The 57,671-nt window shown below is 24.2% G+C and carries 48 protein-coding genes (2 of these 48 cut by a window edge); 21 read left to right on the plus strand and 27 right to left on the minus strand.

Translation table 11 applies throughout. The features are described from left to right. Positions 1 to 231, plus strand: the 3' end of a protein-coding gene (locus IC758_RS19780; RefSeq protein WP_227824989.1) for a ParM/StbA family protein. The gene continues 939 nt to the left of window position 1, outside the view; 231 of the gene's 1,170 nt are visible here — the last part of the coding sequence; its start codon lies beyond the left edge, outside the window; the stop codon is at positions 229 to 231. A gap of 15 nt (positions 232 to 246) precedes the next feature. Further along, entirely contained in the window at positions 247 to 831 is a 585-nt protein-coding gene (locus IC758_RS19785) for a hypothetical protein (RefSeq protein WP_227824990.1), read from the plus strand. A 60-nt stretch (positions 832 to 891) separates the two neighbouring features. Here the strand turns inward: IC758_RS19785 and IC758_RS19790 are convergent, their stop codons facing one another. From IC758_RS19790 to IC758_RS19825, 8 genes are all read right to left on the minus strand, one after another. Beyond that, positions 892 to 1,092: a hypothetical protein gene (locus IC758_RS19790; RefSeq protein WP_095903721.1), complete on the minus strand. Its 201-nt coding sequence runs from the start codon at positions 1,090 to 1,092 to the stop codon at positions 892 to 894. 105 nt (positions 1,093 to 1,197) lie between these two features. After that, positions 1,198 to 2,802: an OB-fold nucleic acid binding domain-containing protein gene (locus IC758_RS19795; protein WP_413927335.1), complete on the minus strand. Its 1,605-nt coding sequence runs from the start codon at positions 2,800 to 2,802 to the stop codon at positions 1,198 to 1,200. A gap of 214 nt (positions 2,803 to 3,016) precedes the next feature. Further along, positions 3,017 to 4,918: a group II intron reverse transcriptase/maturase gene (ltrA, locus tag IC758_RS19800; protein WP_095903720.1), complete on the minus strand. Its 1,902-nt coding sequence runs from the start codon at positions 4,916 to 4,918 to the stop codon at positions 3,017 to 3,019. 738 nt (positions 4,919 to 5,656) lie between these two features. Beyond that, complete coding sequence (gene dnaE / locus IC758_RS19805) at positions 5,657 to 7,915, minus strand: DNA polymerase III subunit alpha (protein ID WP_227824992.1); 2,259 nt, start codon at positions 7,913 to 7,915, stop codon at positions 5,657 to 5,659. Positions 7,916 to 8,068: 153 nt separating this feature from the next. Beyond that, complete coding sequence (locus tag IC758_RS19810) at positions 8,069 to 10,012, minus strand: VWA domain-containing protein (RefSeq protein ID WP_227824993.1); 1,944 nt, start codon at positions 10,010 to 10,012, stop codon at positions 8,069 to 8,071. 57 nt (positions 10,013 to 10,069) lie between these two features. Continuing rightward, positions 10,070 to 11,713 carry an AAA family ATPase gene (locus IC758_RS19815; RefSeq protein ID WP_227824994.1) on the minus strand — a complete coding sequence of 548 codons (1,644 nt, stop codon included), beginning with the start codon at positions 11,711 to 11,713 and terminating at the stop codon, positions 10,070 to 10,072. Positions 11,714 to 11,816: 103 nt separating this feature from the next. Beyond that, on the minus strand, positions 11,817 to 13,190 hold the full coding sequence (locus IC758_RS19820) for a CHC2 zinc finger domain-containing protein (protein ID WP_227824995.1): 1,374 nt from the start codon (positions 13,188 to 13,190) through the stop codon (positions 11,817 to 11,819). A 149-nt stretch (positions 13,191 to 13,339) separates the two neighbouring features. Further along, positions 13,340 to 13,861, minus strand: a complete 522-nt coding sequence (locus tag IC758_RS19825; RefSeq protein ID WP_227824996.1) for a single-stranded DNA-binding protein — start codon at positions 13,859 to 13,861, stop codon at positions 13,340 to 13,342. 206 nt (positions 13,862 to 14,067) lie between these two features. Between IC758_RS19825 and IC758_RS19830 the strand changes: the two genes are divergently transcribed. Further along, on the plus strand, positions 14,068 to 15,138 hold the full coding sequence (locus IC758_RS19830) for a hypothetical protein (protein WP_227824997.1): 1,071 nt from the start codon (positions 14,068 to 14,070) through the stop codon (positions 15,136 to 15,138). A gap of 25 nt (positions 15,139 to 15,163) precedes the next feature. On the opposite strand, the gene IC758_RS19835 is transcribed toward IC758_RS19830, so the two are convergent. From IC758_RS19835 to IC758_RS19860, 6 genes are all read right to left on the minus strand, one after another. Next, entirely contained in the window at positions 15,164 to 16,021 is an 858-nt protein-coding gene (locus IC758_RS19835) for a PolC-type DNA polymerase III (protein ID WP_227824998.1), read from the minus strand. 264 nt (positions 16,022 to 16,285) lie between these two features. Continuing rightward, positions 16,286 to 17,260, minus strand: a complete 975-nt coding sequence (locus IC758_RS19840; protein WP_227824999.1) for a hypothetical protein — start codon at positions 17,258 to 17,260, stop codon at positions 16,286 to 16,288. Positions 17,261 to 17,288: 28 nt separating this feature from the next. After that, positions 17,289 to 17,534, minus strand: a complete 246-nt coding sequence (locus IC758_RS19845; RefSeq protein WP_227825000.1) for a hypothetical protein — start codon at positions 17,532 to 17,534, stop codon at positions 17,289 to 17,291. Positions 17,535 to 17,624: 90 nt separating this feature from the next. After that, positions 17,625 to 18,524, minus strand: coding sequence for a hypothetical protein (locus IC758_RS19850; RefSeq protein ID WP_227825001.1), 900 nt, complete (start codon positions 18,522 to 18,524; stop codon positions 17,625 to 17,627). A 155-nt stretch (positions 18,525 to 18,679) separates the two neighbouring features. Continuing rightward, a complete protein-coding gene (locus tag IC758_RS19855; protein ID WP_227825002.1) occupies positions 18,680 to 18,907 on the minus strand; it encodes a hypothetical protein in 228 nt (75 codons plus the stop codon). Between the two features lie 30 nt (positions 18,908 to 18,937). Continuing rightward, positions 18,938 to 19,222, minus strand: a complete 285-nt coding sequence (locus IC758_RS19860) for an SLOG family protein (RefSeq protein ID WP_227825003.1) — start codon at positions 19,220 to 19,222, stop codon at positions 18,938 to 18,940. 1,260 nt (positions 19,223 to 20,482) lie between these two features. On the opposite strand from IC758_RS19860, the gene IC758_RS19865 reads away from it, so the two are divergent. The 4 genes from IC758_RS19865 to IC758_RS19880 all read left to right on the plus strand — a co-directional run bounded on the left by IC758_RS19865 (position 20,483) and on the right by IC758_RS19880 (position 24,655). Further along, a complete protein-coding gene (locus tag IC758_RS19865) occupies positions 20,483 to 21,046 on the plus strand; it encodes a DUF3267 domain-containing protein (protein WP_227825004.1) in 564 nt (187 codons plus the stop codon). Positions 21,047 to 21,243: 197 nt separating this feature from the next. Then, on the plus strand, positions 21,244 to 23,373 hold the full coding sequence (locus IC758_RS19870; protein WP_227825005.1) for a type IA DNA topoisomerase: 2,130 nt from the start codon (positions 21,244 to 21,246) through the stop codon (positions 23,371 to 23,373). A gap of 101 nt (positions 23,374 to 23,474) precedes the next feature. Further along, entirely contained in the window at positions 23,475 to 24,041 is a 567-nt protein-coding gene (locus tag IC758_RS19875) for a hypothetical protein (RefSeq protein WP_227825006.1), read from the plus strand. Next, positions 24,038 to 24,655, plus strand: coding sequence for an HD-GYP domain-containing protein (locus IC758_RS19880; protein ID WP_227861013.1), 618 nt, complete (start codon positions 24,038 to 24,040; stop codon positions 24,653 to 24,655). Before IC758_RS19875 ends, IC758_RS19880 begins: the two co-directional genes overlap by 4 nt. A gap of 12 nt (positions 24,656 to 24,667) precedes the next feature. Here the strand turns inward: IC758_RS19880 and IC758_RS19885 are convergent, their stop codons facing one another. Next, on the minus strand, positions 24,668 to 26,932 hold the full coding sequence (locus tag IC758_RS19885; RefSeq protein ID WP_227825008.1) for an AAA family ATPase: 2,265 nt from the start codon (positions 26,930 to 26,932) through the stop codon (positions 24,668 to 24,670). A gap of 125 nt (positions 26,933 to 27,057) precedes the next feature. Between IC758_RS19885 and IC758_RS19890 the strand changes: the two genes are divergently transcribed. From IC758_RS19890 to IC758_RS19900, 3 genes are all read left to right on the plus strand, one after another. Further along, complete coding sequence (locus IC758_RS19890; protein WP_227825009.1) at positions 27,058 to 27,957, plus strand: response regulator transcription factor; 900 nt, start codon at positions 27,058 to 27,060, stop codon at positions 27,955 to 27,957. 24 nt (positions 27,958 to 27,981) lie between these two features. Then, positions 27,982 to 28,806 (plus strand): S1 RNA-binding domain-containing protein, encoded by an 825-nt coding sequence (locus IC758_RS19895; RefSeq protein WP_227825010.1) that lies wholly within the window; start codon positions 27,982 to 27,984, stop codon positions 28,804 to 28,806. A 92-nt stretch (positions 28,807 to 28,898) separates the two neighbouring features. Then, complete coding sequence (locus IC758_RS19900) at positions 28,899 to 29,852, plus strand: hypothetical protein (protein WP_227825011.1); 954 nt, start codon at positions 28,899 to 28,901, stop codon at positions 29,850 to 29,852. Positions 29,853 to 29,878: 26 nt separating this feature from the next. Here IC758_RS19900 and IC758_RS19905 read toward each other — a convergent pair whose 3' ends face one another. Both IC758_RS19905 and IC758_RS19910 read right to left on the minus strand, forming a co-directional pair. Beyond that, positions 29,879 to 30,268: a hypothetical protein gene (locus tag IC758_RS19905; RefSeq protein ID WP_227825012.1), complete on the minus strand. Its 390-nt coding sequence runs from the start codon at positions 30,266 to 30,268 to the stop codon at positions 29,879 to 29,881. A 154-nt stretch (positions 30,269 to 30,422) separates the two neighbouring features. Then, positions 30,423 to 31,094 (minus strand): metal-dependent hydrolase, encoded by a 672-nt coding sequence (locus IC758_RS19910; RefSeq protein ID WP_227825013.1) that lies wholly within the window; start codon positions 31,092 to 31,094, stop codon positions 30,423 to 30,425. Positions 31,095 to 31,266: 172 nt separating this feature from the next. Between IC758_RS19910 and IC758_RS19915 the strand changes: the two genes are divergently transcribed. Then, a complete protein-coding gene (locus tag IC758_RS19915) occupies positions 31,267 to 32,451 on the plus strand; it encodes a conjugal transfer protein TraG (protein WP_227825014.1) in 1,185 nt (394 codons plus the stop codon). A 47-nt stretch (positions 32,452 to 32,498) separates the two neighbouring features. Here IC758_RS19915 and IC758_RS19920 read toward each other — a convergent pair whose 3' ends face one another. Both IC758_RS19920 and IC758_RS19925 read right to left on the minus strand, forming a co-directional pair. Further along, the gene (locus IC758_RS19920; protein ID WP_227825015.1) at positions 32,499 to 33,383 is read right to left on the minus strand and encodes a hypothetical protein; all 885 of its coding nucleotides are present in this window, start codon (positions 33,381 to 33,383) and stop codon (positions 32,499 to 32,501) included. 24 nt (positions 33,384 to 33,407) lie between these two features. Beyond that, the gene (locus IC758_RS19925) at positions 33,408 to 33,725 is read right to left on the minus strand and encodes a hypothetical protein (RefSeq protein WP_227825016.1); all 318 of its coding nucleotides are present in this window, start codon (positions 33,723 to 33,725) and stop codon (positions 33,408 to 33,410) included. Between the two features lie 135 nt (positions 33,726 to 33,860). On the opposite strand from IC758_RS19925, the gene IC758_RS19930 reads away from it, so the two are divergent. Continuing rightward, positions 33,861 to 34,718, plus strand: coding sequence for a hypothetical protein (locus IC758_RS19930; protein ID WP_227825017.1), 858 nt, complete (start codon positions 33,861 to 33,863; stop codon positions 34,716 to 34,718). A 137-nt stretch (positions 34,719 to 34,855) separates the two neighbouring features. Next, positions 34,856 to 36,937: a type IV secretory system conjugative DNA transfer family protein gene (locus IC758_RS19935; protein ID WP_227845568.1), complete on the plus strand. Its 2,082-nt coding sequence runs from the start codon at positions 34,856 to 34,858 to the stop codon at positions 36,935 to 36,937. A 368-nt stretch (positions 36,938 to 37,305) separates the two neighbouring features. Here IC758_RS19935 and IC758_RS19940 read toward each other — a convergent pair whose 3' ends face one another. Continuing rightward, on the minus strand, positions 37,306 to 38,361 hold the full coding sequence (locus IC758_RS19940; protein WP_227825019.1) for a hypothetical protein: 1,056 nt from the start codon (positions 38,359 to 38,361) through the stop codon (positions 37,306 to 37,308). Positions 38,362 to 40,202: 1,841 nt separating this feature from the next. Here IC758_RS19940 and IC758_RS19945 point away from each other — a divergent pair. After that, positions 40,203 to 41,786, plus strand: a complete 1,584-nt coding sequence (locus IC758_RS19945) for a hypothetical protein (protein ID WP_227825020.1) — start codon at positions 40,203 to 40,205, stop codon at positions 41,784 to 41,786. Between the two features lie 18 nt (positions 41,787 to 41,804). Here IC758_RS19945 and IC758_RS19950 read toward each other — a convergent pair whose 3' ends face one another. The 3 genes from IC758_RS19950 to IC758_RS19960 all read right to left on the minus strand — a co-directional run bounded on the left by IC758_RS19950 (position 41,805) and on the right by IC758_RS19960 (position 43,559). Further along, the gene (locus IC758_RS19950; RefSeq protein ID WP_227825021.1) at positions 41,805 to 42,326 is read right to left on the minus strand and encodes an HPF/RaiA family ribosome-associated protein; all 522 of its coding nucleotides are present in this window, start codon (positions 42,324 to 42,326) and stop codon (positions 41,805 to 41,807) included. A gap of 132 nt (positions 42,327 to 42,458) precedes the next feature. Beyond that, on the minus strand, positions 42,459 to 42,884 hold the full coding sequence (locus IC758_RS19955; protein WP_227825022.1) for a RusA family crossover junction endodeoxyribonuclease: 426 nt from the start codon (positions 42,882 to 42,884) through the stop codon (positions 42,459 to 42,461). Between the two features lie 3 nt (positions 42,885 to 42,887). Then, the gene (locus IC758_RS19960) at positions 42,888 to 43,559 is read right to left on the minus strand and encodes a hypothetical protein (protein WP_227825023.1); all 672 of its coding nucleotides are present in this window, start codon (positions 43,557 to 43,559) and stop codon (positions 42,888 to 42,890) included. Between the two features lie 284 nt (positions 43,560 to 43,843). Here IC758_RS19960 and IC758_RS19965 point away from each other — a divergent pair, with 284 nt between their 5' ends. The 3 genes from IC758_RS19965 (at position 43,844) to IC758_RS19975 (ending at position 50,181) form a co-directional block, all read left to right on the plus strand. Next, positions 43,844 to 46,438 (plus strand): AAA family ATPase, encoded by a 2,595-nt coding sequence (locus IC758_RS19965; RefSeq protein ID WP_227825024.1) that lies wholly within the window; start codon positions 43,844 to 43,846, stop codon positions 46,436 to 46,438. Between the two features lie 417 nt (positions 46,439 to 46,855). Further along, a complete protein-coding gene (locus IC758_RS19970; RefSeq protein WP_227825025.1) occupies positions 46,856 to 49,474 on the plus strand; it encodes a transglycosylase domain-containing protein in 2,619 nt (872 codons plus the stop codon). 26 nt (positions 49,475 to 49,500) lie between these two features. Then, positions 49,501 to 50,181 (plus strand): hypothetical protein, encoded by a 681-nt coding sequence (locus tag IC758_RS19975; protein ID WP_227825026.1) that lies wholly within the window; start codon positions 49,501 to 49,503, stop codon positions 50,179 to 50,181. Positions 50,182 to 50,366: 185 nt separating this feature from the next. On the opposite strand, the gene IC758_RS19980 is transcribed toward IC758_RS19975, so the two are convergent. Beyond that, on the minus strand, positions 50,367 to 50,876 hold the full coding sequence (locus IC758_RS19980) for a hypothetical protein (RefSeq protein WP_227825027.1): 510 nt from the start codon (positions 50,874 to 50,876) through the stop codon (positions 50,367 to 50,369). 343 nt (positions 50,877 to 51,219) lie between these two features. On the opposite strand from IC758_RS19980, the gene IC758_RS19985 reads away from it, so the two are divergent. Both IC758_RS19985 and IC758_RS19990 read left to right on the plus strand, forming a co-directional pair. Then, positions 51,220 to 51,723, plus strand: a complete 504-nt coding sequence (locus tag IC758_RS19985) for a hypothetical protein (protein WP_227825028.1) — start codon at positions 51,220 to 51,222, stop codon at positions 51,721 to 51,723. A gap of 12 nt (positions 51,724 to 51,735) precedes the next feature. Continuing rightward, positions 51,736 to 52,185 (plus strand): hypothetical protein, encoded by a 450-nt coding sequence (locus tag IC758_RS19990; RefSeq protein ID WP_227825029.1) that lies wholly within the window; start codon positions 51,736 to 51,738, stop codon positions 52,183 to 52,185. Positions 52,186 to 52,257: 72 nt separating this feature from the next. Here the strand turns inward: IC758_RS19990 and IC758_RS19995 are convergent, their stop codons facing one another. From IC758_RS19995 to IC758_RS20005, 3 genes are all read right to left on the minus strand, one after another. Continuing rightward, the gene (locus IC758_RS19995) at positions 52,258 to 52,572 is read right to left on the minus strand and encodes a hypothetical protein (RefSeq protein ID WP_227825030.1); all 315 of its coding nucleotides are present in this window, start codon (positions 52,570 to 52,572) and stop codon (positions 52,258 to 52,260) included. 318 nt (positions 52,573 to 52,890) lie between these two features. Next, a complete protein-coding gene (locus IC758_RS20000) occupies positions 52,891 to 54,630 on the minus strand; it encodes a stalk domain-containing protein (RefSeq protein ID WP_227825031.1) in 1,740 nt (579 codons plus the stop codon). A gap of 238 nt (positions 54,631 to 54,868) precedes the next feature. Continuing rightward, positions 54,869 to 56,077, minus strand: coding sequence for a hypothetical protein (locus tag IC758_RS20005; protein ID WP_227825032.1), 1,209 nt, complete (start codon positions 56,075 to 56,077; stop codon positions 54,869 to 54,871). Positions 56,078 to 56,259: 182 nt separating this feature from the next. Here IC758_RS20005 and IC758_RS20010 point away from each other — a divergent pair, with 182 nt between their 5' ends. After that, positions 56,260 to 56,580 carry a hypothetical protein gene (locus tag IC758_RS20010; protein ID WP_227861014.1) on the plus strand — a complete coding sequence of 107 codons (321 nt, stop codon included), beginning with the start codon at positions 56,260 to 56,262 and terminating at the stop codon, positions 56,578 to 56,580. 108 nt (positions 56,581 to 56,688) lie between these two features. Then, positions 56,689 to 57,671 carry the beginning of an SPFH domain-containing protein gene (locus tag IC758_RS20015; RefSeq protein WP_227825033.1) on the plus strand. The gene runs 1,075 nt beyond the window's last position, so the window shows 983 of its 2,058 coding nt (coding positions 1-983); it begins with the start codon at positions 56,689 to 56,691; its stop codon lies beyond the right edge, outside the window.

A 57,671-nucleotide genomic window follows, 5' to 3' on the forward strand; every position in this document is an offset into this window, starting at 1 on the left:
TATTTTTCTGAAACAGCTACTTGGGACAACTGTGCTTCTTATTTAATAAAAGACCTAACTCAAAAATTCAAAGACTCAAAAATTTCGAAGATTGAACTTGCAAATTACACAAAAAAAATAATAAAAGCTTTTAATGATTTAATTATTAAAATTAATCAAAGTAATGAAGAAAATTTAACTGAATACGAAGAATTAATTGATAGAAAAAGAAAAACAGTAAAACAAAAATAGGATGTGATTATGCAAATGAAAAATAAAAAAATCCGAAACAGTTGTGCTTTTACTTTTATTTCAAATAAGACTGAATTAAACAGAATTTTAGATGAATTAGAAGGAAATGAGGAGCTAAACAAGTCTCAAGAGTTAGGCAAAATGATTATAAGAGGAAATAAAATTTCTAATTCTTTGTCTCTAACAACAGTTATGAATGCATATGAATTAGGAGAAAGTTTATTAAAAATAAGATTTCCTGACATTAGTGATTCAGAAACTCAACTCTATTTGGAAGAAGTTTTAAGAAAATCTATTTCTGTGGATTTAAAAAGCTTATCTGAAGGAATAAATAGTATTATATATAATAAAGAAAATCATTTAGAAGAAGTAGTAATGATAGAAGAGCTAAAAGATAATGAAGTAGAAGAAACAGTAGTAGAAGAAGAAGCAATAGAAAACAAAGAGGAATTAAATATTGAAGTCGAAACTAAACAAGAGGAAAAAGAAGAAATTCATGAAGATGTAGAAGTTAATAAAAAACAAGAATCTATGCAATACCAAGAAGTTGATGAAGAATTAGACATAGACATAGATTTAGATATGATATGCAATGATTAATAAAAAAGTTGGTTAAAATTAACCAACTTTTTTATTTGAAAAAATATATTTAAATGTATTCTACTCTTCTACTTCTTCTATCGAATAAACATTTTTATTCTCTATGTATTTATTCATGTAGACTGGAGATAAAAGAGTAATTCCTTTTTCATATTTTAATGCACCTTTAACATCTTTTTTATCTCTTGCAAACCCTCTTGAAGAAATGACTTTTACATTCCTGTACATACATCCACTTTCCGTTATTATATTAAACAACATACCTTACACCTCGTTTCTTATAAAAATTATCTATTAGTTAAAAGTTAATTTATTATATGTGTTTTTTTATAATTAATAATTTTTTTAAATACAACAAAGTACATGTTAATTAACATGTACTTTGTTTTTCATATTTATATTTAATTTGCAATTATTTTCTCCAAATACAGTTTGAAGATCATATAAATTTTTCCAAGACAAATCTAATTTATTTTTAAAGGGATATTCAACACCATCAAACTTAAAATATACATTACTATTCCCCTCATTCTTATTTATAAAATCTTTTAGATATCTCCACTGTTTTACAGCTTCAATTCTATTTTTATTGCCTATTATTAAAATAGAATTATTCTTCTTAGCCTTTGAATCTAAGTTCTCTGAACTTAAAATATTTAATTGATATCCAAAATTATTGCAAGATAATTTTGCTTTTGCAATTATCTTCTTTTTATCAACTATGTTATCTTCATTTTTTAACTTGTTGAAACATACACATTTTATTTCTCCTGTTTTATCCTCAAGGTTAAATATATAAAAAGGTTTATTTTTTTTAGAATATTTTATTTCTACATCTTTAACCACCCCAGCTACTTCAACAATCCCATCAATCAAACATGTTAGATTATTTTGATTTTCTTCTTCTTCATCTTCTTCAGATATTAAGTCAATAATTTCTACTACTTTTTCTTTCTCTAATACATCTTTGAAATCATCTAAAGGATGAGCTGATATATATATGTTTGCAACGTCTTTTTCCTTTTCAAGAAGATAGTCATTAGTAAATTCTCCTAATCTTGGGATATCTATTACTTTTATATCTGAAAGATCTTCTGTATCAAATATACTAATTTGACCTTGTATATTTTTCTTTTTATCCAATTTAGAAGATTCTAATATAAAAGGAAGTATTTCTAATTTTTCTTTTCTTGTAGAATCATTAAAGCAATCTAAAGCTCCAGCAAATATTAGATTTTCTATGACTCTTTTATCTGTTTTTTGATATTTAACCATTCTCTCAATGAAATCTTGGAAAGTTTTAAACAAACCTCTCTCACTTTCTCTTTCTTTAATAATAAGCTCTGAGGAATAACCTAAGTTTTTTATTCCTTGAAATCCAAATCTTATACAATTATTTTCAACTGAAAATTTCTTATTAGACTTATTAATTGAAGGAGGTAATACAGTTATATTTTTTCTTGAACAATATGCTAAAAACGCCTTACATTTATTCGTATTTGTTATATATACATTTAAATTAGATTTCATAAAAATAACTGGATAATAATGAGAAGCCCAAGCAGTTTGATATGAAAGTAAAGAATATCCCCCAGCATGACTTTTATTAAAAGCATACTTAGAAAAATCCTCCATTTTGTTCCAAGTTGATTTAGCTACTTCTTCACTAATGTTATTATTTATACATCCAACTATATTTAAAGGCTTTTTAGTTATTTTATCCTCTGCATCTCCTGAACCATATATAAAGTATGGCTCATACTCTTGTAAAATTTCATCTCTTTTCTTTCCCATTGCTTTACGAATCCAGTCTCCTTGACCTTTCGAAAATCCAGCAAGTTCAATGACAGTATTTATAACTTGCTCTTGATATATAATTATCCCATAAGTATTTTTTAAAATTGGCTCTAATTTAGGAGTATCGTAATGAATTTGTTCTGGATTTATCATATTATTTATATAATTAGGAATTTATGGTGATAGGTAAAATTTTGATATTATTTCTAATATCTCCATTCTTTCCCCCACCTCACACCGTACATGAAACTTTCACTTCATACGGCGTTCCACCTTGGACTTATCCTTTTATTTATTATTCAATAAATTTACACACTTCAAGGTTTTTGACCTATAATCTTATTTCTTTAACTTCTATATTTCATATTATTTGGCTTTGTTATATCTTTTAGAATAAAGTAATTGTTTTGATTTCTTCATTCTCGGCTAACTTTCTTAGCTTATTAATTTTCAACAGTTGTTCTGGTTTTAAATCTAACTCGGTTAAGAGTTTATTAATAGTGGTTTTCTTAGTAGCATGTATTAATCTATGCACTTTTACTGATACTATTGTTAGGTTTCTAAACTCGTCTGTTCCTCCAAGTTTCCTTGGTTTCTTATGATGACAATGTATATCATCATATTCGAGTTTATTTCCTGTCACAGAACATTTTCCTTTTTGCATAGTATAAACAGAAATTCTGTTATCCATATATTCTATGGTTTGATTTACTATACTTTGGTTCATTAGTCTGTGTAGAATATTCATATCTATTGCACTTGATAATGCTTTGTGGATTTCTTCTCTACCTTCTGGAGTGTACTTATTGATTATATTTTTAACATGCATTGCATTTTTAGTTTTAATATAACCTATTGGTACAACTGGTTTGTTTGCGATATATCTCATTTGTCGAGATTTACCATAATTCTTACCAATATATCCATTTGGTGAGTTTCCATCTCTGGAATATTCCTTTTTAATAGCGTTAAAGAATTTTAGGTTTACAGCATTTTGTATCTTACAGCAATCTAAGTTTATACAGGTTGCTATTTTATAGTAGTTATGAACTCCGATAATTTTTGAATTGTATTTACTAATTAGTACATATCTTTGTTTTTTACTACTATGTTTAATTTGATAGATAAGTTCTTTAAGTTCGTTAGTTACTCTCTTAATTGCCTTATCACACATATGAGATACTACTATGCGTTTATCACCTTTTAGGTTTGTTGTAATTTCAAATCCAAGAAATTCTGATTTTTCTTGTTTAAGGTTTGTAACCTTAGATTTTTCTGGACTGATTTCCAACTTTAATCTTGTATTTAGAAAATCTTCTGTTGCGTGATACATTTTGATTGCATCATTGTAGTTTTTGCAAAATATTTTAAAATCATCTGCATATCTTACGAAGAAGACTTCTTTAAGTTTAGTTTTCCTAATAGCTGAAAATTTATGGGCTTTGTTTACTACACCACTTGAATGTACTGCACATTTATATTCCTTTTTAGTAGGAACATTTTCCCATTGACTTGCTATCCACCAATCTAATTCATTAAGAACTATGTTTGATAGTAGGGGAGATAGTATTCCTCCTTGTGGAGTTCCTTTTTCATTACTTATTCTTGTTCCATTTGGAAGTTGAACTTTTGCTTTAAGCATTTTGGTAATGATTATTAAAAGGTTCTTATCTCTTATTCCCATAGTCCAAAGTTGTTTTTTCAACTTACTATGACTTACATTATCGAAAAATCCTTTAATGTCTATATCTACAACATAGAATAATTTCTGTTGTTGTATCATCTTCATAGTTTGGGCTATTGCATTTTCAACTGATTTGTTAGGTCTAAATCCATTACTATTTTTATGGAATTTAGCTTCACATATAGGTTCTAATACTTGTAGGATACATTGTTGTACTAATCTATCCCATATACAAGGTATTCCTAATGGTCTTTCTTTACCATTTGGTTTTGGTATCATAACTCTCCTAATTGCTTTTGGGTTGTAGTTATTCAACCTATCTTTAATGCCTTTGACTAATTCTGTATCATTTAGTGTAGCTATATCTTTAATTGTTAGTCCGTCAACACCTGCTGTATTACTGCCTGTGTTTATTTTGATATTTCTATAAGCCATTTTAATATTTTCCTCTGACGATATAATATCAATCAGATTATTAAAGTTTTTGCCTTTTAGACTATCTTGGTATAGGTCATCAGTTACTTCTTGCATATTGTAATATTCAGTCGTTCTGATTTTCCTATTTTTTAAACTCTTGTTTTTGTTCTTTTTCCTTGAAGTCAACATAGACACCATCCTCCTTTTCAGATTGGATTTAGGTTCTCTTTGTCATACTCGAAGCTATGTTTATTTTATTGAATATTTTTAGGATTTCCCACAGGCTATTGCCTATCCCTCCACGACTTGTTATCATCGCTTCTTAGGTACTGTGGCAACACTCTCACTATGATTAATTATTGTTATACTCAAAACCTTTCAGTAAGGAGTTTTCCAATAAACTTGTATCGTTGGGTGCAATCCCTCCACAATTCATAGCTTTCAACGTTCCTATATATCTATCATTATCCTATACTTAGGTGCTTCCTATAGACTTGATTACTCTCCAATGCCTGTAACATTGCAAGGTCTTTCTATTGGAAGATTCGTACTCAACCTCGGTAATCGAAGCATTAATAGCTCCCCTCTACATTTCTGTAAAGTCCCATTTCAAAGTCCGTACATTCGGAAGTTCGTCAGTTGCTATGTTTAAGCAACATTCTCACCATATATAGGCATTGACACCCATACCATTGTATACATTGCTCACCTCTGAGCCTTTTGCCTCTATTCTAAAGTGGAATAGTTAGGGTATACTTAGTCTTTACTTCACCGAGCTTCAAACCTTCTTAAAATTGCATTTAAGAACGCAAGTCGGAGATTAGCGAGAACCCTTCAAGGCGTTACCCTATCATTTGATTCTTCGATATATAAGTTCAATAATAATCTACCAATAGGCGATTATATTGAGAAACCTTATTGGGGTTTCTAACGTTTCACACCTTCCATGGGGCCAGGTCTATAAAGACTTATTCCAGCGATTAGTCTTTCAAATAAAACATCTCCAAATTCTTCTTTCTTTTTTTCAATCTGTTCTTTTGATAAGGAACTATTTGAAATAGTATTTAAAAAAGCTGGAACATCTTGAAACAGATTTTTCATAAACCCTGTCATACCTGGACCTTCAAGCTGGAAAACACCCCTTGTATCTCCTTTAAAAATATGTTCATATACTTCAATGTCATTTACAGGTATATTATTTATTTTTAGGTTTTTATTATAATTCTTATTAATATCATCAATACATTCAGATAGAATTGTCATTGTCTTTAGACCCAAAAAATCCATTTTGAGCAACCCTATAGATTCACACTCTCCCATTGTATACTGAGTAACCCATTCTTTTTCTCCAGTATCCTTATTGTTTACAATAATTTGTGGGCAGAAATTAGTGACTGATTCTCTCGCTATTATTATTCCACATGCATGAATTCCCTTACTTTTAGGAAGTCCCTCTATTTTTTTTGCCTTGTCTATAATTTCTCTAACTTCTAAATTCCCATCATAAAGTTGTTTGAGCCCAGTTGATTCTTCTAAAGCTTCATCTATTGTAATATTAGGTTTTAAAGGAATTAATTTACTAATTTCACTTCGAAAGCTTGTACTTTTACCCCAAATTCTTGCCGTATCATTTATAGCCCCTTTTGCTCCCATCCTTCCAAAAGTAATAATCTTTGAAACTCTATCTTTACCATATTTCTTTCTTACATAATTAATTACTTCATCTCTTCTTTCATCTCCAATATCCACATCTATATCAGGCATACTAATTCTATCTGGGTTTAAGAATCTTTCAAATAGCAATTCATAACGAATAGGGTCCATTTCTGTTATTTTCAATACATATGCAACAAGAGATCCAACACAACTTCCTCTACCTGGTCCTATAGGTATATTATTTTTTTTAGCAAAATTAATAAAATCCCAGACAATTAGAAAATAATCTGGATAACCCATTTCACATATTGTCTTTATTTCATATTCTAATCTTTCTTTATACTCAAATGATTCATATTTAGGACTACCATAGAACCTTTCTTTAAAGCCTTTATAACAAAGCTTTTTAAAATATTCTTCATCAGTTAAATTTTGTTCTTCTTCTCTTGGGAAGACAGGTAATATGTTGTTCCCAAAATCAAAATTCAAATTACATTTATCCATAATTTCTAATGTATTAAATAAAACTTCAGGAATATCTTTATATTTTTCTTCCATTTCAAAACAACTATGTACATGATATCCTGTCCCTGAGAATTTATATCTTTTGGGATCATCCATAGTTGTTTTTGTTTGGTTACATAAATGGGTCTCATGAATCAAAAATTCTTCCTTTTTTAAGTAATGAGCATCATCAGTAGCTACTACTTTTATATCAAGCTTCTTAGCCAATGATATTAAATGTTTATTTATTTTCCCTTCATTTTTAATATCATGTCTTTGAATCTCAATATAAAAATCATTTTTAAAGATTTCTTTTAATTTCAGTGCGACTTCTTCTGCTAATTTATTGTTTCCATCAGCTATTGCTCTTGGTATTTCTCCAGCTATACATCCCGATAAAACTATAACACCTTTATTGTATTCTTCTAACCAACTATATTTAACTTGTGGTCTTTTATAAAAGTTATTATAGGCCATAGAGCATAATTTAGATATATTTTTATAGCCAACCTCATCTTTAGCTAAAAGAACTAAATGATTTTTATTCATACTCCCATCTATACTCTCAGAATAGGCCTCAAATCCAATTATAGGTTTTTTATTTTGAGATACCATCTGTTTGTAAAAATTAATTGAGCCATACATTACTCCATGGTCTGTAATTGAACATGAATATTCTGCTTCTTGTACTAAATCTTCTATTCTTACTATTGAATCAAGAAGAGAATACTCTGTGTGTCCATGTAACCTAATACAAGTTATAACCTTTAATTTTTCATCAACAAACTCTCCTATAAAATTGTTCCTATAATCAAATATATTATTTTTTATGAAATTACCCTTAAAAAACTTTTCTTTTTTTAAAACAAATAAAACCTCTTTACTATTTAGTAAAGATACCTCTATCTTTCCATCATTCTCAATCAAATTTAAATAATTTGAAGTACTATTATCTTTTTTCTGTTTTTCCTCTTTTAATTTAATTTTAATTTTTTCACATTGTTTTTTGCTAAGACTAACATACATAAAAGTTCCTCCCTTTTTAAATTTATTTAATAATTTTTTTATAAAAAAATTATCTATTAATATACTTTTTAAATTTTTATATTATAGTACTTTTTTATAAAATCCATAAAAAAAATTATTAGATTAGCTCTAATAATTTTTTATTAATTAATATTATTTTAATAATTCTCTTTTAGCTATTCGTAATAGTTCAGTTGGAATCTGATAAGGTTCACATGAAACTATACTTTTCTCATACATATACAAGAATTTGTTAGCTAAAGATTCTCTTTCATTCTTATTACCAAACATTATATTAAAAATTAATATACCATCTCTTCTTCCATCTCTTATAGCACATTTAACATCATCTAAGGCTAATTTACCTCCATATAAGCGATTAACATATGGTAGACCATCAGATAAAATAATTAAAATCTTTTTGTCCTCATTTCGTTCTTTTAATTCTTCTAATGCTACTCTTATTGAATATCCATCCAAATTACATCCTTCTGCTTTATTATTTTTTAAGAAAGCTAAACTCTTATTCCCTTTTTTCTCATTAAAATTTTTAATTATATGATGATTTATGTTATTAGTCACATTAAATTGTGCTATTTTTAGTGCTACTAACTCACTTAAAGCTTCTTCCAATATAGCTGTAGCTTTATACGCTTCTTTAAATTTTTCACCTGTCATAGAACCACTTCCATCAACCAAAACATAAAATACATGATTTTTTTTATTATCATAATATCTTTTTTTAAATATGTCATATTGTTTATTTTGCATTTTCCAAATAGCATTAGTATCTAATAATCCTCTTTTTTTATTTTTAGGATTTATCTTTACTTGATCTATAATTATTTTACTTAACTCTTTTTTTAATTTCTTTGACTCAGTTAAAATATCTCCTTTAGCACTTACTTTCTCATAATTGTAATTTATCATATTAAGATTATCCATAAATTGGAAATTATTATCTTTAAATAACTTATTATAATATTTTTCTATATCTTTCATTTTTTCTTGGCTCAATGAGTCTTTTGCATCCAGTTCATCCTTTTTATCTTTTTCTTTTTTTAATATATCTTCTTTTTCTGCCTGGATTATTGCTGAATTAGATTCTTTATATAAAAAATCTTTAGACTCTGATATTATTTTATCTACAAGTTCTTTTAAGTCAAAATCATTAGCTCTATTCTCATCATTAGTGCTACTTTCCAACTTATTAGTACTTTCACCAAGTTCTTGTTTTTTATCATCCGATTTAAATGCTCCATGTATATTATTCTCTGTACTTTCTTTTTCACATTCCTCATATTTCTTCATACTTCCATCTATATTTTTACCTATTTTTGAAAAACCACTATTTAGGTTGATTAAATTATCATGTTCAGGAAGCTTTTCTATTTCTGATACCAACCAATCTTCTATAGAATAGACTAATTCCCATGCATATTTTAAACAATCACTAAAGTTATTGCAATTTACAGCTTTAGGGCAATAGAGCTTTATATTATTTATTATATTTTCATTTGTATAATGTTTAATATAATCTTCTGGTAAAATACCCATTGTTGAAATTGTTGTAATACAAAATAAAGTGTCAAATAATTCATTGTTATTATCTTTTATTGGTTGTTCTCTCCACCAGAAACCTCTCATTAAAATTAAATTTTTAATTATGCCTGGGTAATTTAAAGATAATAATCTTTCTATTCTTCCATCTTCAATTGAGTTTATTATAAATGCTCCAACTTCTTCAGTTTTATTTTTACTCAGTTTATATTTATTTTTAAAATACAAACTAAATTCTTCTATAAAACCTCCATACTCTTCTTTTGGTGTATAGTTTTTATGGGAAACTTCATGCCCAATTAAAGCTTTACAAATAGAAAACAAAACTTCCTTTGTTTCCCCTTCCATATATTCTGGGATACCTATAAAAACATCTTCAAAATCCGTATAAGTACTTCCACCTAATTTTAAAAACAAACTAAATTGTTCCATTTTTTCATCTATCAAAGTAGCTAAAAATTTTAATTTTTTATTAATCCCATATGAATCACAAAATTTAATAATATCCTTTCTTCCCATTACCTCTAAACTATTCATATAACATTCCTCCCCTTTTATCTTTATAAAACAAAAACCACTTAAGTGGTTTTTGTTTTAAGCACATATCTGTTCTATTACTTCTTTAACATTTTCTCTATATTCGGTATCTCTTACTTTGTTTGCAACTCCAACAATTAAAGCTTCTTTTATGCTTTCTAAATCTTCACTCATCTTCACTGCATGTATAAAACCTCTAATACTCATACAACTTTCGTCTAAATCAGCATTTGTACCCTTTATCAGAGATGTCAACTTTGTGTAAACTTCATCAGCGATTAATAAATCTGATTTTTTAACACAAGGACAAGAATCTTTTAAAATAGAGTATATGCTATTATTAGGTTCAAATAATATATCTACAAATCTGTCAGATAAGGCTTCATTTAAATCAGAAGTCCCTTCATATCCGATATTCATAGTGCCTATTACAATAAAATTTTCTTCAGCTTTAATTTGTTTATAGCCTGGTACTTCAATCGCTTGTCTATGGTCGGTAATAGAATGTAGTAGAGCTGTCACTCCTGGATCAGCAAAATTTATTTCATCTACATTTATAATTCCACCTTGTTCCATAGCTTCAAGAAGTACTTCAGGTTCAAAGACTATAGTGCTCTTTGAGATTCCATTCTCGTCTACTGTTGTATCTACGCTCTTTGACCCTAATAAGTCAAACTTATCGGTCTCTTTACTCGTAGAAATAGAGTATAAAGGTCTTTGGAATATCCAAGCCATAGTTTCTACAAAAACATTTTTACCTGTACCTTTTTCTCCAGAACAGAGTATATGACACTTGTTTCTAATTGCAGAACAACCTATTTTTAGATTATTAGAATTGTCTTTATAATTTGGATTTTCTTTAGGAATTCTATGAGAAACATTCTTACCATATTTTTTGTAAGTATTAAATATTTTTTGAATTAAATCAGTCTTAAAATTATTATTTAATAAATAATCTTCTATCTCATCTAATATAGTTTTATTAAATCCTTTTTTAATTAATTTTTCTTTTATCTTCCCATTTTCTTCTTTTAAAGCATTATTAATTATACTTTTATATTCTTCTAAATTAAAATCAATAGCTACATAAAAATCTGTTTTTTCAGTTTTATATATTTCAGCTAATCCTATGTCAATATTTGATTCTAAAATAGCTTTTAATGCTTTAATATCATTAACAGAAGAACATTTAGGAAAGCTTTTTTCCTCTACAATACCAGCTTTTTCATTATTTTTTAGTAATATTATCTTTTCATCTTCCAATCCAACTTTTAAAAATATTTTTTCTCCACTTCTAAATTGATTAATAACCTCCATCTTTTTCTTACATTCTTTTATGCTTCCTTTTACTTTTAGTATTAACCCTTTTATAATTTCATCTTGTTTATTGTGTTTTTCAGAATCACACTGTATTTCAACTATTAAAATTCTTTTTATCTTATTTGTTTTTATCTCTTGATGATCAACTACTATGCCATAAAATTCGTCTTTTACCTTATTTACTATATCATGATTTGAAACAGTGCCTTCACCCATAGTTTTTGGTTGTGCAGATATAAAACCTATTTTATCTTCTTTAAAAAATGCAATTATTGCATCTTCATCCATTTTATTTTTTGGATCTTTTTTAAATGTAATTTTTGCTCCTATCTCTATATAATCTAAATCCTTATAACTATGTACAACTGATACCTTTTCCATAAATAGCACCCCTTTTTTAAGATTTTAATAATCTAAATCCTTTTAATCATGGTATATTATAGAAATAGGGAGAGAAAATTATAATTTTCTCTCCCTATTTTTTTTATATATTTTTATATTTTTTAAGTTGTCTCAATATTATTTGTTCATACAATTCTTTTTTTGTTTCCTTTGGATATTTTTTTTCATCTGATCCAAATAATGATATTAACATTTCTATATACTTATTATAATAAGTATTCATTTCACCAAATGAGATTTTATCAACCATATCTTTTTTTCCATTATCAATTAAATCATCAATTCCTTTGCCAAAATCACTATCCCAAAGAACGTAAAATATTTTTTTATTTTCTATTTCTCGCAAAGCTTCTCCTAACTTCAGGGCTTGTTTGTAAACAGCAAGATTATATCCCATGTCTGCATCAAAAGCGATATAAATATAAGGTAAATTTACCTCACTATATATTTTTTGAATATTCTTAATTACTTCTACAATATTACCCCAAGCACAAACGCCCTGAATTGATATTGCTATACTATTATACTCTTTTGCTATTTTCTTAGCCTTAAAATGGCCCTCAGTAATAAAAATAGTTTTTACCTTTAATTCTTTTGGATAAATAACATCTATAGACACACCAGCAGATGTTCCAAATTTATATCCTTCTTTCTCTTGAGCAAAAGCAGAGGAAAACCAAATATATCTACTCTCATGGTTATTTACCATATTTTTTCTTATCTGTATTCCAACAATTTGTTTAAATTCATTCCTAATTGGAATTGCAATACCTCCTCCTTTTATAGTAGTAAAGTCATATCGATTATTTTTCTCGTTATAAAAAAAACCTGGTATATTATTTAATGTACTTAATTTAATGTTATTCTTTTCTAAGTCAGCTAAGAAAGGTTTTAATATATATCTATTCGGGAAAGAAAAATAACCTGTATCTTCGATTTCTTTATCTGTCAGCCCTCTTTTATTTTTAAGATGTTTTACATCTTCTTCATTTAATCTATTTTTACCTAAATAATCAAAACCTTTTATAAACAAAGAATAGATTTTATTTAATATTTCATTATCAGCTTTTTTGCTTTGATGTTCAATAAGATTTTGTTTTATGTAAGTTTTTTCAATTTTTAAATTCTCTGATTCTGAAAGTTTTTTTGATAATATTTGCTTATATTTTTCTTCTGAGATTAACCTCTTTTCAAGTGCTATTTTAAATGCACTCTCAACATAAGTTATATTTTCAAATAAGGAAACAAATTTGATAATATCTCCTCCAACACCACAACTGAAACATTTAAATATTTTCTTATTTTTAGAAACAGAAAAAGATCCTATTCTCTTATCATGATGGAAAGGACATAAACCTTTTCCATTTTTTAGGTCCATTCTTGATTCAATTTCATCTATACCAACAACTTCTCTAACTAATTCAATAGTCTCTTTTATAAAATCTTTCCTTTTCATAAACTATTTTCCCTTTCAGATTTTTATATCGAATATTTTTACACATTTATACTATTTAGTATATATTTTGTTTTATTTTTTAGCAATATATATTGACTATAAAAAACAAAAACAAACAATTTAAATTGTTTGTTTTTGTTTAGCTAATCTTAGAATGGTATATCATCATCGTCTATTGCTTCGAAATCTGCTTCTATCACATCATTTTTCATATTATTAAAGTTCTCTGAAGCATTATTTCCTTCTGTATTTTTATTTTTAGCCACACAATTAAAATTTGATATTGTGATGACTAATTTTTTGAATAATGTACCATCCTTTTTCTGATATTCTTCTACTTTTACTTTTCCCATAACTCCTAATAACATATTTTCATTTATGTTAAATTTTTGTAATCTTTCTGCAACTTGACCCCAAGCTGTAACTTTAATATAGTGTTGTTCTTTATCAAAATCTTCACCTAAATAAAATTTAGCAACTGATTGAGGTAGTTTTGCACTTAATTCCATATTTGCAACAAGTTTTTCTCCATTCTTTGTTGATACTTTTCGAAATTCTACAAAGTTCTCTTTATCTTTATATTTACAAGTCCACCCTTCTATGTATGCTACTAAAGCTTCTCCTACTTTTTCAAATCCATAGAAATTAAAATTATATTTTTTTTCGTTCATATTAATACCCTCTTTCTTATATTTTTTTTAAAAACCATTTTTTAATATTATTTTTCATTATAGATTCTAAAAAAATATATATTCCTAAAACATATAGATATTTATTCATTTTTTTATTATATAATTTTGAACTAAGTTCTATAATGTATTAAATTATATAAGGTCTTTAAGCAATAATTCCTATTTAAAACTTTTGGAGGTGTTTAATGGATAATTTCAAATATTTATTTGAAAAAAATAAGCAAAAAATATTATTGGCAATTAGTCTCCTATTCTTATTTATAATATGTATTACAGTTTTTTTATTTATCAAGAAAAATAATTTTAATGAGAATATGACAGATGTCCAATATGGAGATGTGGGGATAAAAAAAGCTGAATATATTCTAACAGGTACTTGTAATGGGAAAATTGATTTGATTAAAACTTCAAACCAGAAAGTAGTTGATAGTCTACAATTAAGCAGTTTAGGTAATACAATGTATTCAAGAGATACAAATTTGAAAAAATTAATGGTTTATAACAACAGTAACTTCTATAGCATTGAAGAGAAAAAAGGTAAAATTATTAAAAATAATGTTTATAAGCTAAAAAATAATATTGAAATTTTAAACTTTAACTTTTCTGATAATTATATAGTTTTTAATTCTAATGGGACTTATAAAACTATCTCTTTAAAAGAAAATAAAGAAAATTATATTAATGAAAGAGAATTTGATAATTATTTAGTTTCTAAAGATAATCTGATATACTCTAAAGATAATTTAATAACTTCTTTAAATTTAAAAACAAATAAAGTTAATAAAACTATAAACCTTGGAGAGAAGACTAAATTTATATCCCTTACTAAAAATGGTCTTACTATTTTTAACAATTTCGGATATGATAATAATAGATCAATTATATTGGAAGTAAATCCAAATACATTATATATAAACAGTGTCTATAAACTTAATAACAATAAGGTATTACCAGTAACACAATATAGTGGAGATTTAGAAGTTTATTTTATGGATAAAGTAGAAAAAGATTCTGCTTTAATAGAATCTCATTATGCCGTTAAAGTAGGTAACTCAACCACTAAAACTAAAACAACTTTAAATGATACAAATAAAGACTCAGATAAGACACCAAATACATATAATACAGTTAGTGCTAAAGGATATCTTTATTCCAATGAAGATTTAAAGGAATTAAAAATATTTGAATTGAGAAGTAACACTTTAATAGCTACAATAAATACAGACAAAATCTTTTTTATGCCTATACTAAAATAAAAAGACTGCTTAAAAAGCAGTCTTTTTATTTTAAGTTGTTTCGATATTTACATAAATCATCTATATTTTCTAAATCTAAGAATTTTAATACTTCTTTATTTATAAGATTAACATCTATTTGTAAATCAAATTTTTTAATATGCCAAGTTTTAGTTAATATATTAAAATAAGCTTCTCCTCTATTAACACCACTTGAGAAATTAACATATAAGCGTTTCATTTTGTTTTTCTCCCAATACTTAACTCTTTTAATAACTATACTTTTACAATTTTCTATACTTTCATCATAATTAATTTCATCAAAAAATTTTACTTGAAGATTATCATTTAACTTATCTGCATTTAAAGCTTTTAATTTCAAAAAACACTTCGCAGTTGCAATAGCATCATCTATAGCTCTATGGTTTTTTTCTAATGTTACCTCTAAATAAGAGCATAAATCTATCAAAGTATGCTTTTTTTTATCTGGAAAAGTAAACTTAGATAAACTTACTGTATCCATAACTTTATGGTTTGACTTAATTCCAATAGTCGCTAAAGCAGGTTTTAAAAACCTATCCCAATCAAAAGATGCATTATGTGCAACAATTACACTATCACTAATAAACTCATTAAATCTCTGTAATACATTCCCAATATAAGGAGCATCCTTAACCATCTCATTAGTTATTTTTGTTAGTTCTGTTATTTTCTTCGGTATCTTTAACTCAGGATTTACTAAAGTAGAAAAGTTGTCTACAATTTCCCCATCTTTTATTTTAACAGCTCCTATTTCAAGGATTCTACCACCTTTTTGTATAGAAAATGCAGTAGTTTCTATATCTACCACAACAAATTCATTGTAATTAAGCATTTCTATTTCTAATTTTCCTTTTTTACTCATAAAAAAAACCTCCTCTAATTAAACACCTTTTTTGATACTTTAAATAATTTAATACTTATATTTTTTGTATTATATAATTTTTAATATTATTTAATAATATATTTCTAAAAAATATTAAAAATATTATTTTATTTTTAAATACTATTAAATAATATATTATTTAATAGTATTTAAATGAAAAATATAAAATTCTATATTTTTTAGTACTTTTTATATAAATCTTATAAAAAAAAGATAATATTAAAATATTATCTTTTCTATTTATTAATTATTATTTATTTGCTCTGGATATTTTTTATCTATAGCTTCTTTTATATCTTTTGTATATATTTCATTTATTATATTTTCAATTTGAGTTTTTGTATTGCTATCAAATTTTCTATTATTCTTCTCTAATACATTTACAACTTTACTAAGCTTTTTAGACATATCAGTATTTTTATTTGATTCAATTATATCTTTATATTGCTTAAGTATATTACTGTTAACATACTCTGTTTCTATAAAATAGTTGTGACTTACTCCAAATAATATATTGTAATAATATTCAAGAGAGCTGGTCCACTTATCTGCAAATTCATAACTTTGTTTCTTATCTATATTCATTCCAGCTTCTATCTTCTTGATTCTTTTTACAACTTCATCCATATTAACTGTTTTTTTATTATCATCTATAACTTGAATCTTAGAGTTTATCTCATAACTATTAAATTCTAAGTATCTTTTTAGAGACTCTGATATGTACTTACCATATTTCTCATTTACTTTTTCTAAATTAACAGTAATAGTATAGTTTGAATTCTCGTTTTCAGCCTCAAGGGAGAAACCTTTAGATTTAACTTCTTGTAAAAATCCTTTAACTGTAGCATACTCTTTTGGAATGGAATTAAAGGAAGCTTCATCATTTACATTAATTTTGTATTTCTCTACAACATCTTCTAATTCAAACCCTAAACAATATAATTTATTATTTAAATTATCCATAAAATTAAACATGTTGCTTATATAGATATTAATCATCTCATCTCTTTCTTTTATGTTAAATTGATCTATATTGTTTTTAATCAAATCATCAAGCCCTTCAAGCCCTTCCTTTTCTGTTGAAGAATAATTATAAATCTTATTCATTACTTTTGTTTTTTCGGAACTTGAAAGCTTTTTTGTATTAGTACACCCAGAAACAAGAACACTTATTAAACAAGCAGATGTTATTATCTTAAAAATTTTTCTTTTATTCATTCTCTTTTCTATTCCTCCTATAACCACATTATTTCTTTTTTAAGTAGTAATACATATCTATCCCATCTACAATAAAAGCCTTTAAATATTCTACTAATAATTCATTTCCCAAAACAATTTGAGAAACTTGATTTTTATGTTTCCTTATTTCCTTAAAATCCCTTCCATTAAATTTATCTGAAAAGTAATCTTCTTCTTGAATAATTATCTCTTCAATAACTTTTTTTAGTTTTTTGTTTATTACTTCTTGTTTATCTATTTTTTCTTTTTCCATTATTAAATTCCTTTCTATAATAAATTTTAATATATTATAGAAATTTTCCTTAATAAAATAATTATAATCTGTATAGCCCATTATAAAGTTTTAAAGCTCTGTTATTTTTATTATTTTATTTGAAATCCTACTGAAAAGAATTTCAAATGAATTTGTTTTATTTTTATTAACTATTTTTATTATATATCTTGAATTAGCCATAGCCTCCTTATCATCAAAATAGTATTTTACTATTTTATAATTATTGAAGCTTCCTCTACTTAATGTAAAAAAATTTAACAGTGTATCTTTATCAATATCTTCATACTGAAGATTACTTAGCATAGCATCTACTTTTATATTTACATCTGAATTTAATTTCAAATTAAATTCTTCAAATAACTTTCTATTTCTCAATGGTTCTATAAACTTATTAAATTCTTTAAGGAATATATCATTCGTATTTGATAACAAGCTTTCTTTATCTAATGCTTTTGTAGTATATTGTATCTGTTTTTTATTAGATATTTTTTTAGAATTTATAATTTGAAAATTATCATTAAAATCAATTCGCATATTTTCTACATTAAACAATTCTGAATCTCCTAAAGATACTATTTCTATTTCAGCAAATTTATTTTTTACATCCTCTCCTATAGCTACGATTTTTGCTTCTTTAAAGTATTCATTTTCATTAGAATAAATTGCATCAATCACTTCTTTTATTGGGCTCTTGTTTTCAGATATGATTTTATTAAAATACTTCTCTTCAAAATAGCTATTAACAGGTTCATAATACTTATATGAATCGTAAAAATGTGAATAATAAAAATCTTTGTCTGCTAACTTATTAAAAACATTATTTATAACATTGCTTATTTTAATTAAGTCTTGTTCTGTTGTATTACTATTTTGTATATTAATACCTTGTATAAACATATCCTTTTTTTCCTCATCTTGTTTATTATCAAGAATAAACAACTTAAAATTTATATACTTATCACATCCCACAAGAACGCTACTAAATAAAAAAATTAAGATTAGTGATATAATCTTAATTTTTTTATTATTTTTTCCCCTAACAATAAGCCAACACCTTCTTTTTATATTTTTTATAAATATTTCTAATATTATTATAGTATATTTATTGTTTATATAAAATATTTTTATTGTATAGCTTTAGGATTAATTAAATAAATTTTATTATTTCTTTCTTTTGCGTAATTTAAATAGTTTAATGTCCCACTCTTACTACCATCAAAACATGCTATTGTAAAAGAAGAGACATCAACCATAAATTCATTTCTTTTTTGATATTTATAATTATAGGTATCTTTTTTATTATATAAATCAAGCCTATCAACATATATAACTTCATCTGCTTTATTTAACATTCTTGCATATCTATCCTTATCACAAGAATTTCATTTAAAAGATTGTTTTTCAAAAGGTATAGCTAAATTATTCTTTATATAAGGGTATTTATCTTTTAAAGACTCTATTGTAAAAAAACTAATAGTATCAAACCCCAATGCTCCACCTGAGAAAAAAGTATCTACATTGTTTAATTCTATAAGATTTATTACTTGTATTCTTAATAATTTTGCCAACCTTTGGTATCTTCTATTCAATAAATTATCTCCATATAACTTATTGGGCCTATGCCCTGTAAAAGCACATGTTTTTTCCTTAGATTCTAAATGTAGCAATATAACCAACTCCTTATATTTTTTATTTATTATATAGAATTTATTTTTAATAATTCCATACAAAAGAAAATAAATATAGTACAATTAAATAGATTATATTGAAATGGTTAATAAGTTCTATAAATATCCATATTTTAGAAGAACAATTAGTGTTTTAATATATCTTATTTTATAGAAAGGAACATATTAGACATGTTAAACATTTTATTTTCATTATTTATTTTAAAATGTTTGAGTGAATTTAAGAGAACTAATCTAATTGAAAATAAATTAGGTTATGCTTTCTTGGGTTGTTCAATTATTACATTTTTAGAAATACTTTATGTACTACTTACACATTTATATTATTTTATAGAGTTTTTACTACAAAATAAATTTTTTAAGAGGATAGCAATCTCATTATATAAAACTATTCAAGATGATCCTAATTTTACAATACAAAAACTCTTATCTGTTTTTAGCTTTCTTATAGTTCAGTTTATAGCTTTTTTGATAGTATATTTATATCTGTTATATATACAAAGATCAAGAAACATATCGTCATTACATAAAAAATATTTAATCATATTAAAACAGATTTTCCCATTAGTTCTTTTCGCTATTATTGTGACAGAATTTATTTACAATCCCTTTATTGGTTATTTAAGTGTAAATTATACGTTTTTATACTTAATGTTACTTTTTATTTCTTTCTATTCTTCTTTGAAAGAATTTAAAAAGGACCTTATATGTGAACCAAATGAGAAACTAAACTCTTACATTATATTCTTTAGTTTATTAATAGTTTGTTTCCTAATATTATTAACATGTGTTTTTCTGTTTATATTCTTGACTCCAAACTTTAATACTATACCAGAGGATTCTTTAGAATATGAAAGTTTAATGAAATCGTTATATTATTTATCTGTTTTAGTTGTTCTAATATTAATGTATTTAATTTCTTATTGGTTTGTATATAACACTAATTCTGGAATTAGTAAGTTTAGTAAAATTAGATTCATATTTTATCTTATTTTATTTGTCCTTTATATATATTCAAGGTTAAATAACTTTTTAGTAGATTCTTCCATATTTAAAATAAATGTTTCAGGAAATGTACTAAATCTTAGCTCAGCAATTAGTGATTCTTCTACAGAAGCTTTACTTACAGTTGTTATTTTTGATTCTTTTTTTCAAAATTTCCTTGAATTTAAAAAAAATAAATGATAGTTATTAAGAAATTACCTTTTGCATATTATAAAAAAAAGAAAGGTAATTTCAATGAATAAAATATCAAAAATAAGCAAAGAAAATATAGGTAAATTAGATATATTTTTAGGGATAATATTCAATATTTTAATTGTTACTGGATATATATTATTTAATGATTTTGAATATCTTATAAATAATATCAATTCAAAGTCGTTGTTTTATTTTATTACAATTGTTATTGGTACAGTAATTATACATGAACTCATACATATATTATTTTTTAATTTTTTTAGTAATGGTAAAGCTAAAATAAAAATTAAATATGATAAACACATAGGTTCTATAGTAATATACCAATCAAATGAAGTTATTTTATATAATAAGATTCAAACAATCATAATATTATTAGCTCCACTTGTATTAATTACTATAATTAGTTTCTTTTGTATATTTTATTTTAAAACTATATCAGAGATATTAAAAATAAACTTAGTTTTAAATTCGATGGGAAGTACAGGAGACTTTATTCTCTCCAGTAAACTATTCCATAATTACATATCTAAAAATATCCTTATAAACTATTCTTATTCTTCTCAAGAGGGGACTATTATGAATATTTATATAAAAAAATAATACTAAATTTAGTATTATTTTTTTTATAGTATTATTTTTTATTTAAATTATATATTATTTTTTATAATAATATATAATTTAAAATTTTTTATTTTTTTAATCATAATTCAATTTTTTCTATTAAAAAAATATTATTTTTATAGTATATTATATATTCTTAAAAATATATAATTTTTTTATAATTAGGAGGTAAAATATTGAAAAAAATATTTATAGCAGAAAAACCTTCAGTAGCTAAAAATATTGCTGATAAATTTAATATTAAAAATAGACAAGATGGTTACTTTGAAGGAGAGGATTATATAATAACTTGGGCTTATGGTCACTTATTTCAATTGTTTGATGCTAAAGATTATAATGAAGCCATGTCTATCTGGAAAATGGATAATTTCCCTTTCATCCCAGATAAATTTAAATATAAATCTAAAGAGGATGTAAAAAAACAAGTAAATATAATAAAAAAATTGATAAATCGTGAAGATGTTAATGAGATAATATCTGCAACCGATTTTGATAGAGAAGGAGAATTAATTTCACATGAAATTTTGACTTGTTTAAAAGCTACTAAACCAATAAAGAGAATCCTTTTAAATGAATGGACTCCAGAAGAAATTAGCAAAGGTATGAAAAACTTAAAAAATAATATAGATATGAAACCTCTCCAAGATGCAGGTATGAGCAGACAATTAGCAGATTGGATAATAGGTATAAATCTGACATCAGTATCAACCCTAAAATATCGAAATGGGAATACTAAAACAATTAATATAGGAAGAGTTCTACTTCCGACCTTAAAAATTATCTATGATAGAGATAAAGAAATAGAAAATTTTGTTACAAGCACTTATTACAAATTATTGGCAACATTTAATACTAATAAAAATGAATTTTTAGAAGGAGTATATTATGACGAAAATAATAATGAAAAGTTTGATGACGAAAAAACTCCAGAAAAATTGGTTGCTTTGATAAAAGGACAAAAAGGTAAGATATTAAATAAAGAAGTTGAAAGAAAAAAGGAGAAAGCTCCTTCTCTATTTAATTTATCTGGGTTACAAGGCCATGTTACAAGTAAATATAATAATTGGACCTCAGACAAAGTTTTAAAAGTCGCACAATCTCTATATGAAAATAAATATATAACTTACCCACGTACAGATAGTATCGCATTAGAGGAAAGTTTAAAATCAAAAGCTGAAAGAGTACTAAATGTTCTAAAAAAGGGAGAGCCTTTTGAAGATAAAATTAAATTTAATGATAGCAAAAAGATATTTGATAATTCAAAGGTTGAAAGTCATAGTGCAATTATTCCAACTTATATAATTCCTAAAGACCTAACCCCTGATGAAAGCATAGTATATACAGAAATAAAAAATAGATTCTTTATGCAATTTATGCCCATGGCTGAATATGATGAGACTACTCTTATAATAAAAGTTTTAGTTGACGATTTAAAAGGATGTTTTATATCTAAAGGAAAGATAGAAATAGTTACTGGTTGGAAAGAAATAGAAAAAAGAGATGCTAAAGATGTTCTTTTACCTGGTGTAAATGAAAATGACATATTAGGTATAGAAGATGTTAGTATAGGTACAGTTGTAAGAAAACCACCTAAACCACATACAGAAAAGACTCTACTAAAAATTATGCAAACTTGTGGAAAAAGTTTTAAAAATGATGATGATTCAAATGAAATAATGGAATCCGTCTTGAGTGGATTTAGTATAGGGACATCTGCTACAAGAGCAGACACTATAAAAAAATTAAAAGATACTGGATATGTGGAAACTAAGGGAAAGAGCCTTTCTTGCACAAGTTTAGGAGTTAGCTTAATTGAGAACTTTCCTGTTCGACAATTACTTGACTTAGAATATACAGGTAAACTTGAGAAAACCCTTTTGGATATAGAAAAGGGACTTTGTAAAAAAGAAGATTTTTTAAACACTATAAAAGATTTTACTATTAATGCTGTAAGTTTAATAAAAAATGATAATTCTACATTACTTCTTCCTACTTCAAATAATAAAAAATTCACTAAACCTGTAATTGGGAAATGCCCACTTTGTCAGGGGGATATTATTGAAAATGATAAAAATTTTGGATGTAGCAACTGGAAAACAGGATGTAAATATGCAATCTGGAAAAATGATAAATATATTAAAACATTAGGTAAAAAAGTAACCCCTACTATGGTAAAAAAATTACTGAAAGAAGGAAAGGTTGAATTTAAAGATCTTGTTAGTAAAAAAGGCTCAAAATATACAGCTTATCTAAGTTATGGATTAGATAAAGATACTGGCTTTTTTAGTTGGAAGATGGAATTTTAAAAATAATAATAAATAAAATAGAAGTAAAATTTTACTTCTATTTTATTTATTGGTTTCTCGTGAAACAAACATTGTATTAAATATAGATAGAAAGGAAAAATATGTTTTATATTAGATTATTTTTACTTAAGATAGCAAACAATACATTAAAAAAACCATTAAATTTATATATGGGATTAAATATCTTTTTATTTATATTACTTTATATATTTAAAGGTTTAGGTTCTTATTTAACTATGCAACCTATATTAATTATTATTGTGCTTAGTACTAAGAGAATTACCCCTCTAACTATTTTTTTCGCCCCAACAAAACATTTAAGCATGAATTTACTTGATTTAGATATATTCAAAAATTTAAACTATGATATATCTTCAGATAAAGATAAAATAGCTGATTTTATTAAGCTTGATTTTAAAAAATCTTTATTAGAACTTAATAGGAGAAAAGTTAAAGTTATTAGATTCAATACGCATAAATGGGTCATTAATAACACCTTAAAAGAGATGAATGAGCTATTAGATAATTATAAAATAAATATAAAATTTATTGGAAAATGTTATATAAGAGATGATATCTTACTTATAGCTGGTAAAAATACTAACTCCTGCGATATATTGAGAAAGAAATATAAAGTTATTCTTATAAGAAAGGATTCAAATACTTGATAGCAGAAAATCAAAAAATCTCTACAATAAATGAAGTAATCTTATTGATAAAAGAAATTAATTACATTAAAAACTATAATATCTATAATAAAATATCTAAATTAGAACTCTTCTCTATACATAGAGAAACATTTTACCATTTGTTTAGATGTCAGGAGCTCGCCTTTTACTTTTCTCAGGTATTAATGTTAAGTGGAGATAAAAAAATAACTTTAATTGAAGGTTGTCTACTCCATGATATTGGCAAGCTGACATTAGATCCTAAATTGTTGTATAAAAAAGATAAATTATCTAAAGATGAATATTTATATATAAAAAGACATACTGAGTTCAAATCTCCTATTTTGTCTTTAGATATTAATACTCTTATTAGACTTCATCATAAAAACCTCTGCTTTTTAAGATATAGTAAGTTGTATGAAATTCTCAAAATAATTTTAATTATTGACGCTTATGATGCTATGAACAATAAAAGAAGCTATAAAGATAAACTTAGTTATGAAAAAATAAAAATTGAAATATTTAATAACCTAAATATACAATTTGATGAAGAATATTCAATTAAATTTTTATTATTCTTAGACTTATTTAATAAAGAAAAAACACTATTATAATAATAGTGTTTTTTAACTTGCTATCTTGTTTTCAAGTTTCAATCTTTCAAGTTTTTCTCTTAGCCTGGATATCCTATTCAATGAATTAGTTTGTTCTATTGAATAATTTAAGGCTTCTTCTTCTCCTATCATAATTAATTTCTCTTTTGCTCTTGTCATGCCTGTATAAATTAGGTTTCTATTTAAAGATGCTCTTTGACTGTGATGAATTGGCATTATTATAGCTGGGAACTCGCTTCCTTGGCTTTTATGAATAGTCATAGCATAGCTTAATTCTAATTCATCAATTAAGTCTTCAGTGTAAATCACATTTTTCTCATGCAATTTATATTCTACTTCTATTTCATATTCAAGAATTCCTTTTTGAGAAACTTTCGTGTATATTTTTCTTATAACTCCAATATCTCCATTAAATACACCTAAATTATAATTATTTGAGTTCTGCATTACTCTGTCCCCTATTCTAAGACAATTATAATTATCTATTGAATATTCTGGATTAGAGGATTTAGGATTAAATTCTTGTTGTAAAACTCTATTTATTTCTTTAACTCCAATTTCATTTAATTTTAATGGTGTTAATATATAAATATCTTCAAATTTAAAATTGTGTTTTTCTATTAAACATTTTATGCTTCTTAATATATTACTCTTTATTTTAAAAATATTGCTCTCTTTCCAAAAAATAAAGTCACTTCCAGCTTTATTTGATACATCAATCCCATCTTTCGAAGTTGTTAACAATCCTGAATTAACTTTATGAGAATTTAAAATTATACTTGAATCTTTCGATTGTCTAAATATTTTATTAAGCTTAACAACAGGTATTATATTACTGTCTATTAAATCTTTTAAAATTAGTCCTGCTCCAACAGAAGGAAGTTGGTCCACATCTCCTACTATTATAATCATTGTATTTTCATGGATTTTTGAGATTAATTTGTCAAATAAAGAAGCATCTATCATTGATGCCTCATCAATGATAACAACATCTTCTGTTATTTCTTCTAACTCTGTGTTTTTATATGGATTTATCTTCAACCCCCTATGAATAGTAGAAGATTCCATTTTTATTAACTCTTTCATGCGGTTAGAAGCTTTTCCTGTAGGAGCAAGTAATCTTATTCTAACTTTAGGATTTATATACTTTAAACAATTGACAATAATATTTGTTAAAAATGTTTTTCCTGTACCTGGACCACCTGTAATAATAGATAGCTTACTATTTAAAACTGTATTTAAAGCTTCTTTTCTTTTTAAGTCTAAAGTAAAAAAATTACTTTCATAATAAGATATGAAATTATCTATATCTTTTTTTTGTAAAAATTCAGACTTAGGTTTATTTAATAAGTTTTTTATGTTATTAACAATATTATTCTCTACATAATTATAAAAACTCTTATAAATGTAAGTATTTCCTTTTTCATCTTTTTCTATAATTACTAACTTTAATGCCACTAACTCCTCTAATGCAAATTTAATTTGATCTTCTGATATATTATTATTGCTATAACTACTAAATCTATTTAAAAATCTGTTTAAGTTGCTAAAAATCATATCTTTATATATACACATGTCTCCATTACTGTCTGTTCTATAATTAAGATATTCCAAAATGGAACACACTACACGTTTAGGGTTATCTGAACCTAACCCAAGGTTATTAGCTATTTTATCTGCATATATGAATTTTATATTACCATTAGTGCAAATAGAGTAGGGATTATTAAGTATCTTAGGTAAACTAAGCTCTCCATAGATCTCATACACTTTTATTGCTATCCTTGTAGCTATTCCCATTCCTTGTATAAAGAAAGCTAATTCTTGAAAATTTTCAAATTCAATTAGTTGTTGATATATAAGCTTTGCTTTTTTCTCTGTTATTTTAGGAACAGTCAATAAAATCTTATAATCATTTTTTATTAATTTTAGAACTCCCATCCCTAAAATCTCAACTATTTCCAATGATTTTTTTAAACTAAGCCCCTTAACTCTCTTATTTATAAACTCTGCTAAGGTCTTCTTACTTTCAGGTATAATAATTTTAGGTATTTCCTCTAAATAAAAAAAATCTCCATAAATATCATCAAACTTTTTTGTTACCTTTCCTTCATATTCATCTCCTTCATAAAGAATAGGGAAAAACCCCTTAACAGTAATTTCTTGAGTGGAATTATTATCTATTTTATTTTTTAATATAGCTTTACAAATTGAATATCTCTTTTCATTATCTCTATAATTAATTTTTTTAATTACAAATTTAATATAGTATTCCATAAATATCCCCTTTTTTATTTTTTATATTCAATATAATTATATCATTTTTGTCCTACAAATAATCATTATTTTTATTATTTTTAATAATATAATATATAAATAAAATGATTAAGAAGGTGCTTAGAGTGGATAACTTATATAAGATTCTTATTATTAATAGTACTTTTTTTATAAGCAATATAATAAAAACAGCTATTAACAATAAACCCCAAAAAAATAAGTGTAGTTTTAGTGTAATTAATAAAGAGTGTGTAGCTGGTAATGAATTAGAAGAAATAGAAAAAAATAAAATAAAAATTGTTATTATTGACATAAACACATTAAATGAAATTAGATTAATAAAAGAGATTAGTGAAAATTTTAAAGAAATAAATATAATAGTACTTACCTCCCTCTCAGACCAGTTAATTAGAGATGAAATATTAAAATATACTTCTTATTATATAAAAAAACCTTTGGCTGAAATTGAGCTTTGGAATAAATTAGATTTAATTGTTAAATCAAACCTAAAACGAAAAGAAACTAAAGAAACTAAAGAAACTAAAAATATTCCCCCAAAAAGTACTTCATTTTGTAAAGAAACTAAAGAAACAAGTAATTTAACAGTATCCAAGAACTATTTATTAGATTCAATTAAATTTAATATTCATGACTTAGTAAATGAGCTGAAAACTCAGCAAACATATGACACAGATGGAAATAAATTAATTGAGGAAGCAGGATCCATTTCAAATAAAGAAAATCAACCAGTTGAAAAAGAGAAGGAGCAAGCAAATACATCCTCAATTAATTTAAGTTTTTTAAATAATTTTGAGGGTAGTACACAAAAAATGGAATTAAATAATGCATGTAAATACTATAATAGGAAAAATACAAATAAATGTATTGAAATAACTCCACCAAAAGAAGATAAGAGAAAAAATATAGAGATAAAACACACTTTAAAAAGAGATAATTGTGAGAAAAAAGAAAAAAAGAAAAATACTTTTAGGGAGTTACTAAAAAATCTTAAAAAAAAATCTTAAAAAAAGAGAGGAAAATAAAAAAATATGAAAAACATTAATAAAGAATCTTTAGAGAGATACAAAAATTACATGGAAGAAAAAAAAGTTTTAAGTGGAACAGTAAGACTTGTAAAATTCGATGAAGAATTAAACTCTGACATCTTAATAATAATTTTAGAAGATGGAGGAGAAGTAATAATGAAAAGAGAAGACATTGATATAAGACAAACAAATCGTTCACTTACACCTTATTTATTTAAAAAAATAGAATTTATATTAACTGATATAATTGAGAGCGAAGAAAATGAAGTTAAAATGTTAGCTTCTCGTAAAGAAATAAAAGAAAAAGATAGAGATCAATTAATTAAAAAGTTAGAAGAAGGAGAAGAATTTGAAGCTAAGGTTGTACACTTAGAAAAATTTGGTGCATACTTAGAGATTAATGAAACTACAGTAACAATAAGAAATACAGAGTTCTCAGATGATTATACAAATGTGTCTGATATATATAAAGTAGATGATGTTATTAAAGTTAAATTATTTAAAGTTAATAGCAATAAAAGAATATACGTTGAAGCTGTAGAAAAATACAAAAGTAACGCTATAATTGACATGGATTCTTTTACGACTGGTTCTGTTGTTATTGGATCTGTTAGAACAATAAGAACAGACGATTGCTTTGTATGTATAGCTCCTAATTTAGATGTCCTATCTCCTATTCCAACTTTTTCAGATTACGAATTAGTTGAAGGAGATAAAGTATCTTTACTTATAAAAAAAGTAGAAACTAAGCAAGATGCTAATTCTGAAAAACTTATTTATAGAATAAAGGGTAAAATTATAAGAATACTAACAGAAGATATTAAATAATAGTATAACTTCAATTCTTTAATTAAAAGGCAGGTTTGAACTTGCCTTTTAATTAATAATTTTTTTATTATAATGAAAGGAATAGTAATTTTATGTATATAAAAGACTCTAATATCTATAAGTCTATACCAGAAGGTTATAAACAAATTTTTCAAAATAAATTTAGAAATAATATTTCTAAACATCAAGTCTTAAATTTAGTTACAGATAAAAAATTATCTAACCGAGATATTGCTATTGCTGAATTTTTATTTAATTTTAAATTTGCCACTGCTAATAATATATATGATTTTTTAAAAATCAATAACATCCTCACTTTAAAGAAATATAACGAAGGAGAAGAAGAAAAAGAGACTTCTTTTATTAGTATAAAATCCAGGCTTGATAAACTTGTTCAATATGGCATTTTGAATAAATTTATTCTATCAAAGATAGATGATTTAAAGAATCAAGCTGATGCACTTAATATATATTGTTTGGATTTAGGAGGGAAATTTTTATTAACAAATTATTCAAAACAAGATACTGTGAATTGGCAAACATCTATAAATTTAAATTCATCTGAAAATGTAGGGAAAGAACTCTTTATAACTAATTTTTATTTAAAATTATTAGATGTATGTAATGTAGTTTATTTTGAAACTCATCCACTTAGAAAAGCAGATAAGATAAATCTTTCTCCAAGTTTTGAATTTGCTATTGAAAGCAATGGAGTTAAAAACTATTTCATAGGAGAAGTTACTCGCCAGTTTGATATACCTATTCTTTTTTCTAAAAGAATAGAGAAGCTTGATAGACTTCTTAGTACAAATTCTTGGAAAAAATATTATCTTGATAGCCAGGTAGTACCTACATTATTTGTTTTTACAGAAACAGATGAATTAGCTGTTGATGCATCAAGATTGGTTTTTAATACAACTAATTTAGAAAAAGTTAGGTTTGGAACTGATGAGAGAATTTTTAATAATTTATCTACAGGTTTTCTAAAATATATGCCAGAGCACAAGAAACTCAAAATAATTAAACTAAAATACTTCGAAAAATAGTAGAACAATATTGTTCTACTATTTTTTTAAAATAAAAAGAATAACAAGTAATAAATTACAGCTCCTCCACTTATCATAGAAAAACATATAAGAGATATAAACATGTTGTTTAACACAATTTTTCTCTCTTGAGGATTTCCTCCAACCATTCCTAATTTAATAAGATGGATTAATAAAACAGCTAAACTTAAAAGTATACAAACTCCAATAAAAACATTAAAGTAAAAACTATATGTTGACTGTACTTTTTTTAAACTCTCTAAAAAGCCAGCATCAGTTGAAGCTTTTATTTTTATATTTTCTTCATTAACTGAAAAAGCGTCTATTCTAAAAATATTTAATAATAAAATAGGTGAGAATATCAAACTATTTATTTTAAAAATTATTTTTTTTTGTAATTTTTTTATTTTTTTCACATCCCTTGTTAAATAATTTTAAATTTTATTTTTTTATTATTATTTTTATTAAATAATTATATAAAATATAATATATTTTATTTTTTTATTATATTTCATATTATTTATAATAATTTATATTTATTTTTTATATTTAAAAATATTTTATAATTTATTACAAAAAAATATATAAATACGTAATAGCCAAGCATACAATAGCAACTAATAAATCATGTTTACTTGTTTTTAATTTAAGAATTCTAAATTTCTTATTTGAAATAGGATAAAATATGGGTATACCAGAAACTGTAATAAAATCTAACAATAGATGGCTAATCCATCCTATAGAAATACCAACTATTAAAGAAATATAATAAATTTGATAGTTTATATTAACCATATCTACTAATAGAAATAATACCAACATAGAACCTATTAAAAGGATAGGAGAATGGATAAATCCTCTATGTCCAAATTTACTATTTAAAAGGTTTGAGAGGGGTTTACATTTACTACCTAAGCTACTATTAGGATGATCTATATCTGGCAACAATGAACCTGCTATTGAGCCAAATAATATTATAAAAGTTAAGTAGGATTGTTCTATATAAGAATAATCTAAATTTAGTTTTTTAAATAAAAAAAATAGTCCTAATATAAAAAATAATATTAATTTATTTTTTATATTAAAAGGAATCTTTCTTATTAAATATGGAGAAGTAATAGTTATAACTCCTATAGTAACAATAGAAAATAACATGCTTTGACTATATTGATGTTTTAATAAATAATCAGCAGTTACAATTCCTATACATATCCCAGCAATTTTATGTGTTTTGCCCTGCAATATCTTTTCTCCTTTCTAATTATTTCTATATTATAGATTTCTGTTTATTTTATATAATTATTTAATAGGTGGATGTAGTATTTTTTATCATATAGAAAATATTTTTATTTAATCATAGAAGTGTATATTATATAAAATAAGCTATGACAAATAAGATAAATAGGAGAGTTAAATGGAAAATTTGCAAAATGATAATAAAAACACAAATTTAATAATTGGCACTAATAATAATAATGAAATTTTTATTTCACAAAAAAATAGATATTTAAATATGATTGTGTTGGGTAAAAAGGGGACAGGGAAGACCTCTAAAGTTTTACCTACATTAGCTTCACAGGATTTACAAAATAAAAAGATAGGCATGACTCTGATAGTAACTAAAAAAGAAATGGCTTATACTTTAAATGCTTTAGCTAAAGAATATGATAGAGAAGTAGTATTTTTAAAGGTAAGTACCAATATAGAAATATTAAACCATTTTTTATTTATGGATAAATATGAATATGATTATATAAATGAAAATATTATAAATTATAAAGAAGCTATTAAAAAGAAAAAAATTGTAATTATTGACATGGAAGTAGCAAAATATAAATATAATGCAATAAATGCTGTTAAAATGCTACTATTACAACTAACTTTAGATATACAAGAGACAGATATAACACAAAGGAATCCACACATTCTATATATAGATGATTCTTTTTACTATTTAGACTCACTTGAGTATTTATTAAATTATTCAGACGATTATAATATAGGCTTAATTTTATTCTTTCAATCAAGAAATCAATTTTTACTTAACAATAAAGATTATACTGCTTTATTGGATAATAATATAAGAACAACAATACTTCTTAATTCTTTAAATGTAGAAGATGTGCAATACTATCAGAAAAGAATCTATGAGAAAAAAAATCCATCAGATTTTTACCAGCAACATTTAAATTCTTTTCTTTATGAGTCTTTAAAATCTACTGGTGTTAGAATTGTAGGATCTGGGCAATTTAAATTTCTCGACAATGAGTTTATCGAAAATCTTGAAAAAAAATCTAAGAGATTAAGAAATAAGTTAATAAAAAATACTAAAGATGAGTATAAAAATAAAAATATGATTAAAGATATTAGTTATTTAGAAGGAGAACCTACACCAGTAGACCCTCGCTTAATCTTTGGGGAAGATATATCTCACAATAATAAAGAAATTGATATTTTAATTAAATCTGAAGATAATCACAAACAAAGTTCTTTTGGTGAAATGGAGAAAGAAAAAAAGAGAAAAATATCATCTTTTTTATTTAATAAAGAATCCGAAAATATAAGTTATGTAAATAATAATTTTGATTATAAATTCTAATTAAAAAATAATGAGGGATATCTATAATCCCTCATTATTTTTTAATTTTATAAACTATTAATATTTTTATTAATTTCATCATTTTTTAAAATTTTTAAATATAGCTTTACTACAGAAACCATTTCTTCTATAATATAATCTAAAAAGCTACTTTCTACTGCTAATCTTGGATATTCATTAGTTATTAAATACTTAATCACTCCAGCAATGGTTGATTTATATTCATAAAGAAGATATTTTTCTTGTTTCTCTACGCTTAATGGATTTTTAACTAAATAAGAACCTTTTGAATTAAAATCATACATCTTTTTTACTATAGATTTTTTACACACATTTAAATAATTATCTTTAAACATAGTAAAGTCAAACCTATTTTCTAATTTTTCCTTATAGGTAAACATCATGTTAATAAATTCGCATTCTAAATCTTTTTCATGGTTCATATTAAAATTAACCCAGAATTTTTTATTTTTTAATTTCATATCTAAAGCTTTAATAAAAGACAAAAAATCAATTGAAGTACAATTTTTTTCTATAGATAATTTATATGAAACTGCAATCTCTTTGGCCATATCTTGAGAAAAACCTAATAGCATTAATTTTAGAATAAAATAATTAAAAATAATTTTTTCTTCAGAAACAGTAAGTTTATTATTAAGTACAAAATTTGTTTCAAACTCTTTAATCCAAGACATATCTTCATGAGCCAATTCTGTACCTATTTCATTTTTAATTACCTTATTGACTATAATGTTCACATCTTTGGCTTTTAGTTTATAATTGCTGTCTATACTATCTATGTTACCACTATAATTTTCAAATACTAAATTTTGGAGATTAAGCTTTTTACAGGATAATTTTAATTCTTTATTTGGACAATATAAAATATCTAAATCAAAAGTTAAAAAGTATTCACTTTCATTTTCATACATTTAAAAAGCTCCTTTCTCTTTTTATTAAAAAATCAAATCTTTATTACTTTTGTTGTAATCATTAACATTGTTAATTTCATTAATAATTTCAGTTGGCAATAATTCTTCCAATTCTTTATATTTTTCACTAAAAGAGGATTTTAGTGTGGATATCTCTTCTTCTACCTTTTGTGGATTAACCCCAAGATTTTCTATTTCTTTTTTACATTTTTCATAAGAGTTCCTTAAGTTATTTAATTCTGCTTCACATTTGATTAAAGCTTTTCCTCCATCACTAATTATTTTTTCAAGAATAGGAAGCTCTTTAACCATTGCCTCATAATTTAATTTTTTTTCTTTCATAAAAAAACACATCCTTTTGTACATTTTTTTTATTAAAACACTTTTTTAGTACTATAATATAGTATTTAGTTTTATAAATTATAAGAAAATATGTATAGATATTATTAAGATATAAATAAAAAGGGGATTAGAGATATGTTAAATAAAAAATATAAAATAAAAGTAATATTATTTAGTACTGCCTTTGTTTTATTTGGGCTTATATCAAGTGTTTCTGTTTATAACCAAATAAACAACAATCATAATAATAACAAGGGGGAAACTCAAGAAAAAATAGAAAAAGATATACAAAAAGAATTAGGTAAGTTGTCTCCTGAAGAAAAAAGTAAAATGAGTGATAAGGATAAACTATTAAAAACTTATGGAGAAAATGCTAATAAAATATTAAATAGCGTTAAATTAGGCGAAGATAACAATAGCGAATTTCCAAAAGAGGATACAGATAAATTGTATAATAATTTAATAAAATTAGCTCAGAATGCTAACTACGATAAAATTTTAGATAAGGTTGACAAAGAATTAGAAACATATAAGTTTAAAGAAGAATATAATTGGAAAATAGGAAATGTCTATAGTGATGCAAATATTATGTTATCTACTCTTACAGCACCTATACAGGGTAAGGGATATATGGTCAAAAACTTAAAAGATCCAAACATGATTTTAATTGGGACACTTATGATTCCAGAAGAATCCAGAAGGGATGTTATTTTAGAAAAAACCAGTTTATCTCCTATTTTTGATGGACCTGTTACAATTTTATCTTCCGAAGTCTTAGATACTAAAGATAGTGTATATGCTGAGATTTCAACAAAAATTGAACATTTTAAAGATGTCTATAAAATAAATTTTAAGATTGAAAATTTTCTGTTATATGCTTATATAATAGACTCTGGAGAAGCAAATCCATTATTTTATAAAATAGTTAATGATGAATGTAATGAGACGCCTTATAAAGACATTAATTATTGGATATCTTTAAGTAATAATTAATAATATACACATTAAATAATGGAAAGTTATACTTTTTTTTAAAGCTTACTATAACAATAATAGTAAGCTTTTTCTTATGTATTTTTAATATTTTGCTTGCTAATATTACGAAAGGACTTATCATAATTTTAAATTAAATGAAAAAAGATGAAATTTTAGAAATCCTTAAAGATAAATTTTATGTTATTATAGCTGGTTTATCTTTTGCTGAGATTTTTTTATTGTTAATCCAATTATGTTTTAGAAAAAGTAGCATTATACTATGCTTGTTTGTTAGTTTTTCCAGTATAGCATATTATCTGACTTTTAAAGATGTTAAAGTCTTTAAACTAAAAAACATAGTATTTAGTTTTTTTATATTTTTAGGGATGTTATTAATTATAAACCATAGTTTAATATCTTTTTTAAATTCAACGAATATTGAATTTCATAAACTAATCATGGTTTTTATCTATTTATTAAATTTTATCTATCTATGTATTATTATAGGATTATCATCTCAAGAAAGTTTTAGAGAGACCATATCTCAAATAAATAACATTAATTTTTCTTCTAAACTATTTAAACCAGAAGAAGAGAAAATAAAACCTGGAGATGTTATTTTAGGGAAAAAAATTGAGTCTATTAATGGAAAAGCTGGAGAAATACTTGATACTCCTGTCTTTATACCATTAAAAGATAGATTCTTGCATATGTTAATACTTGGACCTACTGGTTGTGGTAAAACATCTCAGACCATAATTCCTATGATAAATCAAGATTTACAAAATAAAAAAATAGGAGTTACAGTACTTGAACCAAAAAGCGACCTTGCAGAAAAAGTATACCAAATGGCAAAAATCCATAATAGAGAAGTGATTTATTTTAATCCTTTACTTGCTGACTGTCCTTATTTTAATCCTTTGTTTGGTCATGAGAGTGAAGTTATAGAGAATATGGCTACAACTTTTAACATGTTAAACCCTGACTCTCCACAATTTTTTAAAGATATGTCAGATGGTCTTATTAGAAAGTCTGTAAAGTTATTAAAAAGGTTATATGGAGATGATGCAACTTTAATTGATTTAAATGACCTTGTTTGGAACTCAAATGGGATAGGTAAAAAAATAGTAAACGAATTTTCAAAGTTACCTGTAAGCAATCCTTTACAACAAAAAGAAAATGAAGAAATAGCTATTTGGTTTTTAACAGACTATTATTCAGGCATGACAGGTGATAGAAAAGGAACCAAGACCTATGAACATTGCTCAGGTGTTAGAACTCAAATATCCAAATTAGTATCCAATGAGTACCTTAGAAAAGCTTTAAATCCACCAAGAGGACATGGTACAGACATAGATTTTGATAAAGCTCTTGAAGAGGGATTGGTTATAACTATGACAACAACACAAGGTTCTTTAAGAGATTTAGGAAAGTTCCTTGGATATTTTATAATATTACAATTACAATCAAGTGTTTTTCGTAGACCTGGAGATGAAGATAGTAGAAAAGAAAACATGTTGTATATTGATGAGTTCCAAGTCTATGCAAATCAAGGTTTTGGAGAAATGTTGACACAAGGACGTTCCTATAGAGTAGCTTCTCATTTGGCTACACAAGCAAGAGACCAAATGAGTGTAGGTAGAGAAGGGGATAGTTTCCTTAAATTAGTTTCTGCAAATGCAAGAAATAAAATTATTTACCCTGGAATAAGTATAACTGATGCAAAATATTATTCTGAAGAGTTTGGAGAAGAATTAAGAACTACTATAGGAAGATCTTATTCAAAAGACCGTTATTTTTCTTCATTTTCAGATGAAAAAATGACAATAAAAGTAGATGAAAGATATGAACCAAGATTTTCTCCAAGCAATTTGATTTATAGAACATTTGGTCAAATTACACATTGTTTAGTTAAAAATAATACTGTCCAAATTCCAGCACTCGCTCAAATCGAATATATCCCAAATGATTTGCATGAAAAAATAAAAAAAATGGTAAAGGAATACAATGATGAACAAATTAAAAGAAATAAAGATTATGCAACAGAATATTCTAAAAGTGTTGCTTGTAATCATTTTCCAAATAAAGATATTCTATACGTTATAAAAAAAGATGATATAATAGAAAACAAAGAAGAATCTTTTGAATTAGAAGAGAATATAAATGATAATACAAATCCAATTCCAATAAGTATTGATATTGAAATTGAAGATGAGTATGAGTATGATGATATATAAAATATAAAAAGATATTTATTACACATAAATTAAAACAGATTTTAAAACATTAATTAGTGATTATAAATAATAGCTTTATTATAGCATTTGCAATATGTTTAAGAAAATATAAAATAAATGATTTGAACTATGTTAATAATAATTACATATTTTGTAGATAAATTTTATTTTTTTTATAATTAAAAAAATTATTATGTTAATAAAAAAACTTTCTTTTTGTTAAAAAAGTGGATAAAAATTTTATCAAAAAAAAGACACAGGCTATAGAAAAATTATTTTTTTCTAAAAACCTGTGCCTTTTTAAAAATTTGCATCATAAATTAGAATTAGCAATATTTTACTAATCCACATTTATGATATTATTTTAATTAATAAAGACTACCAAAAGTTATTAATTTCTTTTCGATAAAATTTCTTAAAAATCCAGCGGGGTTTTTAATCTTATTTATGTTTATATCGTCATTGTAGATAGTGTTTTTAAACATATAATCTAAACCTAAATAAACTTTTCTAATACCAAATTCTAAGCTTAAACAAGCTAAGTCATTTATAATTAAAGCTTTTTCTCCTTCCAGATTTCGTAAATCTTCTTTAGAATTATTGTTTTGTAAAAGTAGTTTAGAGTGATTATAACTATAAGAATAATTGTTTTGATCAAATAAATTCTTAATCTTTTCACTTACCTTAGATACAAATTTTTTGTTAAATTCAGTTTTAGATTCATAATCCTTTGTTTCTAAGCTATCTCCAACCATTTTAAATTTTGTATTTTTGCTACTTAAAACATCAAAAATAAATTTATCTGATTTTTTTATATATAAAGGTAGTACATCTACTAATTTATCTTTACTAAATCTAATTTTTTTTCCTTTTGCTTTACAAGCATCTATCCATAAAAGCTTTTTTAATTCAATTTTTAGTTCATTTACATTTTTTAAATTTATTAAATGTACTAAGTGATTAAGTGTTAAAGTTATATAACCACTACCACCATTTTCTTTTTTGTAATGATTTTTATATTCATCTGCAATTACAATATCAAATCTACCATAATTAATAGCAGGAGTAAAATAAGCAAGTCCTAAATAAGAAAGTGTTTTTTGGTTGCTTCTCGCAGTAACTATAGATATATTACATAATTTAGCAATATCTTTATAAGAAATGTTTTTTCTAACAAAGCAATCATTTGCAAAAGGCAAAAAATGATATAACAAATATTGTTTTATTAAAGACTTATTTGAAGAAATAATTTTTGTATAATTATTCTTTGTTAATCCTAATTCTTTTTCAAGTTTAGAAAGTCCATTATCATTTATTTTAATTACATCTATTTTCCTTTTAAAAGCTGATATAATCTCTTTTATTTTTGATTTAGATATTCTTGCATTTGCCTTTAATTCATCAAACATATATTTATTATCCACTTTTTTACCTCCTTTCTTATATTTTTTACATTTTATAAAACGTATTTTACAAAAGATACATGCAAAAGTAAAGTATGCAGATTCTATTGTATTTTTTGATATATCATTGAAATTTAAATGAAAAAAGAAAGTATGCAAATATTATTGTAGTTTTCATCAAAACAAGTATTTGCAATCAGTTTGAGTTTTTTTATTTTTTCTTTATAAAACAAAAAAAATTTTCCGACAATTTTTGCAAGCAAAAAAATCAAAAAACTACAATAGTATGCAGATATTATTGTAATTTTGAAATCTGAAAAATAGCTAAAAATTAAAGTATGCAAATATTATTGTAGTTTTATAAAAGATAAAATGAAATCAGTTTAAAATCTCAATGTTTTTATTGTTTTTCGACATGTCTGAGTAATTAAATATAAATATTTAATAAAAAGAGTATTAACTTACAATATATAATGTACTTAAAAGTATGCAAATATTATTGTAGTTTTTAAATGAACAAACCTTAAGATATTATTGATATACAACAGAAGCTTTAATAGATGCTAATTATCACCATAAAAGTATGCAAATACTATTGTAGTTTTTTAGTATAATATATATACTAATACAAAAATATATAAGCACTATTGTAATTTTTTACCATTATATATCTGATAATATGTAGATTCTATTGGATTTTAATTATAATAAGATAATTAAAACCATAAAAGTATGCAGATAATATTGTAGTTTTGGATATAATAGATGATTATTAGAATAGAAGTATGCAGATATTATTGTAATTTTTAATTATAATACATAATTGAAATTAAAAAAGTATGCAGATAATATTGTAGTTTTAATTAAAATAGATAATTATTAGTATAAAAATATGCAGATATTATTGTAGTTTTAATGATATGTATAATTATTAGTATAAAAGTATGCAAGTATTATTGTAGTTTTTAACATTGGATAGTGATTAGTATAAAAGTATGCAAGTATTATTGTAGTTTTAATGATATGTATAATTATTACTATGATAGTATGTAAAAATTATTGTAGTTTTTAACATTGGATAATTATTAATATAAAAGTATGCAAATATTATTGTAGTTTTAATGATATGTATAATTATTACTATGATAGTATGTAAAAATTATTGTAGTTTTTAACATTGGATAATTATTAATATAAAAGTATGCAAATATTATTGTAGTTTTAATGATATGTATAATTATTACTATGATAGTAAATAATTACCCATAGTATTTTTAAACATATAATAGTTATTAATATAAAAGTATGCAAATATTATTGTAGTTTTTTACTATCATATAATTTTTACTCTTACAAAAGTATGCAGATACTATTGTAGTTTTATTATATACTAATATATAAACATATGGATTAGCTTATGACTCTTATAATAAGACATAGTTATTATCACAAAAGTATGCAAATATTATTGTAGTTTTTATTTCTAAATACAGATACTAATACAAAGACCTATATATATTATTGCGATTTCTTACATTCATATAATTATTAATTGTAAAAATATGCAGATATTATTGTAGTTTTTATTATTATCTATAGTTATTACTTGTGAAAGTATATAACTATTATCATAATTACTATCATTAAAGTATGCAGATGTTATTGTAGTTTTATTATATACTAATAAAATAGTAGTCTTTAGGTGTATCTACTTTGGTATGCAAAAGTTATTGTAGATTATAAAGATTGAATATTTACAAATTACAATATACAATTAATAATTATAACTAAATATATTATTATGATTTTTTTACATATATTATGTTAATATATAAAATATAAGATACAAATATAAGAAAAAGGTGGTAACTTTGAATAAAGAAAATGCAAGAGAAGATTTTATTTTAATAATGCACGCTATCTATGAGCAAGAAAAATTTAAATTTATAACTCAAAAATATTTTGAAGTGCATATGATTAAATCATACGAATCAATTGATGAAATTGCTACAGTTTTTGAAGATTTTTTATCTACAACAATTTCAGGTAAGTTAGATTTACTAACAACGCCTGCTAAAGCAAAAAAATTGAGGGCTTGGGAAATTTCCTCGACTTGGAGATTAAAACAAAACTGGGTAAAAATGGCATTAGATTCAATGGAGAGCGATAAAGCTGAAGCAAAATTATTAAAAAAAGAATATATAACAATAAAAGAAGAATTCTTAAAAAACAAAGGTAAAATTAAAAGTATGGATTTAGAATCTCCAGAGGAATTACTTTTGATGCGAAAAGAAACATTAAAAGAATGGGCTACAGATAGTTCTTATAATATATCAGACTTTCCATATTTATCTGAAATGTCAGATGCTAAGATTAATTCGGCATTTACGCACGATTTGCTTTTATGCATAACTGAGATACTTAAAGAACAATATAAATTTAATATAAATAATATAGTATTAACTACACCAATTAGTGTAGTTCCAGGAATTTTTCTCCCTACATTACGCCCTAAAAGAAATAAAAATATTGAAATAATTAAAAATGATGATAACTCGTTTGAATCTGGTACTTATGGAGCTAAAAACCACACTGGTTCTCAATTAAATATTTCCTACAAATTTAAGATAGATGAGGAAAATAGCCAAATTGAAAGTTTTAAAATGGAACTGTATAATCTTGAGACAGAAGAAAAAGCATTACCTAAACTATCCCTTGATAAAAGAGATCTTGAGATTATTATTTACATTGAAAGACTTTTTAATTTGGATACTGCATCTTTTTATCTAAGTGATTTACTAAAACACTTAGGGTTAAAGTCTCGCACAAAAGCAAATTATGATAATGTAAAAAATAGACTGTTAAAACTTCCTTATTATTCGATCTATAGTAAATCTACAGATGCGTTTGGACAAGTTAAAGAAATGTCTTTTAACTTTTTTAGCTCAGTTGAAATTTCTCGTAATGAAGGAGATATTAGTAATGAAGGAGATATCGTAAAGGGAAGAGATATTGTAAAGGTAAAAAGATCTGTTTCACCCGATATGGAAAAAATGTCAACTGACATTATGTATGAAAACGAATTGAAAAAAATAAAGTTACAACAATCAATTAATCTTGCTTATTTTCTTGAGGGAAGAAGAAATTATCTAATTAGAAGTGGTGAAGATTTACAAAATAAGAAATATAGATTTACAATTGATCATTTGAAATATGAAGTACATTTGAGTGGGAAAAATAGTCTTAAAAAAAATATGAACTATTTAGAACTTGGTCTTAATGAAATAATGGAGAATCAATTTATCATTAAGGATTATATACGAGGAGAAGACTTCTTTGATGTCATTTTCTATAAAAATAACGAAAAACAAAAATGCTTATTAAATACTATTCTTGGCTCTTTGCCCGATTATATCATTAATAATATAAGAGTAGCTCAATCTTAAGCTACTCTTATATTTGTTTTATTTTAAAAATCCTTGAATTATTTCATACTGACCATTTTTATTTAAATGTATTAAAGACATTATAAAATTCTGATTATAGAATAAAAAATAAGAATATCCAAGTAATTTCATTTGAAGAAAAGCCTCTTCCTCAGACATTGGTTTTAACTTTATTTGTTTTCTTTTTATATCTTCTTTTTTTTGCTTATTAGTAGTTTTAATAACTTTTTTAAAAGGAATATTATTAGAATTAATATTTAAATTCATGTGGTATATTTTATACAATTTTCTTTTTAATCGATTTGTAATTTTTTCTAATGCTGAAAAAAAATCTTCTGAAACTTCATCCATTTTTATGATTTTTTTGTTGTATTCTAATAATAATTCTATCTTATAGCTTGATTTATTTTGTTCAACTGTAATTTTTATATAGTCATTTTCTTTTAAAAATACTTCTAAAAAATTTAGTTTTTGATGAATGGCTAATTCGATATCTTTACTTATTTCTTGGTTATGTTTTTTTATGATTTTTATATCCATAAGTCCTCCTAAAAAAGAAAATATTATTTAAATAATATAATCTCTAACAATTAATAGTATAAATAATATAAATATATTATTTATATATAATATATAAAATAAAATAAAATATAATCAAAAATAATGAATAATCTATTCTTTAATTTTATCTAATGAATATTTAAAAGTATATTCAGATGAAGGATAGAGCTCTATCTCTACTCGTGGGTTTTCTTTGTCTATAAAATCCATAATAATCACAGGTTTTAATAATTTATCATTTTTTATTATTCCACTTTTTTCAATACCATCACAAATGCTCTTTGGATAGTTGTGTATATCTCTATTTCTCTTGTCTGGAAAATATAATTTAATAACTGTCGTCAAATTCTCATTAAATTTAGTAGTTTTGTATTTAGAAGCAGAAATTGCTTTTAACGAACTCCAAGAAACTAATTCTTCATATTCTCTATATTTTGAATACTTCCCTTTAGCTGGCATTATGGGCTGTCCGTTTTTTCCTGAGATTTTAAAATTTGATTTACTAATTGGTCTTCCTGTAACAACTATTTTTAACATTAATTATATCTGTAATATATTATTTTGGGATCTTTTTATGAATCTGTATTTAACTTCAACAGACTCATTTAAGGTTTCTAAATCAAATATATCTCTACCATTACAATAATCACAGTCCACATAGGCGAAGTCATCTTCTCCTAAAGAAAAAACATCTTTCATTTTATTAAATTTCTTTTCGGATATACTAAGTTTAGATTTTTCACAAATACATTTTAAATTATATATTTTTTCTAACATGCCTGAGTCATATAAAAAATCTATAATTTTTATATTGGTTTCATTGGAGGTTTGTAATTCTAAAAAAGAAAAGTTTGGTGTAATTATTTCATTTTCATATTTTGTTAAAAGCTCATCTAATTTAATTTTAATATCCTCATTTAAAAAAACAATGTTATTAATTTCAGGATAATTGTGGACCTTATTTAATTCTGGATAAAATTCTTTAGTTTTTTTAATTAATATTTTTTTAATTTGATTTAGTTTTTCAGGACTAATTCTATTTTTTATGCAATCATATAATTTTTTTAATTCAATATAAGGCAAATAGCTTAATTCCTCTAAATCTATACTTTCATTAAGTTTTTTTACCTCAAAATATTTACTATCAGCCAACTTAGATAAATAAGAAAACTCTTCATTTTTTTCTAAAATTAATTCTATATTTGGGTTCAAATTCCTATACAGTCGCTATTAAAAATATATAGCGATTTTCTCCTTTCAAATTAAAAATATTTATATAATACAAGTTTTTTATAATTATAATAAAACTTTTTATTTAGATTAAAGTAAATGTTTTATCTATAAATAAAGTATAATACTTGCGTTTAATATAGTCAATAAATAAAACGTGTTTTTTATAAACAATATAAAATAATTTATAAAATATATTGACTATATATATAATAAATATAAAAAAATGTATTATACAAATAAATTAAAAAAGAGGGGATTTTTATATGTTAAGATTTTTAGTTTTGGGAGATTGGCATTATTCCAGTAAAACTCCAGGGAGCCGAATAGATAATTTTAAAGAGACAAGACAGAAAAAGACGAAAGAAATAATGGAAATAGCAAATAAATATAAAATAGATGCTTTTTTGGAAATGGGAGATTTCCTTAATTCAGATAGACTATCAGAATCGGAACTTGCTTCTTTAGCTAAAGATTTTAAGTTCTCTCAATTAAATAATAAGGTATTAGAAATGAAAACAGGGGAGACAACTTTTAGAGAAATAGAACAAGAACTAAAAAATACTATTCCTGTTATTGGAACAATAGGGAACCATGAATTAATAGGGAATGAAATTTCTTCTTTAGAAGAGACGTCTTTAAATGTTTTAATTAGTTGTGGAGCTATAACAATTGCAACTAAAGAAAAGCCAGTCATTTTTAAGGATAAAGAAGGTTTTTCTTTAGCAATAACAGGAGCTCCTTATACTCATAACATAGATGGAGAAGATAAATCTGCCTATATTGTTAATAAAAAGTTGGCTGATTTTCACATCCACCTTGTACATGGATACTTAATGCCTAAAAGTTATGGGAAGAAGTTTAAACATACTGTTGTTTCTCAAATAGCTTATACTGAAGCCGATTTGACCATAAATGGACATGACCATATTGGCTATGATGAAATTATTATTAATGGAAGGAAATTTATAAATCCAGGTTCTCCATTTCGATTATCAGCAGAACTTAAAGAAATTAACCGTATGCCAAAAGTTATTTTAATAGAAGTAGATAAAAATGGAATAAATACAAAGCCAATTTTTTTAACATGTGCTAAAAAGGGAAGTGAAGTTTTATCAAGAGAGAAAATAGTTAAAAAAGAAAAAAAATTAGAAAAAATAGAAGATGTAAAAAGCTTAATGAATAAGGCTGAATTAACTAAAGGAATAGATATAGTAGATATAGTAAAAAACATTGCAAAAAATAAAAACATAGATGATAACATAAGAGATCAAGCAGTTAATAATATTGTGGAAAATATAAAACTTATGAAAGTTCCTTTTTCTTCAAAAGGGAAATACACAATAACTGAATTAGAAATTGTTAATTTCGCTTGTTTTAAACATGCAGTGTTTGAATTTTCGGAAGGGTTAAATGTTGTATCTGGAGTAAGTGGTCAAGGCAAATCTGCTGTACTTAGAGCAATAAGAGAAGTATATGATTGTTATATTAAAAATCCAAGAAACCAGATTTTAAGTGGAGAAGACTTTTTTAAAATAACATTATATTTAAGTAATGGATTTGTAATTAGTAGGATAGTAGAAAACAATGAAGATAAAAACGGAAATAAAAGAAAAGGGAAAAATGGATATGAAATATTTAATCCAAACAAAGGTTGTGTAGAATATTTTAATACAAAAGCAATAACAACAGTTCAAGAAATTTTAGGATTTAACAAAGTTAAATTATCTGAGAAAAGTAGTGTTGATGTAAATTTTATTAATCAGGGTGATCCTTGGTTTTTTGTTGGTAAAAATATGTCCTCTACAGATAAAGCGAAATTGGTAGGGAGCTTATATGGAACGCAATATGGAGATGTAGTAGTAAAAGACATGACTTCGAATATAAAAAAAATAAATCTGAAAAAAAATGTGATTGAAAAAGAAATAAGCGAATTAGAAGAAAGAAAAGAAAGCTACAATTATGTTTTTAAATTAGAAGAAAATATCTATAAGGTAGAGAGTATTTTAAATGAGATTAAATTAAAAAAAGAGTTAATAGAGAAGTTATCAAAATTTTCTATGGAGTTAAGAGAAAAAGAAAGAAGTATAAGTGAATTAGAAAAGAAAGTGCTAAAGCTAACTGAAAATAAAGAAAAAATTACAGATATGTTTGAATTGCTAACTAATAAGTTCTTTAAAATAAAAATTCTTGAAGAGAAATCTACTGAACTTACTAAAGTGTTAAAATTAGGAACAGAATTAAGAGGGAAAGTAGAAGCATTAAAAGAAGTTAATAAAGCACATTCATTAATGACCAACCTAAAAGGCTCTTATGAGAAAATAGAATTAGAAGAAAAAAAATTATATGAGTACAAAAAAATTGAAAGTGAAAAAACAAATATATACAAAAAGTATAAATATTTAAAAGATAAATATGATGTTTTATTGGATATGGAAAAACAAATTAATAAAATTAAAGATTTAAATAGAATAAATGAGACAATAAAAGAAAAATCTCAAAGTTTAAAGGATATATATATATTAGAAGAAGAATTAAAAAATATAAAAAATAGAATAGATAAATTTAATTTAATTAAAAATAAATTAAATGGTATTGAAGATGTTGATCTTAAGTTAATTCATTTAAAAGAACAAAAAGAGAAGATAGAAATAATTGAAAAACAAAAAGAAGAATTAAACATAGTATTAAATCAAGGAAAAGAACTTAAACATAATATTGACCAGAAAAAGGAATACCTAATAAATAAAATAGAACTATATAAAAAACTTTTGTTGGAAGTTGAAATATGTCCTATTTGCCATGCTAAAATAGACAAAATAGTAGTAAACTCTATAATTAACAATCTAATTAAATTTTAAAAAAGATACTGACAATAATTAAATTATTGTCAGTATCTTTTTTTTGAAAAATATAAGTAATAAAATTATAGAGATTTATAAACATGCATAATATATTGTAAGAAATTAAAAAATTTAATTTTCTGCCTTAATAATGGGCTTTACTAAGCGTAAAATATTAACTGGAGGTATTTCTAAATGGAATTTTCAATAAGAACTATGAAATTGAAGTTAGTAAAGAAATATGTAAACCCCTAAGTTTATATAGGGTCCCGTATTGCCTGGGGAACCAGGCGATATCCTTAAAAAAGGAATACCTACTTTTGTAGGTATTTTTTATATATTTTTTTATATTTAGATTTTTGCTAAAATATGTTATATTAATTATAAAATATATTGCTTATATAAAATATATTATTAAAAAAGGAGTAGAGAACAATGGGTAAAAAAAATAGAAAAATAAAAATTATTATTATATCTATTTTCCTTTTTTTAATTATATCTCTCATAGCTTCCATTTTTATATATCTTTATTTTAAAAATGACATTAGTAACTATATAGAAAGAGCTTATAGTAAAACTGAAAATATGAATAGGAATTCTTTTAATAACAGAAAAACAACAAAAATATATGATAATAATGGAAAATTATTAAAAGAATTTAAGGTTAGAGAATATGATTATCAAAAATATAAGGATATAAATCCCTACTTATTTAAAGCTTTTATAGCAGTAGAAGACAAACGATTTTACGAACATAATGGAATTGATTTTAAAGCTTTGATTAGGGCAGGAATAGTAATATTAAAAGGAGGAGAACTGCAAGGAGGCTCCACAATAACACAGCAATTAGCTAAAAATATGTTTTTAACTATGGATAGGAATATCTGGAGGAAACTTGAAGAAGCTGTAATAGCTCAAGAAATAGAGAAAAAATTTTCTAAAAGTGATATATTAGAATTTTATGTTAATAATATTAATTTTGGTCATGGTTGTTATTCAGCCGAAACAGCATCAATGTATTATTTTGGGAAAAGTACAAAAGATTTAACATTATCTCAAATAGCTTTATTAGCTGGAATACCAAATAACCCTTCTATATATGACCCTGTATCGAATAAAGAAAATTCTATAAAGCGAAGAAATAGCATAATTGATAAAATGTATAGTTCTAAATTTATAACAGAGAGAGAACAGATAAATGCTAAAAAAGAAGTACTTGAGTTAAATATCCAAAAAAAATATTATGATAATAACATTAATGACTATGCTGTTGAGTATGCAATTCAAAAATCTGTAGAAGAAATTATGAAAGATGATGGTTTTCAATTTAGATATATATATGATAATGAAGAACAAAGAAAAAAATATTTGAATTTATACTCTAAAGAATATAAAAAATGTAGAGAAGAAGTAATTAATGGAGGCTATGAAATTAATACCTGTATTAATTCTGATCTGCAGGATAAACTCCAATCTATTATAGACAAAGAAATGAGTAAGTATAAAAAAATAAATAAGTCTAATAACTTGTACATGAAACAATCTGCGTCTACTGTTATTAATAATGATACAGGAGAGGTAATAGCAATGGTTGGTGGTAGAAGTCAAGATGGTAAATTAAACTCATTTAATAGAGCCTCTATTGGAGCAAGACAACCTGGTTCAACTATGAAACCACTAATTTCATACCTACCTGCATTTGAAAAAGGATATTCCCCAGATGATCAATTTACAGATAAGCCAATTAATAAAGGTCCACTTAATTGGTATAAAGGATATAAAGGAGATATAACATTAAGATATGCCACTGAGATTTCTACAAATACTATACCATTTAGGTTAACCAAACTAAATGGAGCTGAGAAGTCTCTAAAATATTTAGCTAAAATGAATTTTAAATATCTAACTCCAGCAGATAAAACGCCTACTATAGCTTTAGGAGGATTAACAAGAGGAGCAACGACAACTGAAATGGCAAGTGCATATTCCACAATTGCAAGGAATGGAGAATTTATAGAACCTACAAATGTAAAAGAAATTAAAAAAATTACAACTGGAGAAGTTATTTACAAAAATAATAAAAACAAAAAGAGAGTATATGATTCAGGAGCTTCTTACCTAATGACAGATGTTTTAAAAGGCAGTATTGAAAAAGAACATGGGACTTCTCATAAGGCTAAACTTAATAATTATAAATACCAAGCAGGCAAAACAGGAACAACAAATAATAATAAGGATGCATGGTTTTGTGGATATACTCCTTATTTTACAATGTCTGTATGGATCGGAGATGATACACCTTCAAACCAATCTTCTTTAGAGTCTAATTTAGTTAAATCTATATGGAATAAATTCATGAGTGGATTACATGAAGGTAAAAAGGAAGTAGACTTTAAAAAGCCAGAGCAAGTTTATATTGAAAATGGTAAATTAAAAACATTAGGACCTAAAGAATTTGCAATTAAAAAAGAACGATTAAGTCTTGAAAAAGATAGAAAAGATAATGAATCAAAAACTCAAAAAGATAGATTAAAAGAATTAGAATATAGAGTTATATTTGGACTAAGTGAAGATGAAGAACTTATTAGAGAAATAAAAGCAAAAAATGAGATAGAAAGTTTAAGAGAGTATAAACTAATTAATTTAACACAAGTAAAAGAGTTAGATAGAATTCTTTTAAAAGTAAAAAATAGTGTAATGAATGTAAAAAGAAAATCTGTGTATGATGAACTTATGGAGGAATATAGATTTTTAAATAATAATTTTAATGATATTAAAGCTCAGTTAAATAGAGAGAAAAGGGAAGAAGAATATTTTAAAAAACAACGAGAGAGGGAAGAAAGAGAATATCAAGAAAAAATTAAAAACCAAAACAACAATAATGTTCAAGAAAGTGAAGAAAAAGATACAACAAATAAAGATGAAAATTTAAATAATGAATCAGATAATGAAAACATCGACACTGAAGATAGTCAAGAAGATAAAAATAATAATGAAAATAAAAATATAGAAAATGATAATATTGATACTAATGATGATAAAAATAAAATTTAATATATAATGGAGAAAGGAGCTATTTAATGAAGTTCTTTAAAAAGAAAGTCATAGCTATAATTACTTTAGTAGTTATAATCATAGGTTTTGTCTTAGGGGGAGAAGTCAGTAAAAAATCAGAAATATCAGAAGATAATTTACAAGGGTTAATTAGCCAAAATTATAGTATTGAGAATTTAGAAATAAAAAATAACTCTATAGAATTTATAGTAAGAGGAAACTTGCAAATGAATGATATTAAAGATTTTTCTAATGAACTTTATAAGAAAAGTAAAAACTGGGAGCAAAATGAATTAAAAGTATTTTTTGTATCAAAAGATGCAAATACAAAAAATTTAAAAGAAGAATTTTTTGTAACTGGTCTAACAAACAAAGTAATTATAGATAAAAAGAAAGACATGATAAAAATAGGGACTTTTGTAGGTGTTCCTTCGATTGAAAAATCAAGAGAACTTTCTAAATTTAAGGAAACTAATATTAAATATAAAGATAATAATGTAGAGATTAATGTTAGTTTACCAGAAATAAATAGTTTAGAACAAATAGTAAGCCAATCTAAGACTTTTTCTATAATGTTTAGAGACATAAATAAGGATAAAGATATAGATAACATCCAGCTAAACATAAATACTATTAGTAATAATTATATATTCAATACCAAAAATGAAAATGTAATAGAAGTTATAGAAAACATAAAACAGTCTTAACTAAAACAAAAAGTAGAGTATTAATACTCTACTTTTTGTTTTAGTTAATTTTTAGCAGAACTTTTAAAGTTAGTTTTAGAAAGAGTTTTTAAATTTAATGCTAAAAACAACTTCTTTTTCTTAGACCTCAAGACTTTTTAAAATTGAGTTCTTATATAATATTAAATGCACTTTAAATTATACCACTATTTTATTTCTGTGTCTATGTTGGACGACTCTCTTAGTTTAAATGTAGATATAGTATTTCTCATGGATATCTTTGTTTGTTCTTTTTCTATAGGAATTATTTGGGATAGGAAGTCCCAATCATAAGAAAATTTTAATTGTGTGGTAATATTTGTCCCCCTTCCAATAATAGGCATATACAAGTCTGGGGATAATTCATACCCATTAATATAAACTTTCCATTTTTCTTCTGCTATCCCAGCTTTCCCAAGAATATACTTAACATCTTGGTATAATTTTTGGCTTGTAACATAACTATCTAAGTAATTAGAAGGGACTGAAGTTCTAATACCTCCTTGATGCCCAACAACCCTTGAAATGTAAGTTGATGTTGAAGATATGGAATTAAATTTTTTTTGCATATTTTGAAAATCCATAATTCCAGCAATACAAATAAGAAAAATAATTGAAAATATGGCTACCTCTAAAGAAGTAAATCCTTTATTGTTTTTTAGTGTATTTAAATTCATTTTTTAATTATATTCCTACCTTTCTTCATATTTTCATTTGTTAATATTATACAAATTTTAAATATTTAGTATAACTTATATACTTACTAATGCATTAACAAAAAATATGAGAAAATATAAAATATTATTTTTTAATGTTAATTTATGTATTTTTGATATTAAATTAACATTAAAAAATAATATTTTTATTAATAATAAAAAATAATTTAGTATTTATAATAATTTTAAATTATATTTTGTTATTTTATTTTTTTTAAAAAAATAATTTGTTATTTAATGGAATTAAAAAATAAATTGTATTATATAATAAAAAAATATAAAAAGGTTTTTTATTAAAAAGGAGATGGTTAAATTGGCAAGACCACCAGAACTTCCTATTAGGGGTGAAGAGGATTATTTCCAAAAATTAGTTAAGGAAATAAATCCATATCTCCAATCTCTAAACATAGAATTGAATTTTAAAGGCTATAAAAACACAGTAAAAGAATATGGAGAAGTTGACTCTAAGGATTATAATAAGCTATGGGAATTAAGTAGAGATTTTAACATGTGGGGGGAGTATTTTACAAATATGCAAGCAGTAATTGAAAAATTATATTTAGATTCTGAGGTTGCAGAGAAAGAGGTGTTTGCTATTGCATCTGAGATGGCAGACGTGAAATCCGTAAATAGAGGAGATAGATTTGCTAATAGAGAAGCTTCAGTTGTAGAAACGAGAAAAAATAAAAATTCATTGAAAGCTTTTTTAAAAGTAATAGAAAGTAAAATAGACTTTTCTTATAAATGTCACCACCATTGTAAGAATACTTGTAACTGTATAAAGATGCAAAATCCAAATTTTAGTTAATGGGTGATTATGATGAAAAAGTCAAAGAAAATATTAAGAAGACAATTAGAGTTTATAGAAATTTCTAAAAAAGTAGGAAAATTATTTAAAGATAGAAATATATCATTATCTTTTGAAGGATATAAAACAACATTAGAAGAATATCTTAGTTGCAATGAAAATGATTTAGAAAATCTATACCATTTAATAATTGATTCGAATTTATGGAGCCATTATTTTGGAGATCTTATAGGGTTAACAGATAATATTTATTCAGAAAAAATAAGTAAAAATTTTTTTTTAGAAATGGAACATATTACAAAAAAAGAAGAAATTGAAGATTTAAAAATAGAGATTAATTTATTTAAAGTATTTTTAAAACGATTAAAAATACAAAAAAAAATGTTTGATAGAATTCATTACCATTGTTCTAAAATGTATATGGATGCAAATAATAATTTGAATTTTAGAAGTTTTGAATAGCTCTAATAAAAAATCTCTTACTTAGCATTTATGGTAAGAGATTTTTTTATGTAAAATAAGATATTTAATTAATTATTCCCATAAAAAATAGATAGTGTCCTCTTTAAGCATATTTAGTTTTATATTATCAAATAAGTTTTTAATATTATGTATACCCTCTTCACTTTTTACACAGTTACAGTGTTCTGTATAATCACTTTTAATAAAATCATTATAAATAGCATTAAAAGAATTGAAACCGATTTCCACACAATCTTCTTTCTCTATGGAAAAAGAGAAATCAATATAATTTAATAAAATATTAAATTCTGGCTGAAACATTTCAGATTTTAAAACTACAACCCTGTTGTTATTACTAATTTCTGCTGTTATTGAATAATTTAACATCTAAAAATCACTCTCCCCAATACTTTTTGATAAACATACTTTTTATACTTATTTATATAATTATATCATAGTTTATGATTGTTTTTTATTTTATACAAAAAATAATGATGAATTATTAAAAAAATTTAGAATAAGTGTACAATTATTAGATTATATAGTTTAATAATCTATAAATAATAGATTAAATATAAAAAAAATAACCTAAAATGGTAAAAAATGGAAATAATATATACAATAAAAATATCTAATACTTACATTAGATATTTTTATTGAAGAATAAATACTAAATTTTTTATAATGATTGAATTATCTATTTTATTATTTCTTAAGTATAGAAATTTTATTAGTAGATGCATTAAAATTTATACTAAATCCAAATTCTCTAAGTACAGCATTCATTTCAGCATAAATAATATTGTTTTCTAATTTAGAGGAAGTTGTAGTTAATTTTTCAGCACCATTTATTTTTATTTTTTTAGTTCCAATATAGTATTCAGTTATACTATTGTTATCGCTCAAGATAGCTAAATTTTTATTAATTTTAAGTTTAATTTTTAATTCTTTTGCGATTTCTTCAATAGGAAGTTGTATTATACCGTTTTTTAACATAGCTGGATGTTTTAATTTAACTTCTTTATTATTTATAAAAATTTTATCTAAGGAAGAATTTTGTTTTTCATCTTTAAATTTTGGTTCATTGGTTTTATCTTTTTCTTCTATTTTTAAAGAAAGATTATTAAAGGTATTCAATAATCCTTTTATTTCAGCTTCTGAATAGGAGCTTTTTTTATCTTCTACAACCAAAGGTTTACCTTCAGCAATAAATAGTAATTTCTTTTTATCTTCAATCAAGTAACCATTTTTTATTTTTAATGCAATTTGATTTAATACATCTCTAACTTGATTATAAGTTACAGTTTTATTTAAATTTACATTTATGCCAGAATCATAATAATAGATATTTTTATCATTTTTATTTAATGTAAACTTTAAAGTAAGATTACTTTCTTTATTTAACTCATTTTCATTTAAGCTTTGCCAAACATTTAAAGCTAAATCTCCATTATGGTTTCTATTCCATACTTCTCCCGTTACTATGTTAGAATTAAATATGTTGCAAAACCCATTTTGAGCTTTAGTTTTCTTTTTGTTTACGATATTTCCATTTAAGTCATAGATTGTAGTTATTTTAGTGCAACTATTATTTTCTTTTACATATTCATCAGAAGTTAAATCAGAAGAATTTCCTGGAGTTAAACCATTATCTAAGCTTGGATCATAATTATCAGGTGTACCATTATTATTGTTACCACCAGGATTAAATTCATCATCTGGAATTTTATCTGGTATATAAATAGGAGGCTCATCTTTATTAGGATTATCGTCTCCATCTGGTTTTGTAGGTTCGATACTTGAAGGTAGTTCATCCTCTGGGATTTTACCTGTTTCTTCTGTTGGAGTAAAATTTTGTAGTTCAATAAACATAGAAGCTCCACCTTTTAATATTTTATTAGTTCTCTCATCTTTAAAATAATCTGATAACTGATATCCTATGTATAGCCCATATTTATCAAGGAAAAAAGAATATTTGTCATTACTGTTTAATCTTTTTACAGAAGATAGGTACATCTCATCCATAAATTTTATAAAAAGTTCATTTCTTTCGCTCCCATTAGTATTAACAAAAGCTAAATAAATAAGTTGAAAGAAAATATAATCAAATTGATCATAGTCTTTATGTTTTTGTATTTCTGAGTCTTCTAAATTTGTATGTAGATTTACAGACATATTAAATATATCTATTAATAAACTCTTACTAAAATCTAAATTTAATTTATCTAAAGACTCTAAAATTCTATCAAGGTCCTGCATTGTATCTGGATTAAACACAACTGGTATAATATCTTTTTTATTTGGACTTATTAAACTATTATTTGTACTTTCTTTTCTTGTTATATTATTTTTATAATTAGCTTTATTTACCGCAAATGAAGTAGTTGGGACAACTTGAATTAAAATTAGCCCTATCGAAATTGCGGATATTAATTTTTTATGCATAACTTAGCCCCTTTCTTATTTTTAATATTACATACTATACAAAAGATACTTCTTTTATAACATTCACTTGAATATCTAAAAAATATTACCATTGTACAAGGTTTATTTATTATAAATATAATTATTGTGTAATATATAGAGTTCATGGACAAATGTTGTATATTTTACCCCTCTAAATATATGACATCAAAAAAATACCTATTAATTACTGTAAAAAGTATTAATAGGTATTTTTATCTTAATAAGAGTTCACATGTATTTTTTCATTACAAATTGGGCATTTTTTATTTCTATTTATTATATCTATTGGTTTTGCTAAAAATAAGTTATCGCATTCTTTACATAAAAACTTTGTATATGTTAATAAGTTTACATAATCAGAGACAAGTACATATCTGTTAAGATTATTTTTTAATAATAAATAGTTAATGAAAGTATATTTAATGTTATTTTTATCTTCAAGATTAAGAAAAGCTTCTTTTTCTAAAATAAAAACTTCTTTTGAACTTTTTTCAAACACACTAAATTGATTTTCTTCCATATCTAATACTATTAATTCCTTATTAGAAAAATCATAAATATCTTTTTTAAAAATATCTTCTTGTGATAGAGTATTATTTTTATTAAGTTGTTTTAAATAATCTTCTTGAGAACAAACTTTGCATTTCTCTTTAAATTCTAAAAAATAAGGTGCTGTTTTAAACTTAAATCCACATTTAGAATGTAAAATCTCAACTTCTCCATAAAACCCATTATAATTACTCGTTAGAATATATTCATCTGAAAAATTTTCAAATATCCTTTTTTGTAATCTTTCAGTTTTCTTTTTTGTTAAACAATGCTGACATCTTTTACCAGAAATAAATTCATGAGGAGTAACTAAAAACTCCTTATTACATTTTGTATGCTTCATTAAAATGTTTTCACTTGCTGAAATAAATCTGCCTGTTACTTCATACTCATTCCCTGTAAGCTCTAATACCTTCTCTTTAAATCTTGACGATGTATTAATAGGTTTACAAAATTTACAATAATAATCTTTTGTTATATCTGAAGGTTTTATACAAGAGACTTTCTTACATGATTTATGCATTAACATTATAGGCTTATTATAATCTGTAACAGGTTCTAATAATTCATATTTATAATCAAAAAAAAGTAGTAGCTCCTTATTTAATTTATCAGTCAAATAAATTGAATTGCATTTAAAGCATATATATGAATTATTAATTAAAAATTTATAGTTAGTACGACATACGGAATAGCAAGTTTTATGAATTAATATTATTTCATCTTCTAAATTTAGAAGAATATTAATAAAAATATATTCATTTGAAAATTTTGTATATATTATTCTTTGTATAATATCAAAACTGTCAATTGTTTTAATGTGCTTTTCTTTAGAGCTTTTTTTCTTAAATCTATTAAAAAAGTTTTTTATCCCCAATCAAATCACCCTTTATAAAAAATAACTATTTAAATCTATTCGCCAAATTATAGTGTTAACCTTTTTTAATTTAGAAGATAAAAATATATTTTGCATATCTATTATTACATTGTTTCTTATATTAATGTAAACATTTTATATAATGAATTAGATACAATAACAAACAATGAAAGGAGACATTAATGAAAAAATTTATACCATCAATTATAATTGTTTTATCTATAGTATTTTTAGAGGTAAATATTAATAATACCTCAGCTTATAACATAAATCAAATATCAATTATTTTAAACATCCTTATATTCCCTATTTTATTCTTTATACAAGGCCTCATAGTACAAAAAGAGAATTTAAATGAAAGTTTTTTGATTTTCCCTTTTGTAGCTTATATATCTCTATTAATTATTTCTTTAGAATATAAAAATCTTATATTTTTATTAATATATTTTTCTTTTATAAAGCTTGGTTGTTTTTTAGGAGAATGGATTTCTAATAATAAATAGAAATACGTTTTTTTATAAAAAATAAATTCGTGATTTACGTTGACTATAAACAACAAAAAGTATATATTTATATTAAAAATAAAAAGAAAAAATAAAAAGGAGAAAATAATGATTGATATTATGGTTGTTGTATTTACATTGGTAATTTGTATATTTTTAGGGATTATTCTAATTGGACCAAGGATTATAGGAAGTGGAGAAATAGGAATTGTTGAAAAAAAATTCTCAAAGAACTTTTTAAAAGAAGGTGAACTTATAGCCTTAAATGGAGAAGCTGGTTTTCAAGCAGATATTCTTAGAACAGGATTACATTTTAAGAATAGACTTTTTTACAAAGTTCATAAAAAGCCATTAGTTACAATAAAACAAGGACAGATTGGTTATGTTTTTGCTCGTTCAGGTGAAAGTTTAAAAAATGGGCAAATATTAGGTAGAGCAGTGTCATGCAATGATTTTCAAGATACAAAAACATTCTTGAAAAATGGAGGTCAAAAAGGACCTCAAAGAGTTGTTTTAAGAGAAGGAACATATGCTTTTAATTTAGCTGAATTTATAATCTTAACAAAAAATGAAACTTATTTTTTAAATATAGGAGATAAAAAAGAAATCGAAGACATTAAAAAAATGAAAGATGAATTAATTAAGAAAAATGGTTTTGATCCAATAGTCATTGATGATAAAGAAGATAATCTTGGCATTGTAGTAACTAAAGAAGGAAAAGCATTGAAGCAAGGAGATCTAATTGCACCAATAGTTGGAGATGATGAAAATAATCCTGACTTATACCACAATTCTTTTCAAGATATAGAAGCATTTTTAAAAGCTGGAGGATATAAGGGTAGACAATATGAAGTATTAACAGAAGGGGTGTATGTAATAAATCGTCTTTTTGCATCAATCGAAATTGTACCCAAGCAAGAAATAGAAATAAGTTCAGTTGGGGTAGTTTGTTCTTATATTGGACAAAAAGGAGAAGATGTTTCTGGCAAATCTTACACTCATGGAGAGTTAGTAGAAGATGGATGCAGAGGGATACTTAAAAATCCTTTAATGCCAGGCAAATATGCTTTTAATATTTATTCTGGTTCAAT

Origin of the sequence: Clostridioides sp. ES-W-0016-02 (assembly GCF_020641035.1) — a bacterium.
Taxonomy (GTDB): domain Bacteria; phylum Bacillota; class Clostridia; order Peptostreptococcales; family Peptostreptococcaceae; genus Clostridioides.

Excerpts from the sequence above, each read along its gene's own strand:
- IC758_RS19955 (WP_227825022.1), bottom strand. The coding sequence starts at position 42,884 with ATGTTAAAAATAGTTGTTACAGGAAGACCAATTAGTAAATCAAATTTT.
- IC758_RS19915 (WP_227825014.1), top strand. The coding sequence starts at position 31,267 with ATGGAAAATTTGCAAAATGATAATAAAAACACAAATTTAATAATTGGC.
- IC758_RS19925 (WP_227825016.1), bottom strand. The coding sequence starts at position 33,725 with ATGAAAGAAAAAAAATTAAATTATGAGGCAATGGTTAAAGAGCTTCCT.
- IC758_RS19895 (WP_227825010.1), top strand. The coding sequence starts at position 27,982 with ATGAAAAACATTAATAAAGAATCTTTAGAGAGATACAAAAATTACATG.
- IC758_RS19845 (WP_227825000.1), bottom strand. The coding sequence starts at position 17,534 with ATGGAAAAAGAAAAAATAGATAAACAAGAAGTAATAAACAAAAAACTA.
- IC758_RS19830 (WP_227824997.1), top strand. The coding sequence starts at position 14,068 with ATGGATAATTTCAAATATTTATTTGAAAAAAATAAGCAAAAAATATTA.
- IC758_RS19990 (WP_227825029.1), top strand. The coding sequence starts at position 51,736 with ATGAAAAAGTCAAAGAAAATATTAAGAAGACAATTAGAGTTTATAGAA.
- IC758_RS19965 (WP_227825024.1), top strand. The coding sequence starts at position 43,844 with ATGTTAAGATTTTTAGTTTTGGGAGATTGGCATTATTCCAGTAAAACT.
- IC758_RS19785 (WP_227824990.1), top strand. The coding sequence starts at position 247 with ATGAAAAATAAAAAAATCCGAAACAGTTGTGCTTTTACTTTTATTTCA.
- IC758_RS19790 (WP_095903721.1), bottom strand. The coding sequence starts at position 1,092 with ATGTTGTTTAATATAATAACGGAAAGTGGATGTATGTACAGGAATGTA.
- IC758_RS19930 (WP_227825017.1), top strand. The coding sequence starts at position 33,861 with ATGTTAAATAAAAAATATAAAATAAAAGTAATATTATTTAGTACTGCC.
- IC758_RS19875 (WP_227825006.1), top strand. The coding sequence starts at position 23,475 with ATGTTTTATATTAGATTATTTTTACTTAAGATAGCAAACAATACATTA.
- IC758_RS19970 (WP_227825025.1), top strand. The coding sequence starts at position 46,856 with ATGGGTAAAAAAAATAGAAAAATAAAAATTATTATTATATCTATTTTC.
- IC758_RS19865 (WP_227825004.1), top strand. The coding sequence starts at position 20,483 with ATGAATAAAATATCAAAAATAAGCAAAGAAAATATAGGTAAATTAGAT.
- IC758_RS19835 (WP_227824998.1), bottom strand. The coding sequence starts at position 16,021 with ATGAGTAAAAAAGGAAAATTAGAAATAGAAATGCTTAATTACAATGAA.
- IC758_RS19980 (WP_227825027.1), bottom strand. The coding sequence starts at position 50,876 with ATGAATTTAAATACACTAAAAAACAATAAAGGATTTACTTCTTTAGAG.
- IC758_RS19885 (WP_227825008.1), bottom strand. The coding sequence starts at position 26,932 with ATGGAATACTATATTAAATTTGTAATTAAAAAAATTAATTATAGAGAT.
- IC758_RS19920 (WP_227825015.1), bottom strand. The coding sequence starts at position 33,383 with ATGTATGAAAATGAAAGTGAATACTTTTTAACTTTTGATTTAGATATT.
- IC758_RS19995 (WP_227825030.1), bottom strand. The coding sequence starts at position 52,572 with ATGTTAAATTATTCAATAACAGCAGAAATTAGTAATAACAACAGGGTT.
- IC758_RS20000 (WP_227825031.1), bottom strand. The coding sequence starts at position 54,630 with ATGCATAAAAAATTAATATCCGCAATTTCGATAGGGCTAATTTTAATT.
- ltrA (WP_095903720.1), bottom strand. The coding sequence starts at position 4,918 with ATGTTGACTTCAAGGAAAAAGAACAAAAACAAGAGTTTAAAAAATAGG.
- IC758_RS20010 (WP_227861014.1), top strand. The coding sequence starts at position 56,260 with ATGAAAAAATTTATACCATCAATTATAATTGTTTTATCTATAGTATTT.
- IC758_RS19935 (WP_227845568.1), top strand. The coding sequence starts at position 34,856 with ATGAAAAAAGATGAAATTTTAGAAATCCTTAAAGATAAATTTTATGTT.
- IC758_RS19985 (WP_227825028.1), top strand. The coding sequence starts at position 51,220 with ATGGTTAAATTGGCAAGACCACCAGAACTTCCTATTAGGGGTGAAGAG.
- IC758_RS19810 (WP_227824993.1), bottom strand. The coding sequence starts at position 10,012 with ATGAATAGTTTAGAGGTAATGGGAAGAAAGGATATTATTAAATTTTGT.
- IC758_RS19975 (WP_227825026.1), top strand. The coding sequence starts at position 49,501 with ATGAAGTTCTTTAAAAAGAAAGTCATAGCTATAATTACTTTAGTAGTT.
- dnaE (WP_227824992.1), bottom strand. The coding sequence starts at position 7,915 with ATGTATGTTAGTCTTAGCAAAAAACAATGTGAAAAAATTAAAATTAAA.
- IC758_RS19855 (WP_227825002.1), bottom strand. The coding sequence starts at position 18,907 with ATGTTAAATAAAGCAGATGAAGTTATATATGTTGATAGGCTTGATTTA.
- IC758_RS19900 (WP_227825011.1), top strand. The coding sequence starts at position 28,899 with ATGTATATAAAAGACTCTAATATCTATAAGTCTATACCAGAAGGTTAT.
- IC758_RS19950 (WP_227825021.1), bottom strand. The coding sequence starts at position 42,326 with ATGGATATAAAAATCATAAAAAAACATAACCAAGAAATAAGTAAAGAT.
- IC758_RS19820 (WP_227824995.1), bottom strand. The coding sequence starts at position 13,190 with ATGAAAAGGAAAGATTTTATAAAAGAGACTATTGAATTAGTTAGAGAA.
- IC758_RS19825 (WP_227824996.1), bottom strand. The coding sequence starts at position 13,861 with ATGAACGAAAAAAAATATAATTTTAATTTCTATGGATTTGAAAAAGTA.
- IC758_RS19815 (WP_227824994.1), bottom strand. The coding sequence starts at position 11,713 with ATGGAAAAGGTATCAGTTGTACATAGTTATAAGGATTTAGATTATATA.
- IC758_RS19840 (WP_227824999.1), bottom strand. The coding sequence starts at position 17,260 with ATGAATAAAAGAAAAATTTTTAAGATAATAACATCTGCTTGTTTAATA.